The 42959-nt window shown below is 71.1% G+C and carries 36 protein-coding genes; 11 read left to right on the top strand and 25 right to left on the bottom strand.

The genetic code is table 11. The annotated features are described in order from the left end of the window. The 8 genes from BN1056_RS01330 to BN1056_RS01365 form a co-directional block, all read right to left on the bottom strand. Positions 1-237: DUF6541 family protein (locus BN1056_RS01330; protein ID WP_342343926.1), on the bottom strand; the 237-nt coding region annotated here is incomplete at its 3' end. Beyond that, positions 234-1529, bottom strand: coding sequence for a nucleotide sugar dehydrogenase (locus BN1056_RS01335; protein WP_210578452.1), 1296 nt, complete (start codon positions 1527-1529; stop codon positions 234-236). The genes BN1056_RS01335 and BN1056_RS01330, both read right to left, overlap by 4 nt. A gap of 48 nt (positions 1530-1577) precedes the next feature. Beyond that, on the bottom strand, positions 1578-3233 hold the full coding sequence (locus BN1056_RS01340; RefSeq protein ID WP_210578453.1) for a glycosyltransferase: 1656 nt from the start codon (positions 3231-3233) through the stop codon (positions 1578-1580). 6 nt (positions 3234-3239) lie between these two features. After that, positions 3240-4547 (bottom strand): glycosyltransferase family A protein, encoded by a 1308-nt coding sequence (locus BN1056_RS01345; RefSeq protein WP_210578455.1) that lies wholly within the window; start codon positions 4545-4547, stop codon positions 3240-3242. A 5-nt stretch (positions 4548-4552) separates the two neighbouring features. Further along, positions 4553-5695, bottom strand: a complete 1143-nt coding sequence (locus BN1056_RS01350) for a glycosyltransferase family 4 protein (RefSeq protein WP_210578457.1) — start codon at positions 5693-5695, stop codon at positions 4553-4555. Continuing rightward, complete coding sequence (locus BN1056_RS01355) at positions 5692-6927, bottom strand: glycosyltransferase family protein (RefSeq protein WP_210578459.1); 1236 nt, start codon at positions 6925-6927, stop codon at positions 5692-5694. Before BN1056_RS01355 ends, BN1056_RS01350 begins: the two co-directional genes overlap by 4 nt. Then, positions 6924-8474: a glycosyltransferase gene (locus tag BN1056_RS01360; RefSeq protein ID WP_210578461.1), complete on the bottom strand. Its 1551-nt coding sequence runs from the start codon at positions 8472-8474 to the stop codon at positions 6924-6926. The genes BN1056_RS01355 and BN1056_RS01360 overlap by 4 nt, the downstream gene beginning before the upstream one ends. Beyond that, positions 8471-10339 (bottom strand): ABC transporter ATP-binding protein, encoded by a 1869-nt coding sequence (locus tag BN1056_RS01365; protein WP_210578463.1) that lies wholly within the window; start codon positions 10337-10339, stop codon positions 8471-8473. The genes BN1056_RS01360 and BN1056_RS01365 overlap by 4 nt, the downstream gene beginning before the upstream one ends. Before the next feature lie 245 nt (positions 10340-10584). Between BN1056_RS01365 and wecB (BN1056_RS01370) the strand changes: the two genes are divergently transcribed. After that, complete coding sequence (wecB, locus tag BN1056_RS01370; protein ID WP_210578465.1) at positions 10585-11691, top strand: non-hydrolyzing UDP-N-acetylglucosamine 2-epimerase; 1107 nt, start codon at positions 10585-10587, stop codon at positions 11689-11691. A 91-nt stretch (positions 11692-11782) separates the two neighbouring features. Here the strand turns inward: wecB (BN1056_RS01370) and BN1056_RS01375 are convergent, their stop codons facing one another. Genes BN1056_RS01375 through BN1056_RS01390 form a run of 4 tightly spaced genes read right to left on the bottom strand, consistent with a single transcriptional unit; the run spans position 11783 to position 15876 of the window. Beyond that, complete coding sequence (locus tag BN1056_RS01375) at positions 11783-13039, bottom strand: glycosyltransferase family 4 protein (protein ID WP_244671443.1); 1257 nt, start codon at positions 13037-13039, stop codon at positions 11783-11785. After that, positions 13036-14043, bottom strand: coding sequence for a Gfo/Idh/MocA family protein (locus tag BN1056_RS01380; protein WP_210578467.1), 1008 nt, complete (start codon positions 14041-14043; stop codon positions 13036-13038). The genes BN1056_RS01375 and BN1056_RS01380 overlap by 4 nt, the downstream gene beginning before the upstream one ends. A gap of 1 nt (position 14044) precedes the next feature. Further along, positions 14045-15175, bottom strand: a complete 1131-nt coding sequence (locus BN1056_RS01385) for a DegT/DnrJ/EryC1/StrS family aminotransferase (RefSeq protein WP_210578469.1) — start codon at positions 15173-15175, stop codon at positions 14045-14047. Further along, the gene (locus BN1056_RS01390) at positions 15175-15876 is read right to left on the bottom strand and encodes an acyltransferase (protein WP_210578470.1); all 702 of its coding nucleotides are present in this window, start codon (positions 15874-15876) and stop codon (positions 15175-15177) included. Before BN1056_RS01390 ends, BN1056_RS01385 begins: the two co-directional genes overlap by 1 nt. 111 nt (positions 15877-15987) lie before the next feature. On the opposite strand from BN1056_RS01390, the gene BN1056_RS01395 reads away from it, so the two are divergent. Both BN1056_RS01395 and BN1056_RS01400 read left to right on the top strand, forming a co-directional pair. Next, positions 15988-16704, top strand: a complete 717-nt coding sequence (locus BN1056_RS01395; RefSeq protein ID WP_210578472.1) for a glycosyltransferase family 2 protein — start codon at positions 15988-15990, stop codon at positions 16702-16704. 21 nt (positions 16705-16725) lie between these two features. Continuing rightward, entirely contained in the window at positions 16726-17079 is a 354-nt protein-coding gene (locus BN1056_RS01400) for a DUF2304 domain-containing protein (protein ID WP_210578474.1), read from the top strand. Between the two features lie 317 nt (positions 17080-17396). Here the strand turns inward: BN1056_RS01400 and BN1056_RS01405 are convergent, their stop codons facing one another. After that, positions 17397-17885 (bottom strand): helix-turn-helix domain-containing protein, encoded by a 489-nt coding sequence (locus BN1056_RS01405; protein ID WP_210578476.1) that lies wholly within the window; start codon positions 17883-17885, stop codon positions 17397-17399. Between the two features lie 112 nt (positions 17886-17997). Then, positions 17998-18888 carry a glycosyltransferase family 2 protein gene (locus tag BN1056_RS01410; protein ID WP_244671444.1) on the bottom strand — a complete coding sequence of 297 codons (891 nt, stop codon included), beginning with the start codon at positions 18886-18888 and terminating at the stop codon, positions 17998-18000. Between the two features lie 157 nt (positions 18889-19045). Here BN1056_RS01410 and BN1056_RS01415 point away from each other — a divergent pair, with 157 nt between their 5' ends. Further along, complete coding sequence (locus BN1056_RS01415) at positions 19046-20326, top strand: LCP family protein (RefSeq protein WP_210578479.1); 1281 nt, start codon at positions 19046-19048, stop codon at positions 20324-20326. Positions 20327-20798: 472 nt separating this feature from the next. Then, positions 20799-21845 (top strand): LCP family protein, encoded by a 1047-nt coding sequence (locus BN1056_RS01420; RefSeq protein WP_244671445.1) that lies wholly within the window; start codon positions 20799-20801, stop codon positions 21843-21845. Positions 21846-21963: 118 nt separating this feature from the next. Here the strand turns inward: BN1056_RS01420 and galE are convergent, their stop codons facing one another. The 3 genes from galE to BN1056_RS01435 form a co-directional block, all read right to left on the bottom strand. Next, a complete protein-coding gene (gene galE, locus BN1056_RS01425; RefSeq protein WP_210578483.1) occupies positions 21964-22965 on the bottom strand; it encodes a UDP-glucose 4-epimerase GalE in 1002 nt (333 codons plus the stop codon). Between the two features lie 76 nt (positions 22966-23041). Further along, positions 23042-23533, bottom strand: coding sequence for a 5-(carboxyamino)imidazole ribonucleotide mutase (purE, locus tag BN1056_RS01430; RefSeq protein ID WP_073327790.1), 492 nt, complete (start codon positions 23531-23533; stop codon positions 23042-23044). A gap of 193 nt (positions 23534-23726) precedes the next feature. Further along, entirely contained in the window at positions 23727-24980 is a 1254-nt protein-coding gene (locus BN1056_RS01435) for a 5-(carboxyamino)imidazole ribonucleotide synthase (protein WP_210578485.1), read from the bottom strand. Between the two features lie 209 nt (positions 24981-25189). On the opposite strand from BN1056_RS01435, the gene BN1056_RS01440 reads away from it, so the two are divergent. The 3 genes from BN1056_RS01440 to BN1056_RS01450 all read left to right on the top strand — a co-directional run bounded on the left by BN1056_RS01440 (position 25190) and on the right by BN1056_RS01450 (position 27923). Beyond that, the gene (locus tag BN1056_RS01440) at positions 25190-26389 is read left to right on the top strand and encodes a hypothetical protein (protein ID WP_244671448.1); all 1200 of its coding nucleotides are present in this window, start codon (positions 25190-25192) and stop codon (positions 26387-26389) included. A 59-nt stretch (positions 26390-26448) separates the two neighbouring features. Beyond that, positions 26449-27054, top strand: coding sequence for a GtrA family protein (locus BN1056_RS01445; RefSeq protein ID WP_210578487.1), 606 nt, complete (start codon positions 26449-26451; stop codon positions 27052-27054). 176 nt (positions 27055-27230) lie between these two features. Beyond that, the gene (locus BN1056_RS01450) at positions 27231-27923 is read left to right on the top strand and encodes a VTT domain-containing protein (RefSeq protein WP_244671450.1); all 693 of its coding nucleotides are present in this window, start codon (positions 27231-27233) and stop codon (positions 27921-27923) included. Between the two features lie 241 nt (positions 27924-28164). On the opposite strand, the gene BN1056_RS01455 is transcribed toward BN1056_RS01450, so the two are convergent. The 7 genes from BN1056_RS01455 to BN1056_RS01485 form a co-directional block, all read right to left on the bottom strand. Then, the gene (locus BN1056_RS01455; RefSeq protein ID WP_210578488.1) at positions 28165-29292 is read right to left on the bottom strand and encodes an LCP family protein; all 1128 of its coding nucleotides are present in this window, start codon (positions 29290-29292) and stop codon (positions 28165-28167) included. A gap of 76 nt (positions 29293-29368) precedes the next feature. Further along, positions 29369-30535: a branched-chain amino acid aminotransferase gene (locus tag BN1056_RS01460; protein WP_210578489.1), complete on the bottom strand. Its 1167-nt coding sequence runs from the start codon at positions 30533-30535 to the stop codon at positions 29369-29371. Between the two features lie 167 nt (positions 30536-30702). Then, complete coding sequence (locus BN1056_RS01465; RefSeq protein WP_210578490.1) at positions 30703-31767, bottom strand: 3-isopropylmalate dehydrogenase; 1065 nt, start codon at positions 31765-31767, stop codon at positions 30703-30705. Between the two features lie 83 nt (positions 31768-31850). Continuing rightward, on the bottom strand, positions 31851-33212 hold the full coding sequence (locus BN1056_RS01470) for an AAA family ATPase (protein WP_210578491.1): 1362 nt from the start codon (positions 33210-33212) through the stop codon (positions 31851-31853). 258 nt (positions 33213-33470) lie between these two features. Further along, entirely contained in the window at positions 33471-34502 is a 1032-nt protein-coding gene (gene ilvC, locus BN1056_RS01475) for a ketol-acid reductoisomerase (protein WP_210578492.1), read from the bottom strand. Between the two features lie 9 nt (positions 34503-34511). Continuing rightward, a complete protein-coding gene (gene ilvN / locus BN1056_RS01480) occupies positions 34512-35024 on the bottom strand; it encodes an acetolactate synthase small subunit (protein ID WP_073327221.1) in 513 nt (170 codons plus the stop codon). A gap of 4 nt (positions 35025-35028) precedes the next feature. Then, positions 35029-36810, bottom strand: a complete 1782-nt coding sequence (locus tag BN1056_RS01485) for an acetolactate synthase large subunit (protein WP_210578494.1) — start codon at positions 36808-36810, stop codon at positions 35029-35031. A 380-nt stretch (positions 36811-37190) separates the two neighbouring features. Here BN1056_RS01485 and BN1056_RS01490 point away from each other — a divergent pair, with 380 nt between their 5' ends. Further along, positions 37191-38804, top strand: coding sequence for an aspartate:alanine exchanger family transporter (locus tag BN1056_RS01490; protein WP_244671447.1), 1614 nt, complete (start codon positions 37191-37193; stop codon positions 38802-38804). A 13-nt stretch (positions 38805-38817) separates the two neighbouring features. Here BN1056_RS01490 and BN1056_RS01495 read toward each other — a convergent pair whose 3' ends face one another. After that, positions 38818-40575: an alpha-isopropylmalate synthase regulatory domain-containing protein gene (locus tag BN1056_RS01495; protein ID WP_210578498.1), complete on the bottom strand. Its 1758-nt coding sequence runs from the start codon at positions 40573-40575 to the stop codon at positions 38818-38820. Positions 40576-40770: 195 nt separating this feature from the next. Here BN1056_RS01495 and BN1056_RS01500 point away from each other — a divergent pair, with 195 nt between their 5' ends. Beyond that, entirely contained in the window at positions 40771-41520 is a 750-nt protein-coding gene (locus BN1056_RS01500) for a DUF6270 domain-containing protein (RefSeq protein WP_210578500.1), read from the top strand. Between the two features lie 240 nt (positions 41521-41760). Continuing rightward, positions 41761-42933, top strand: a complete 1173-nt coding sequence (gene wecB / locus BN1056_RS01505; RefSeq protein WP_210578504.1) for a non-hydrolyzing UDP-N-acetylglucosamine 2-epimerase — start codon at positions 41761-41763, stop codon at positions 42931-42933. The last annotated feature ends 26 nt before the right edge of the window (positions 42934-42959 follow it).

The following is a 42959-nucleotide window of genomic DNA, read 5'->3' on the forward strand; positions in this document are numbered from 1 at the left end:
GGCCAGGCAGGCCGCCAGCAGCGCCAGCGTACCGGCGAGGGCGGTGCCCGTACGCCAGGGCACCCCGCCCCAGCGGTACAGGACGGTCAGGGCTCCGACGGCGGCGGCGGCCATGGCCGGGGCCGCCCCGAGGGACTGCAGGCGCGCCAGGCCGAAGGCCCGCCCCACCAGGTAGCCGGGGGCGAGCAGGAAGGCAAGGAGGAAGGCGGCTGCGGGCAGTGCCTGAAGCCAGGTCACTTGCCCCCGCCGATGGTCAGGCGGGGGGTGCCGGCCCACAGGGCGGGGTCGGTGACGCGGCGGCCGTCGAGCAGCAGCCGCACGCCGGGCAGGTCCGCGGGGGCCAGGGTGGCGTACTCGGGGTGGTCGGCCTGGACGATGGCGACGTCGACGGCGTCGCCGAGGTGGTAGGCGTCCCAGCCGAAGCCGGCCAGCTCGGCGTCGGTGTACATGGGGTCGTGGACCAGCACCTGCGCGCCCTTGGCGCGCAGCGCCTCGACCGTGGGGAACACGCCGGAGAAGGCGGTCTCCTTCACCTTGCCGCGGTAGGAGGCGCCCAGCACCACCACGCGCATCCCCTCGAGGCTGCCGAGCACCTCCACCGCGCGGTCGACCACGTACTGCGGCATGGTGGCGTTGAAGGAGCGGGCGGTGCGCACGATCGAGGCGTCCGGGTCGGTGGACAGGTACAGGCGCGGGTAGACGGGGATGCAGTGGCCGCCCACGGCGATGCCGGGCCGGTGGATGTGGGAGTAGGGCTGGGAGTTGCAGGCGTCGATGACGCGCTGGATGTCGAAGCCGGCCTTGTCGGCGTAGACGGCGAACTGGTTGGCCAGACCGATGTTGACATCCCGGTACGTGGTCTCGGCGAGCTTGGCCATCTCGGCGGCCTCGGCAGTACCCATGTCCCACACCCCGTTGGGGTGGGGCAGGTCGGTGCGCTCATCGAAGTCGAGAACCTGCTCGTAGAAGCGGATACCGGCATCGGTGCCGGCCCGGTTCAGACCGCCCACCAGCTTGGGGTAGCGGCGCAGGTCGGCGAAGACCCGCCCGGTGAGCACACGCTCGGGGCTGAAGACCAGGTGGAAGTCCTCCCCCTCCTTCAGCCCGCTGATCTCCTCGATCAGCGGCTTCCAGCGCCCGCGGGTGGTGCCGACCGGCAGGGTGGTCTCGTAGGAGACCAGGGTGCCGGGGGTCAGGTGCTCGGCGAGGGAACGTGTGGCGGCGTCCATCCACTCGAAGTCCGGCTCCCAGGTCTCATCGTTTACGAACAGCGGCACCACCAGCACCACGGCGTCGGCGCCCGGGATGGCCTCGGCGTAGTCGGTGGTGGCGCGCAGCGCCCCGGCGGGCACCAGCCGGGCCAGCCGGTCGGCGAGCTCGGCCTCACCGGGGAAAGGCTCGCGGGCGGCGTTGACGGCCTCAACGGTGGCGGGGTTGACGTCCACGCCGATGACCTCGTGGCCCTTTCCGGCGTACTGGACCGCCAGGGGCAGACCGATCTTTCCCAGGGCGACGACGGCGATGCGCATGCAGAATCCTTCCTCAGCGGCTGCAGCAGGCAAAGCGAGAATACCCGTTCAGCCCGCCGCGGCGGCCCCAAGGAGAAGAGCATCATAGTGAGCCCTGACATGCGACCAGTCGTTGGCGCGCAGGATGTGCTCCTGCTGGCGGTGGCGGTAGTCGGCGTCATCGGCCAGGGCGAGGATGCGGGCGGCGGCCTCCTGCGGGGTGTTCACCACCCAGTCCTCCGGGAACAGCGCCGCCGGGCCGCCCCAGCGGGCGACGTCGGGCCAATTGCGGCATACGGGCAGAGCGCCGGAGGCGACCCCCTCGATGAAGCCCTCGTGAGTGCCCTCCCGCCGCGAGGCGGAAACGATCACGCCGGCGCGCCGCAGGTACTGGGGCACCACCTCGGTGCGGCCGGTGATGGTGACGGCGTTGCCGAGGGCAGCCAGGCGGGCGGTCACGGCGTCGGCGTAGATGCGCTCCTCCGGAGACAGGTGACTCGGAAATCCGGGGCCGATGAGCAGCAGATGCCAGGCCGGGTCGGTCTGGCGCAGCAGGTCGAGGGTGTCCAGGGCCCAGGCGGGGTCCTTGCGCAGGGCTGCCCAGCCCACCAGCGCCAGGGTGCGGGTAGCGCTCGGTTCCTTGGGCAGGGTGAAGCGTCGCAGTTGCGCCCGGTTGGGGACGGTGGCGACCTCCAGGGTGTCGGGCAGGGGCAGGCTGGCGCGCAGAATCTCCCGGATTGTGGGGGCAACGGTGACCAGCTGGTCAACGGCCGTCCAGTCCACCAGCTGTGGCATGACGGTGGAGGCCTCGTAGGAGTGGACCCGGATCAGGAGCCGTGCCCGCGGGGCCAGCACCGGCGCCACCAGGCTGGCCCAAACCGCGGCCGCATTGCCCCACTCCACGAAGATGGTGTCGGCCCAGGCCAGGGCGGTGGCCGCCTCGTCGAAGTCGCCGGTGAGCAGGCCGGCGCCGACCGGGTCGACGCCGCGGGCCAGGCGCAGGCGGGCGTGCAGGAGCCGGCGCCGCGTCGGGGTAGCCGGTAGGCCACGCAGATCCAGGGTGCGTACCTCGCAGCGCGGATCGGCGCGGTAGTCCTCGACGATGCCGCGGACGAAGGTCCAGTTCTTCAGGGAGATGAACAGCACCCGCTCCGGCCCCTCCTTCCGGACGGAGGCGTGCCGGCGGGAGGCCAGCGGTGCGGTGGCGGCGGCCCACGCGGACGAGGCGCGCAGCGGGGCCAGGAATACGGCGGGGTCCGCGGTCAGGGCGGAGGTGGCGGCCGCGAAGTGCAGGCTCGGGTGGAACATCATCCGCACGGCCATGTCCAGCAGTTCCTCCGCGGCCGCGTCGGCGCCGGCCTCCCATGCGGCGTCGGCCTGCGCGAGTAGGTCGGTCAGGGCGTTGGGGGGCAGAGCACCGGTGGCGGTTTGCGCGCCCGTGTTCATAGCCAGGATGGCCTCCTCGACGGCGACGACAGCCGCCGCTCGCCGGCCGCCCAGCAGCCCGCGCGCCCGCCCCAGCAGGCGGTGGGCGCGGGCGTGCTCGCCCCGGTCGGCCAGGAAGCGGGCGCGACGGGCCGTCTCGATGGCGCCGCTGACTGCGTCGTCCCGGCGGATGGCCAGGCGCAGGCGCGCCAGGGTTATGGAGACCAGCGCGGCCCGTCCGGGCGGGGTGACGGCGGCACGGGAGGCGATCCCGGTGATCCCGGTGGCGGTGCGTGGCATCGGTGCTCAGTCCTGGTCTGGGGCCGGCGGGTTGCCGGCCGGTGCGGGTGCGGGCGCTGCGGGAAGCAGTTTGGTAAGCATGGAGGCCGCCATGAAGCGCAGGGGGGCCTCCCGGTCCAGCAGCCAGGCGGGGTCGCGCGTGAGCAGGGTGGCGGGGCGACCGTGGCGGCGGCGCGCCTGGGCACGGTGGATGAGCACGGAGGCCGGCACACCCGGATCCAGGCAGGCGTCAAGCAGGTCCCGGTCCGCCCGCGACAGGACGCGGTCGAAGCCGGGCGCAGCACCGTGCAGGCGCCGACACATGCCCGCCAGCGCGGCCCGCTCGGTGGGCGTCCAGATGTCCTCCCGGTCGCGGTAGTAGACGGCGCCGAACACGTGGATGCGCACCAGCTTGACCACCACGGCGCGGCGTCGCGCCGCCGTGAGCGAGGCGAACCAGGGCGCGCGCAGCACGCCGGGCAGGAAGCCGAGCTGCTCGTCCATGGGACGCACGTCATAGGTGACCCGGTCGGAGGCGTCCTCACCGATCAGGTAGACGGGGCCGGCCGCGTCGTATGCGGTGGGCACGGTGGCGAACAGGCCGGTCACCATGGCCACGTCCCCACCCACGGTGGCGCCCTCCACCAGGTGGGCGCCGGTGCGCCGGAGCATCGCCACGCTGAGCAGCCCCAGCGGGGCGGAGCGGTAGGCGAGGCGGTCGGCAGCCAGGTCGGTGCGGGCCAGGCGACGGATGGCGCGGGCGGCGGGACCACCGGCACGGTTCGAGACGCGACCGGCCGCGCGGGAGCACAGGTACGGGGCGAGCAGCCGGGTGGGGCGCGGCGCGGGTGTGGGCACGATCGCCGTCGGGCGTCCCAGGGCCAGGCGGGGAATGACGAATTCGGCACCGGTCGCCCCGGCCAGCGCCAGCCAGGAGGCGACCGCGCCGGGGGCGAGGCGGTCGTCGGAGCCCATGATGGAGACCCACGGGGTGCGGGCGGCGCGCATGCCCGCGTTGAAGGGGCCGGAGGCGGAGGGGCGGGGGTCGGTGTGCTCCAGGTAGCGCACCAGTTCGCGGTGCCCGGGCCGGATCGCGGCGGCGATCTCCTCGGCGGGCCGATTGTGGCAGGCGACGGTGACGGCGGCCTCGGGGTTGCCTTCCAGCAGGGAGGCGACGGCGCGGGCGATCGGCCGGGTGGGGGTGTGGCAGGCGACGACGACGTCCACCTGCGCGCCGGGCGGCGGCTCGGGGCGCCCGAGGTCGGTGCGTTCGACGGTGTTGGGGCCGAGTCGACGGCGCCCGCGGGCGGCGGGTTGGGCGAGTGTTTCGTGCACGTGCGTTACCCCCGGGGCTCGTCACCGGGCCAGGTCTCACCCCGCGGGGCGAGTAGGTCGCGGTAGGCGGTGTTGTAGCCGCGGGTGGCCGCGGCGGTGGAGAAGCGGTCGCCGATGGTCGCGGCGATGGCCTGGGCGGGCGTGGCCGCGGTGGCGGCGTCGAGTTCGGCCACCGCGTCGGCCCACTGGGACGCATCGCGGCTGACGACCAGGCGCGAGTAGGCGGGGTCCAGGTACTCGCTCTGGCCGCCCTTGGCGCCGGTGACCACGGGGCGGCCGGCAATGACCGCCTCCGCCACGGCGATGAAGAAGTTGTCGGAGCGGGTGGGGGCCAGGAACAGGTCCGCGTCCGCGAGCGCGGCGCGCACGCCCGCGGCATCCAGGGTTCCGGTCAGGGTGATGCGCCCGGCCAGGTCGGGCGCGGCGGCGCGCTCGGTGACGGCGTCGCGCAGGGGCCCCTCCCCCACCCAGGTCAGGTGGGCGTCGACGCCGCGGCGCACGAGTTCGGCCACGACCTCGAGGGCCAGCAGCGGGTCCTTGCGGTCGATGATTCCGCCTACGCTCACCAGCCGCAGCGTTCCGTCGCCGCGGTCCCGCCGCGGGGCGGGCGGATAGGGCTCGACAATGCACGGTACCGGGCGGGTGTCGCGCCCGCCGCGCCCCAACGCCACGCCGTCGGCGAGGAACTGGGAGTCGGTGGTGACGATGTCGGGCAGGCGCAGCAGCCGACGCAGTGCGGGCAGGGCGGCCCGGGCCGTCGGCGGCAGGGTCTCCGGCGCGGTCAGCGCGGACCAGTGCTCGGTGTGGATCCAGGGCAGCCGCGGCCGCAGCAGGGCGGCGGGTTCCAGCGCGGAGGCGGCCATGGTGTGCAGGATCTGCGGGGTGAAGGCGTCGCTGCGCAGAGCCGCGCCCAGGGCGCGGGCGGCGCGGGCGACGTCGGCGGGGTTTTGTGGGTTCATGGGGATGCGCCGCACGGGCAGGCCGGCGTGCATCAGGCGGCGGGTGCCGTCGTCGTCCCCGGGCGCGACCAGGTGAAGCACGCGCAGCTCGTGCGCCCGGCCGATGGCGTGGAGGTTGTTGACCACGAAGCTGCCGCGGGAGGGGGCGACGGCCGTGGGGAACCAGGTGGTTACGGCGAGGACCCTCATGCGTTCTCCCCGGTGTCGGTGCCGCGGTCGGCCGGGACGGCGAGCGTCGGATCGACGGCGGCGGCGCGGCGGTCCGCGGCCAGGATGGCGTCCCACCAGCCGGACATCTGCTGCTCGGCGGACAGCTCGCGGGCGGCGGCGTGGGCGGCGGCCTTGCCGGCGGCGACCTGCGCGTCGGTGAGCGAGTCCAGGGTGGCGGCCAGGGAGGCGGCGGTGAAGTCCGCCGTGACGGCACCCAGGTGGTACTGCTCGACCACGCGGGCCATTTCCGGGCTGGGTGAGACGACCGCGGCCAGGCGGGCCTGGATGAAGTCGAACAGCTTGTTGGGCAGGGTGTGCTTGTAGTTGAAGGAGACCGGCGGGATGGAGAAGACGCCGACGTCGTAGCGGGCGAGGGTGTCGATGAGCTCGGCGTAGGGGACGGGGTCCATCACGTGCACGCGGCCGGCGCGGTCGGCGGGCAGGGCGGCGGCCTGGGCGCGCAGGGCGTCGATGACGGCGGGGTCGTTGCGGGTCAGGTACAGGTCCAGGGTGACGTCGCGTTCGGTCAGGCCGACGGCCTCGACCATGATCTCCAGGTGCCGGTCGGGCAGGGCGGCGCCGGAGTGCACCAGCCGCAGGGGGTGTCCGACCGGGGTGGGGTCGGCCTGCCGGTAGGGGGTGGCGTTGGTGACCACCTCGGCGCGGATGCCGTATTCGCGGCGGTAGGCGTCGGCCAGTCCCTGGGCGACGGTGGTGACCGAGTCCGCGCGGGTCACGTAGGTGCGGCACAGCCAGCGCACGTAGGGGGCGACGAAGATGCGCCAGCGGGGCACGCCCTCCTTCTGCCGGGGGGCGTACTCGTGCAGGTCGGCGTGGACGCCGCCGGCCGGGCGCAGCCACAGGGCCAGTGGCACGGTTTCGGCGTCGTCGGCCAGGACCACGTCGAATTCGCCGGGCTCCAGCTGTTCACGCACCCAGGCGACCACCTCCTGGTGCGCCTGGGCGCGGGCGAAGCGGCGGGCGATCAGGTCGGCGCGATCCAGCCGCCAGGAGACCAGCTCATCCGGGATGCGCACGTGCCGGGCCACGCCGTCGGGAGCCTCGCCGTAGCCGCAGGTGGTGACCTCGTGGGTGGGGGTGAACAGGCGCACCTGCTTCAGCACGCGGGCGTCGGCGGCGATTGGGGAGAAGGAGATGATCAGCAGGCGGGGGCGCCGAGGCGCGGAGGTGGGGCCGGAGGGGACGCTCATGCGCGTTCCCCCATCAGGGCGCGGCGGTAGGCGCCGATCAGCGCCCCGGTCTCCTGCTCCCAGGTGAGCTGCGGGCAGGCGGCCAGGGCGGCGGCCCGGTAGCGGTCGGGGTCGGCCAGGATGTGGGAGATGGTGGCGGCCAGATCCGCCGGGTCCTCCCCGGAGAAGACCTCCCCCACCCCGTAGCGTTCGACGACGGCGCGGATGTCCGGCAGGTCGGCGGCCGCCACGGGCAGACCGCCGCGGATGGACTCGAACAGCTTGTTTGGCAGGGCGAAGCGGTAGGACAGGCAGGTGGGGCGCACGTGCACCACCGCCACGTCGGCGTCGGACAGGGCGTCGGCCACCTCGTGCGGGGCTACCGGCCCCACCCGGTGTACGCGGTCGCTCACGCCGTGGCGGGCGGCTTCGCGGGCGACGACGGCGAGGTAGTCCGGTTCGCCGTAGCCGAGCATGACCAGGTGGACGTCGGCGGGCAGGTGCGGCAGCGCGGCGATGGTCTCCTCGATGCCGCGGGAGGTGGTGATGCGGCCGCCGTAGGCGATGACCTTGTCGGTGGGGGCCAGGCCGGCCAGTTCGTGCAGCCGTCCGCGGCCGGGATCGGGCAGGGGGCCGGCCGCGGGAATGTTGCGCACCAGGGCGGGTGGAGTCTCCAACCGGTAGTGCTCGGTCAGCCAGTCGACGATGGAGGGGGAGACGGTGATGACGGCATCGGCGCGGCGGATGCCGCGCTTCTCAACGGCGGCCTCCACCTTGCGGGCCACGGGCCGGTCGGTGCGGACGTTGCGGTGCAGCCAAAGCTCGTGGGAGTCGTAGACGAGGCGGGCGTGGCAGCGGTCCACGATCCACAGGGCGGGGGCGAGGGTGTTGCCGTCGTTGGCGTGAACCACGTCGGGCATCCAGGCCAGCGCGGCGCGGGCGGCGCGCAGCCAGTAGTCGCCCAGGGAGACGGTCTTGTAGGCGCGCATGGCCGCGTCGGCGGTGAGCGCGCCGGCGCGGTCGGCCGCCGCGTGTGCCGCGGTGGTGATGGTCGGGCGGGGGGCGTGCGCGCGGGCCGTCTCAACCTGGGCGGTGTCGGTCGCCGATGCGGGAACCGCCGCAGTCCCGTCCGCGAGCGCCGGTGTGCCCTGGGGCTCGGTGCCGGCGCCGCTGGCGGCCGGCGTCTTAAGTGCCTCGGCGCCCGTGGGCGCGCCGGTCTTGCCGGTGACGCGGTCGCGCAGGGCCGCCAGGCGGGGGGACACATTGGCGAGGGCGAACTCGCGGGCGCGCACGATGTCGACGCCGTCGCTCACCGGGACGGTGCCCTCGGGGTAGCCGGAGTTAGCCCGGGCGACGGCGAAGATGCGCACGGTGGCGCCGGCGGCGCGCAGGGCGGCCGCCTCCTTCAGGACGCGGGCATCATTGTGAGCGTCGTTGTAGACGAGCATGGCTACGCGCGGGCCCCGCCCGTTGAAGGTCGGTAGCCGCAGCGCCGACCCGCCCGGGACGGGGGCGCCGGAGGGAGCTGTCCGCGTGACGGCGGTGTCGGCGGGCATCGTCTCATTCATGCGGTCTTCTCCTGCCTGTCCGGTTGCATGCGGGAAGCGGCGCCCACGGCGCCCCGGGCGGCCGACTCATCGTCGTCGTCGAGCAGTCCGGCCAGGGCCGCCTGCTGGGCGAAGTCGGGGGCGGCGGCGACCACCTCGTCGAAGGTGCCGGAGGCGACCAGGTGGGCATCGCGCATGAAGCACACCTGGTCACTGTGGCGGATGGTGGCCAGGCGGTGCGCCACCACAATGACGGTCACCTCGCCGGACAGCTCCGCGACCGCCTCGGTGACGGCGGCCTCCGTGGCGGTGTCCAGGGCGGAGGTGGCCTCATCCATGATCAGAACGAGCGGCTCGGAGTACAGGGCGCGGGCGATGCCCAGGCGCTGGCGCTGCCCGCCGGACAGCTTCATGCCGCCCTCGCCGACCGATGCCCAGATGCCGCCCTCGCGCTCCTCAATGACGTCGAGCAGTTGGGCGCGGCGCAGTGCCCGGCGTACTCGGTCCACGTCAATGGAGTCGGTGTCCCAGGACAGGGCGACGTTATGGGCGACGGTCGAGTCGAACAGGGAGACTTCCTGGGGCACGTAGCCGACCCGGGAGCGCCAGGAGTGCAGCACCTCCGTCAGGGGCACGTCGTCGACCCGCAGCTGCCCGCCCGAGGGGGTGAGCAGCCCCAGGATCATGTCCACCAGGGTGGACTTGCCCGAACCGGAGGCGCCGACCAGGGCGAGGGAAGTGCCGAAGGGAAGGGTCAGGGAGACGTTCTCCACCGCCGGATTGTCGGAACCGGTGTAGGTGAAGGAGACGTTGTCGAGCACCAGGGCGCGGGCGTCGTCGGGCAGCTCGGTGCCGGCGACCATCTCGGCATGCTGGGCCCGGTTGACGCGGCCGGCCTCGATCTCCGCGAGCACCCGCTCGGCGTAGGGGATATTGGAGCCGGTCTGCCCCATGATCGTCTGGAAGCGGGTGATGGAGGGGACGATGCGGAAGCCGCACACGCCGAACAGGGCCAGGGAGGACAGCGCCTCGCTCTGCCCGCCCTGGGCGTAGCCGATGCCGGCGGCGATGGCCAGACCACCGATGAGTGCGATCTCCAGCATGTAGCGGGGCACGGCGCCGAGGAAGGACTGATCGGCGCGGGCCTGGGAGGCCTTGCGGCGCTCGGCGAGCACCACGCGCTCGAGTTCGGCGGCCTTGTCCCGCAGGGTGATCTCCTTCAGGGAGTGGACCATTTCGGAGACCAGGCGAACAGCACGCACCGAGTAGGTGCGGTTGTCCTTGCCCGCGGCCACCGCCCGGCGCAGCACCCACATGTACATGACCAGGGCGACGATGCCGAAGTAGGCGACGGTTACGGCCGCCATCGTGGGGCGGGCGACGAACAGCACCACCATGACGGCCACGAAGGTGCACACCTCGCCGGCCAGCTGGGTGAAGGGGATCAGCACGCCGGAGACGGTGGAGGCCACGCCCACGTCCGTGGAGCGGACCAGGTCGGTGGAGTGGCGGCGCAGTCGTTCGGCCCAGGGGGCGTAGAAGAAGGAGTCGAGCAGCTGGGCGCCCAGATCCTGTTCGAAGCTGGCGAAGCGCTTGGTGGAGGCGCGCTGAATGGCGATGGCCAACAGGTCCTTGCTGATGATGAGTACGCACACCACCACCAGCAGCCACACCGTGCCGGTGCCGCCCACCGTGATGCCGATGATCGGCACCGTGAACGAGGTCCCGGTCATCAGCGGGGTCAGTAGGAGCGCCAGGAGTCCCAGGGCGGCGACGTCAAGCAGGGACAGCGCTGAGAACAGGCCGGCGAAGGTCAGGATGAAGCGCGCAGCGTCATGAGGCAGGACGCTCAGCAAACTCCTCACGGTGCGCAGCAGCAGACTCACCCGGCGAGTATATCCAGCGGGTCTCTCAGCGTGGGCCCTTCCCACCGCCGCTTCAGCGCCGGCACTCCCCCGCCCTCCCCTCGCCGAGGTCGGTCGACGTTACGTGCCGAGGTCGGTCGACGTTACGTGCCGAGGTCGGTAGAAGTGGTGAGACCGGTCATCTCGGCAGGCGCCGGAATGGGCCGTGCCGACGACGGCGCCCGAGCGCGCCTGCTGGGGGCGCACCGGCCGGTAGAGTCCGAGCCATGAAGGTGCTGTCCGTGGTCGGGGCCCGCCCCCAGTTCGTCAAACTCGCCCCCATCGCCCACGCCTGCGCCGCCGCCGGCGTGGAGCACGTGATCGTACACACCGGCCAGCACTACGACCCCATGCTCTCCGACGTCTTCTTCCGCGACCTGGGCATTCCCGCGCCCGACGTGCACCTGGGTGTGGGGTCGGGCTCGCACGGGGTGCAGACCGGGGCCATGCTCGCGGCGATGGACGGGGTTCTGGCCGAGCACGCCCCTGACTGGGTGCTGGTCTACGGGGACACAAACTCTACGCTCGCCGGGGCGCTGGCGGCGGTGAAGCTGCACGTGCCGAGCGCCCACCTGGAGGCGGGGCTGCGCTCCTTCAACCGCGCCATGCCCGAGGAGATCAACCGGGTGCTCACCGACCACGCCGCCGACCTGCTGCTCACCCCCACCGCAGTGGGCGCCGCCCACCTGGCCGCCGAGGGGCTGGCCGAGCGCACCGTGGTGGTGGGCGACGTCATGACCGATGTGCTGCTGCGGGTGCGTGACCAGGTGGCGGGGTCGCCGTCGCCCGTGATGCGCGAGCTGGGTCTGGCAGAGGGCGGCTACTCGCTGGCCACCATCCACCGGGCGGAGAACACCGACGACGCCGGCCGGCTGCGCGCGGTGCTGGATGCCCTGGCCCGCGTGGACCATCCCGTGGTGCTGCTGGCGCATCCGCGGCTGGTGGCCAAGTGCGCCGAGCACGGCATCGACCTGGAGGCCGTCGGCGGGGCCCCGGGCTCGCAGCTGCTGGTGCACCCGCCCCTGCCCTACCCGGAGTTGATTGCCTCCGCCCTGCACGCCCGCGGCGTGATCACGGACTCCGGCGGCTTGCAGAAGGAGGCCTTCCTGCTGCGGGTGCCGTGTACGACGGTGCGACCGCAGACCGAGTGGGTGGAGACCGTGGAACTGGGCTGGAATGTGTTGGTGGAGCCCGGGGAGGCACTGGTGGCGGCGGCCTCCCGTCCCAGGCCGGCCGAGCCGGACCCGGGCGCTGCCACCCCCTACGGCGACGGTCAGGCCGCCGAGCGGGTGGTGGCCGAGCTGTGCACCCGCGCCGGCACCGTCACCTTCTGACCGTCCCGCTCCCGTCCGGGCCGTTCTGACTGGCCCGGCTCGGCCGGCCGCCCACGAGCGCCACCAACCTCTACGAGCACAAAGTCGTGTGTCAGTCCGTCACCGACGCCTCGGCCAGCAACACCTCGGCGGCGTCACGCAGGGCGGCCTGCATGGAGCGGTGCCGCATGACCCACTCCCGACGGCGCTGCGCCGCTTGGGCCCGCTGCGCGTCGTCGGCCCGGGACGCCTCCAGGGCGGCCAGCATGGCGGCGGCGACCTGCTCGGCGTCGTAGTCACTCGCCCAGCCCAGGGCGTTGGCGGGCAGGTCCGTGCGCGCCGGCCCGGGTCCGGCGTAGACCACCGGGGTGCCGCAGGCCAGGGCGGCGAAGATCTTGGTGGGGTAGGCGAAGTCGTAGCCAAGCCCCGGGCGAATGGACACCACCGAGGCCACCGCCCCGCGCTGCCAGGTGGCGGCCTGCGCGGCCGGCACCAGGTCGCGGAAGACCACGCGCGCGTCCCCGCCCGCCAGGTCCTTCAGCGCCTGCCAGTCGCTGCCCTGCCCCAGGAACACCAGCCTGGCCTCGGGCTCCTCCCGGTGCACCAGGCGCAAGGCCTCGATGAATACGCCCGCCCCCTGCCACTCCGAGGCGGTGCCGGCGTACAGGAAGTACGGCGCCGCTGGTGCGTCGGCGGCGCGCGGCCCAGCGGGCGTGAACACGTCGGTGTCGATGCCGTTGGGCACCACGGTCACCGCGCGGGCGCCCAGTTCCCGTACCCGCTCGGCCACGCCGTCGTTGACGGCCAGCACGGTGCGGGCGCCGCGCAGCACCAGGCCCTCCACGCCCCGCAGGGCGCCGACCACCCAGCCGGGGGCACCGGTGGAGGCGGCCGCATCGGACCAGACGTCGGCGGCGTAGTAGGCGTAGGGGGCGCCGCGCAGGGCGGCGGCCACGCCCACCACCGCCCCGGTGGTGGGCGGCGGCTCGGCGACGATCAGGTCCGGCGCCGGCCCGGCCAGCAGCCGTGCCGCGAGCGGGATGTCGAAGCTGAGGTACTGGGCGTAGCCGCGGATGTAGCCGCCCTCGTCACGCAGGGCCGGGGCGGAGCTGACGGTGACCCCGGGGTCGGCGGGCGCAGCCATGCCCGGCGGGGTGGAGGTCAGCACGGTCACCTGTGCGCCGGCGTCGGCCAGGGCGCGGGCCAGTCCGCGCAGCCGCAGCGCGGCGGCCGCAGGCTCGGGGGCGTACAGGCGGGTCGCCAGCACCACCCGGGGCTCTCCCCCGCGCGGGCGGGCGCGCAGGGCGGCGGTCGCAAGCACCGCCGCCCCCGTTCCCGCCGCGGCCAGGGCGAGCAGACGGCGGTTCACAGCTGCACGGTGCGGCCCTCGGCAGCGGAGGTGAGCACCGCCTCGACCACGCGCAGCGTGTTGACGCCCTCGGCCATGGTGACGTGCTCACCGCCCACGCCGCGCACGGCGTCACGGAAGCGCTCCTGCTCCAGGGCCAGCGGCTCACGCTTGGGGATGGCGTAGCGGATGACGTCGCCCTCGGTGACACCGCGGAAGTTGGCGACCTGGTCCCAGTAGGAGGTGACGGTGCCGTTGGCGTAGAAGGTCAGGTCGCCGGTAAGCGTATCCGCCACGAAGGCGCCCTTCTCCCCGGTGACGATGGTGACGCGCTCCTTGAAGGGGGTCAGCCAGTTGACTACGTGGGAGACGATCACGCCGCTGGCCAGCCGTCCGGAGGCGACCACCATATCCTCGTTCTCCCGGCCGGAGCGGTGGGCCACCTGGGCGCTGATGGACACGTATGGCGAGCCCGCCACCCAGGCGGTCAGGTCGACGTCGTGGGTGGCCAGGTCCTTGACCACGCCCACGTCGCTGATGCGCGCCGGGAAGGGGCCCTGGCGGCGGGTGAGGACCTGATAGACCTGGCCCAGCTCGCCGGCGTCGAGCCGCTCCCGCAGCGCCCGCAGGGCCGGGTTGCAGCGCTCCACATAGCCGACGGCACCCACCAGGCCGCGGGATGCGAAGGCGTCGCGTACCCGCTCGCCGGCCTCGACGGAGTGGGCGATGGGCTTCTCCACCATGGTGGGCACGCCCGCCTCGGCGAGGGCCAGGGCGACCTCCTCGTGGTAGACGGTGGGGACGGCGACCATGGCGGCATCCAGGCCGGCGTCGATGAGGGCGTGCACATCCGGCAGCACTTCCAGGTCCCCGGCGACGCCGAAGCGGTCGCCGCCCGGGTCGGCCACGGCCACCAGAGCCACGCCCTCGGTGGCGCGGATGACCCGGGCGTGGTGGCGGCCCATGGAGCCCAGGCCGATCAGGCCCAGGCGCAGCGGAGCGGCGGTGGTGGCGTTCTCGCTCATCTCAGGCACCCGCCTTCACGACGGCGTCCACGGCCTGCACGATGCGATCCAGGTCGGCCTGCGACAGGGAGGGGTGGACCGGCAGGGACAGGCACTCGCGGGCGACCAGTTCGGTGTTCGGCAGTTCGAGGTCGGGTGCGTAGGGGGCCAGGGAGTCCAGGCGGTGGTTGGGGATCGGGTAGTAGACGCCGGAGCCGACCTGCCACTCCTCGCGCAGGGTGCTCTGGGCGGCGTCGCGCTCGGCGGCGGTGGCCCCCTCCAGGCGGATCGTGTACTGGTGGTAGACGTGCCGGTAGCCGTCGGGAACATGCGGTGTGATCACGCCGGGGACGTCGGCGAGTCCGGCGTCCAGGGCGGCGGCATTGGCACGGCGCGCCTCGGTCCAGCCGTCCAGCTTCTTCAGCTGCACCCGGCCGACGGCGGCGGCCACGTCCGTCATGCGGTTGTTCAGGCCCACCAGTTCGTTGGCGTACTGCTTCTCCATGCCCTGGTTGCGCAGCAGGCGCACGCGGCGCGCCAGTTCTGCGTCGGAGGTGGAGACGATGCCGCCCTCCAGGGTGGTCATGTTCTTGGTCGGGTAGAAGGAGAAGGAGCCCCATGCCCCGAAGGTGCCCACGGGCTTGCCGTTGATGGCGGCGCCGTGCGCCTGAGCGCAGTCCTCGAAGACCGCCAGGTGGTGGCGGGCGGCGAGCTCCATGATGGCGTCCATGCTCGCCGGCAGGCCGTACAGGTGCACCACCTCGATGGCGACCGTATTGTCAGTGATAGCGGCCTCCACCGAGACCGGGTCCAGGGTGAAGGTGACCGGGTCGATGTCGGCGAAGACGGGCTTGGCACCGGTGATGGCCACGGAGTTGCCGGTGGCCGCGAAGGTGAAGGAGGGGACGATCACCTCCGGGGCGCCGCCCTCGGCCTTGAGGTTGCTGGCCAAGGTGGCCAGGTGCTGGGCGGAGGTGCCGGAGTTGACGGCGACGCAGTGGGCGCCGGCGACCACCTGGGTGGAGAACTCCTCCTCGAAGGCGGCGACCTGCGGTCCCTGGACGACCATGCCTGAGGCCAGGACGGCGTCGACGGCGGCGCGCTCCTCGTCCCCGATGATCGGCTTGGCGGCGGGAATGAACTCGCGTGACATCAGTGGGTGACCTCCCGGATCGTGTTTTCGGAGCTGTTGGCGGCAAGTGTTTCTTCGTACAGGGCGCCGGTTGCGGGGCAGCGCCACCGGCGCATGCCTGCGGGGGCCGGCTCGCCGGCGACGTCGGCGGGGGCGGCGTCATTGCCCGTGGGGGCGTTCGCCGCGTCGTCTTCGACGGGTACAAGCGGCTCGCCGGCGCGGCCCACCCAGCCGATGCGGCGGGCGGGAACCCCGGCCACCAGCGCATGTGCGGGCACGTCCTTGGTGACGACGGCGCCGGCGGCGACGGTGGCCCATGCGCCGATGCGCACGGGGGCGACGCACACGGCGCGCGCCCCGATGGAGGCGCCCTCCTCCACGGTTACGCCGACCGGTTCCCAGTCAGAGGCCGACTTCAGGGAGCCGTCGGGGTTGACGGCGCGGGGGAAGTGATCGTTGGTGAAGGTGACGGCGGGGCCGACGAACACGCCGTCCGCCAGGCGGGCGGGCTCGTAGATCAGGGCGTAGTTCTGCACCTTGCAATTGCGCCCCATGCGCACGCCCTCGCCGATGTAGGCGCCGCGGCCCACGATGCAGCCCTCACCGAGCACCGCGTGCTCGCGAACCTGGGCCAGATGCCAGATGGATGAGCCCTCCCCGATGGTCGCGTCGGGTGAGACGTCGGCGGATGGGGCGATCCGGGCGGGACTGGCCGGACTCATGGCGGCTCCTCACTGGCCTGTAGCTGGGCACTGGGCGTACGTCGGAGCACCGACCTCAACCGGGCGGCACTGCGCGGCCATCTTAGGACAATCGTGTGCGAGAATGCGGCGGTGACGTCCACCGATGGCCAGCAGTCGCCGCCACCCGTACCGGTTGGCCCGATAACCGACGCCTGGCTGGTGATTCCCCTGTTCAACGAGGCCCCGGTGGTGCGCGGCGTCATTGAGGAGGCGCGGCGCGTCTTCCCGCTGGTCGTCGCCGTCGACGACGGCTCGAAGGATGACTCGGCAGCACAGGCCGCGGCGGGCGGCGCCGTCGTCGTCCGGCACCCGCTCAACCTGGGTCAGGGAGCGGCGCTGCAGACCGGCATCACCTATGTGCTGGAGCGTACCGACGCCCGCTACGTGGTGACCTTCGACGCCGACGGCCAACACTCGGTGGCCGACGCCGCCGCCATGGTGCAGGCGGCCCGCCAGGAGGGCCTGGCGTTCGTGCTGGGGTCGCGGTTCCTCCAGGGCCCCTCCCCCGTCGGCTGGCTCAAACGACTCGTGCTGAAGACCGCCGCGGTGGCGGCCTCACACACCACCGGCATGCACCTGACCGACGCGCACAACGGCCTGCGGGTGATCCGCCGCGACGCCGCCGCCCGGCTCGACCTGCGCCAGAACCGGATGGCCCACGCCTCCGAGATCGTGCGCCAGCTTGGCGCCACCGGACTGCCGTGGCGGGAGTTCCCGGTGCACATCGTCTACACCGACTACTCCAAGGGCAAGGGGCAGTCGTTGTGGAACTCGATCAACATCCTCGTTGACCTGCTGTTCTCGTAACCCGCCCCCATACTTGATGTCATGAGCTCGCAGATCATCATCCAGGTCGTCCTCATCGCCGCGGTCGCCGCCATGGGGTGGATGATGCTGCGCTCGCCGGGCGGAGCGCGTCACCAGGCGGGCCGCCGGCTATTGACCCTGGCCTTCGTCATCTTCGCGATTGCCGCGATCGTGGCGCCGTCACTGCTGACCCGGTTGGCGCACCTGGTGGGGGTCGGCCGCGGCACCGACCTGCTGCTGTATGCGCTGGTCGTGGCCTTCCTGTTCCAGATCCTGTCCTCGTTCCGGCGCAACGCCGCCCGCGAACGGCAGATCACCCGGCTGGCCCGGCGCGTCGCACTCGACGCCGCCCCGCCGCCGCCCTCACTGCCCTAAGACGTGCCGCACGTGACGGCGTCCGCCATCATCCTCCTCGCGAGGTTCGGTGTCCTCAGACCGTGCTGACGGCAGGGCAGCGGGCCGCAGTCCCACGCCTCACGTACGACTTTTCCTCACACGTACGAGTTTTGGAGATTTGCGACGTCCCGGCGCGGTGTGATGTCCTGAGGCAGAACTATCACCGATGTCCTGAGACATAACAGACGTCCCGGCGCGGGGAAAACTCCGAAACGCGCGGGTGAGAGCCGAATGCGTACGTGAGAGCCGAAACCGTACGTCCGACACAGGTTGGCGCGTACGCCGTGCCTGGCAAGTCAGTCTCCCGCGCGCACCGCCTTGAGGGCCTCCTGGACCTCGGCGGGGTCTTCGTCGTAGGCGCCCATGGCCTGCGCGTCTGCAACCATGTCCGACAACGCCTCACGGGCCTTCCTACGCTGCCGACGCTGAAACTCGAGCACGTCAACCAGATAGAGGCGCCGGTGGCGACGCACCTTCTCGAATGGGATTTCGCCGGCATCAAGCATCCGCACCAGGGTCGAGCGGGAAATGCCGAGCATGTCGGCAGCCTCCTGCGTCGTCATTCGCAGGTTCTGCGGAGCGACGGTGACCGCCATCCCCTGCCGCATCGCGTCAGCGACGTGCGCTAAGACGTCCGCCATCTCTGCACTGAGCTCGATTGTTTTCCCATCAACGATCAGCCGGAGGGTGACTCCGGGCGCGGTAAGCACCGCCACGAGGTCCGCGAACCGTCCCGCAACTTCCTCGTCCGGAAGGTAAGTCTTGCTCTCGACAACAGATGTCATGAGACCTCCAATCAGTACGCCAAGAGCAGCGTGAGCGTTTTGAACGCTTTGAGCGTTTTGAACGCTCTAGAACAAGTGTACCGATTCCACCTGCGGAAGCCAAGAGGCAGTCTCAGCCGCGGCGGGCGGCGCGCACGGCGATCTCCTCGCGGGCCTTCAACCCCGCGGACACCGCCCAGCGCACGGGCGCCTGCCAGACGGCCGGGTGACTGGCGTTGATGTAGCGGCGCGCGGAGGCGTGGTGAGCGCGGATCATGCGCTCGGGCCGGCTCTTCCAGCTGGCGCCCTGCGCGTGTACGACGACGGCGTCCGGCACCTGCAGGTTGAGCCAGCCGGCCCTCCCCACGCGCGCGCCCAGGTCGACGTCTTCGAAGAACATGAAGTAGTCCTCGTCGAACCCGCCCAGCCGTTTCCAGGCGGCGGCGGGCAGCAGCAGGCAGGCCCCGGACAGCCAGCCGACGGCGTGCGTGGCGTCCTCATTCGTACCGTGGTAGGCGGACGAGAAGGGGTTCCCCGGCCACACCTTCCCCAGGATGGCGTGGCCTGCCCCGCCCACCAGGGACGGCAGGGCTCGACCGGACGGGTAGACGCTCCCGTCCGGGTTCAGCAGCCGCGGCCCCAGGCAGCCGGCCCGAGGTTCGGCGTGTCCCGCCTCGATCAGCGCGTCCAGGCTGCCCGGGCGCCACTGGATGTCCGGGTTGGCGACCACCAGCCAGTCCTCGGTCAGATCGCGGGCCGCGAGGTTGGCTCCCGCCCCGTATCCGCGATTGGTGCCGTCACCGACCACGCGCGCCCCGAAGCGCTCGGCGGCACGGTTGACGCGCTCGTGCTCGGTGCCGTTGTCGGCAATGACCACGTTCGGGGTCCACCTGGTGGCGGCGCGCAGGGTTTCAAGGAAGCGCTCAAGCTCCTCGCCCGGGTTGTAGGCGACCGTGACCACGCGAATCGTCTCCGGCGGCGGCCCGGCCGAGGCGCGGGGCGAGGTAGGCGTTGCGTCAGTCACGCGTGGGAGACTACACGCGCATCCGCCCGCGTGTGCGCACCCGCGAGCGGGCGCATGCCTTAGGGTGGAATGACCAAGAAATGACGACAATCGTCTGAGATTCCTCCGCGCGAAGAGCGCGGAATCACAGCTTCTCACAGACGGGTTCCTTATGATCATGGCCGTGCCCTCCCACGCCAAGCCCAAACCACACGCGAGGCATTCCGCCAAGGACCTGACGCGACGCACCGCGCGCCGGTTCCTGCTAGCCGGGTTCGCCGTGGTGCTGTTCGTGGTCTCCGGCGTCGGCATCGCCTACCACGACCTCCAGTCGCAGGTGAACACCATCGACATCAACGATCTGCTGGACGACAACCGCGACACGCGGCAGGTGGCGGACAGCTATGAGGGCCAGGCTGTCAACATCCTCATTCTGGGAACCGACTCACGCGCGGGGGCCAATAACGTCGACGGCTCCGAGGGCAGCGAGGAGGTGGCGGTGGCCCGCTCGGACACCGCCATGATCCTCCACCTCCCTGCAGACCGTTCCCGCATCGAGCTCGTCTCCATCCCGCGCGATCTACTGGTGGACATCCCCGCCTGCAAGACGGCCGACGGCGGCACCACCGAGGCAATGTCCTACACCACGTTCAACACCGCCTTCGCCAACGGTGCCGGCGCCAGCGCCGATGATGACGCCGTCGCCGCCGGGGTGGCCTGCACCCTCGCCACCGTCGAAGAGCTGACGGGCCTGTACATCGACGAGTACCTGGTCGTGGACTTCAACGGCCTGATCACCACGGTCGACGCGCTCGGCGGCGTCAACCTGTATGTGGACGAGGACATCAACGACACCGAATACACCAAGCTGGTCCTGGAAAGCGGCTGCCAGCACCTGGACGGCGCCACCGCCCTGCAGTACGCGCGCGTGCGCCATGGCGTGGGCGACGGCTCGGACCTCCAGCGCATCCCCCGCCAGCAGAACCTGGTGTCGGCGATGCTGCGGACCGCCAAGTCCAAGAACTACTTCACCAACGCCGACGCCCTGTACAGCTTCGCCCGCGCCGCGCTGGGCTCCCTCACCGCCTCCCCCGGCATCAGCTCCCTGACGACGCTGGCGGGACTGGCCATGTCGGCTGGCAATATCGACATGGATCAGATGACCTTCATCACCATGCCCAACGAGCAGGCTCCTTGGGACGGCAACCGCGCACTGCCCACGGACGAGGCCGACGCCGTATGGGCGGCCATGAAGGCCGATACCCCCATCTCCGAGGCCCTGGATACGGCTGCCCAGGAGCCCACGGACTCCTCGTCCGACGCCACCTCCACCGACGCGGCGCAGGAGGACCAGGCGACGCAGCCAAGCTCCGGTTCCGACCAGTCCGGCACCGCCGCGAACAAGACGATCCCCACCGCCGACGCCACCCCGGAGGACCCCGCCGCCCAGTGCTACTGAAACAGGCCCACGACACCGCAACCGAGCCCAAGGGACAGGAGGCCAGGTACCGGTGAGTTCCACCGACGACGGCGATCTTCCCCCGTCATTCACCCCCGGAAACGGCAAGCCCAGCCGCCGGACCAGCAACCCTGGCCGTCCGGCCCGGCCCTCCGGCCAGCAGGCCCGCCGCCCGGCCACGACGCCCGCCAGTTTCGAGCCGCAGTCCAACAGGCCCAGTGCCGACGGCGATGCCGCCGCTCACAGCGGCGCCGCCCCCCGCCGTCCACTCCCGCGACGGGCCTCCACGTCGTCGTCGGGCGGCACCCCCGCCCGGGCGAGTGAAACCAGACGCAGTAGCACCCCCAGGAGTCGGGCGCGGGCCGGTTCGTCGGCGGTACCGCTGAGTTCTACAAGCTCCCGCTCGGCACGTGCCCCCGAGGGCACCCGGGTGCTGCCAGCCGGTGCCGCCCCCTCGGCACGCAGTCGCAATGTGCCCCGCCCACCCGCCGCGGCACGCCCAGGCCCGCTGGCACCCGCGTCACCACTGAACGATCACACCCAGCCCGAACCGCCGTCGCCCCCCACCCGCAAGAAGCGACGCCACCCGCTGCGGTGGGTCGCCGCGGTACTGGTGATCCTGCTGGCACTGGTCGGTGCGCGCGTGGCCTGGCTGGTCCACGACGTGAACTCCAAGCTGCAACGCGTCGAAGCGCTGTCCGGCGCGGACGACACCCCCGGGGAGACCTGGCTGATCGTCGGCTCCGACTCGCGTGCCGACGGCGCCGTGGTCGACAACACCGAGGGCGCCCGCTCCGACTCGATCATGCTGCTGCACAAGGCGCCCGGAGGACAGGCCTCACTGACCTCGCTGCCCCGCGACACCTTTGTGGAGATTCCCGGTTACGGCGGCAACAAGATCAACGCCGCCTACTCCTACGGCGGCCCCACGCTGCTGGTAGCCACCGTCGAACAACTGACCGGACTGACCGTTGACCACTACGTCGAGGTCGGCATGGGCGGAGTGTCCTCCATGGTGGACGCCGTCGGCGGCATCAACGTCTGCCTGGACTACGACGTCAACGACGCCGACTCCGGCCTGGTTTGGGACACTTCCCAGGGCGAGTGTCAGGACGTCGACGGGGAGAAGGCGCTGGCCTACTCCCGTATGCGCAAGTCCGACCCGACCGGTGACATCGGGCGCGGCCTGCGGCAGCGCGCGGTCATCTCCGCAGTGGTGTCCAAGGCGGTCTCCACCTCCACACTGACGAGCTTCTCGCAGCAGGACACGCTGGTGGACGCCGGCACACAGGCGCTGGTGGTCGATCAGGACGCCTCCATGGTCGACCTGGGACAAATGCTGCTGGCCTTCCGCTCCGCCTCCAACGCCGGCCTGACCGGGGCACCGCCGATCGCCAGCCTGGACTACGAGCCGGGAGGAATCGGCGCCGCCGTCCTGCTGGAGGACACCACTGCCCCTGACTTCTTCGGCAAGCTGCGCGAGGGCACGCTGATGACCGCTGATTTCAACCAGTCCTGAGCGCCTGGCGCCCCCACCAATCGGGGCTGCGTCGAACCGTCAGCTCCCAGGCCGACACGATCGCCCCGCGCGCTCCCCGAATGGGGAACCGCGCGGGGCGAATGCCAGGCGGGGGGACTCAGCCGAAGTGGGGCCGGTCGGGGTCGGCCTGCCAGGCGGAGAAGGACGAGGAGACGATGTCGTCCAGATCGTGCTCGGCCTCCCAGCCGAGCACCTCGCGGATGCGGGTGGCGTCGCCGATCAGCTGCGGCGGGTCGCCGGCACGGCGGCCCAGCTCCTCCGGCTCCACCCGCTGGCCGGTGGCGGCGGCGACGGCGTCGATCACCTTGGAGACCACCTCACGAACCGACGCGCCCTTCCCGGTGCCCACGTTGAAGACGTGCTGGTCCATCTCCTCGTTGCCGGCCAGGCGGTCCAGCGCGGCGATGTGGGCGCTGGCCAGGTCGCGCACGTGGATGTAGTCGCGGATGCAGGTGCCGTCCGGGGTGGGGTAGTCGGTGCCGAAGATCTTCGGGGACTCGCCACGGGCCAGGCGATCCAGCACCATGGGGATGAGGTTGAGGGTCGCCATGTCGCCCAGGTCGTCCCAGCCGGCGCCGGCGACGTTGAAGTAGCGCAGTCCCGCCCAGCGCAGCCCCCAGGCGCGCTCGCAGTCGGCCATCATCCACTCGCCGATCAGCTTGGTCTCCCCATAGGGGTTGATCGGGTGGCAGTCGATGTCCTCGGGCACGACCTCCACCGGCGGCATGCCGTAGACCGCGGCGGAGGAGGAGAAGATCATCTGCTCCACACGGGCCTGCTCCATGGCGGCCAGCATGTTGGCCAGACCGCCCACGTTCTGCTGGTAGTACCAGGCGGGGCGGGCCACGGACTCCCCCACCTGCTTGCGGGCGGCGAAGTGGATGACCGCCGTGACGTTCTTACGCTCCATCAGGTCGGTCAGGACCTCGGTGGCGTTGCCGGCGGCGACGTCGAGCTCGACCAGCTCGGCGCCCTCCACGCGCCCGGGGGTTCCGTAGGACAGGTCGTCTACGACGACGACCTCATCCCCACGTTCCAACAGCAGACGAACAACATGGGCGCCGATGTAGCCGGCACCTCCTGCGACGAGGATGCTCATGGGCAAATCGTACCGGGCGCGCCGTGACCCCGCGTGTATCTAAAGTCCGGTTCGGCGGGCCGGCCCCGCCGTCGAGTCAGGAGCGGGCGGCGACTTCCCGGCGCAGCGCCTCCCCCTTGGCGTGCGCGGTCTCGGCCAGCTCCGCCTGGAAGGCTCGCATGGCCGCACGCAGCCGCTCGGCCTCGGGTCCCTGTCCCGCGCCCAGAATGCGGGCGGCGAGCAGGCCCGCGTTGCGGGCGCCACCGATGGACACGGTGGCAACCGGCACCCCGGCGGGCATCTGCACTATCGACAGCAGTGAGTCCATTCCGTCCAGGTACTTCAGTGGCACGGGCACGCCGATCACGGGCAGTTCGGTGACGGCGGCGAGCATCCCCGGCAGGTGGGCGGCACCGCCCGCACCGGCGATGATCACGCGCAGCCCGCGCCCGGCGGCCTCGCGCCCGTAGGCGAGCATCTCGTCGGGCATGCGATGGGCGGAGACCACGTCGGCCTCGTAGGGGACGCCGAGGGCGTCGAGGGCGTCGGCGGCGGCCCGCATGGTGGGCCAGTCGGAATCCGACCCCATGACGATGCCAACGACTGGCTGCTGGTCCTGCTGGTTGCTCACGGGGCGCTCCTACGCTGAATTCACCGAATCTGCCGTTTGCCGCGCATCACCCGCACCGACCGCGGCGCGGCATCGGAACAGCGCCGCCAAGGCACGAGCATGCTCAGCAAGCCTATGCCCAACCGGCGCCGGGCGGGCCTCGGCGGCCCGCTCAGGCCTCGCCGCGCAGGATCGCGACGACGGCACGGGCACGCTCGCGTACGGCGTCGATCCCCGCCGGGTCGGTGGCCGAGGCGGTCAGGTTGACGTGTCCGAGCTTGCGGCCGGGGCGCCACTGCTTGCCGTACAGGTGGATGTGCGCCCGGGGCTCGCACTCCAGGGCGCGGGCCAGGGCGTCGGCGGGCGGGAGGCTGTCCCCGCCCAGGTAGTTGACCATGACGGTGGTGGGGGCGGTCGGCGTCGTCGCCCCCAGGGGGAGGTCGAGGACGGCGCGCAGGTGCTGGGCGAACTGGCTGGTGAGGGCCCCGTCCTGGGTCCAGTGCCCGGAGTTGTGCGGGCGCATGGCCAACTCGTTGATGTACAGGCGAGTGCCCTCCGGGGCCTCGACGGCGAACAGTTCCACGGCCAGCACGCCGGTGACGTCGGCCCGCTCGGCGATGGTGCGACCAATGTGCTCGGCCTGGCGGGCGGCGGCCGGGTCGAGCCCGGGGGCCGGCGCCACCGTCTCCACACAAATGCCGTCGGACTGCACGGACTCAATCACCGGCCAGACCGCGATCTGCCCGGAGGGGCGGCGGGCGAGCAGCACCGCCAGTTCGCGGGTGAAGGGGACGGCCTCCTCCACCAGCAGGCTGGTGACGGCACCGCCGCCCAGGGAGCCGCCCCCGCCCGTGCCGTTGGTGGCATGCCCGGCGCGGGCGGCCGCGGTGGCCTCCAGCCAGGTGGCGGCCTCGCCGTCGTCGAGGGCGGTGGCGGAGTCGACCATGAGCACGCCATGCCCGTCGTAGCCGCCGCGCGGGGTCTTGAGCACCACCGGCCAGCCGTGGTCGGCGGCGAAGGCACGTATCTGGGCGCGCATCTCCTGCGCGTTCCCGGCGATCTCCGCCCAGGCCGGCTGCGGTAGTCCGGCGGCGTCGACGGCGCGGCGCATGGCGAGCTTGTCGCGCGCCAGCAGCAGCGCCTCGGGGGCGGGGCGTACCGGCACGCCCTCCGCCTGCAACTGGGACAGCAGGGCCGAGTCCTGGTGCTCGTGCTCGAAGGTGAGCGCGGCGGCGCCGGTCACCAGGGCGCGGACGGCGTCGGCGTCGTCGGCCCGGCCCACCGGGGCGTCGACGGTCACCTGGGCGGCCGAGCCGTCCGGCGTCTCCACGAGCGTGCGCAGGTGGATGCCGAGGGCGGAGGCCTCCTCCTGCATCATGCGGGCCAACTGACCGCCGCCGATCACGGCGAGAATGGGTGCGCTCACGGCGTCAGCCTAGCGCCGGTGCCCCGTACGCTGGCGCCGTGCCTGATTCCACGCCCCCGGACTCCCCCAAGCCCAACTCACCCGCGCGCGTCGGCGACGAACCACCGGCGTCGGCCGCCTTCCCCACGCGCGTCGACAACGGCGCCCCCGCCGGCGGCGCACCCGGCGCCCGACCGGCCCCGGAGTCTTCCCCAACCTCCCGGCCTTCCCTGGCTTCACTGCCGCACTGGGCGGCAGTGCTGGTGGTGTGGGCGGCAACGAGCGCACTCTCACTGCTGATCCTGCGGCTGGGCGCGCAGGACACCGGGCCCACCGTATGGGCCCCGGCGAGCCCGTCGTGGATGCAGCACGCCTCCTTCTGGGACTCCGGCTGGTACGAGCGCATCGTGCGCGAGGGCTATCCGACGCAGCTGCCGACCGACGCGAACGGCACCGTGCAGCAGAACGCGTGGGCCTTCATGCCCCTGCTGCCCCTGCTGGCCCGGGCCCTGGCCTGGACGGGCTGGTCCTTCTACGCCTGCGCCACCGTCGTGTCGCTGGTGGCGTCGGCGCTGGCGGCGCAGGTCATGGACCGCTGGCTGGCGCCCCGCGTGGGGACGGCCGCCTCCCTGTGGGCGGTGGCGCTGGTGTGGGGTTCTCCCTGCGCCGTGGTGCTGCAACTGCCGTACGCGGAGTCGCTCGGCCTGCTGGCGGTGGCGCTGGCACTGCTCCTGGCCGAGCGGGGTCGTTTCCTGGCGGCGGCGCCGGCCGTGGTCGCGGCGGCCTTCGCGCGGCCGCTCGGGGTGCCGCTGACGGCGGCGTTGGGACTGTGGTGGCTGTGGGAGACGGCGTGTGCGCGGCGGTCTACCACGACGCCGTCGGCCGGGGGTGCCCTGGAGCTCAGTGGAGCCGGGGACGCGCCGCTGGGCCCCAGCGCGCGCCGGGGACTGCTGGGCCTGACCGGTGTTGCCGCCGCGAGCGCCCTGGCCTGGCCGCTGCTCGCCTGGGCGGTCACCGGCCGCGCCGATGCCTACACGGCCACGGAGACGTCCTGGCGGGGCGGCGAGCTGACGCCCCTGCTGCCCTGGCTGACGCGCAGTGGCTGGTGGGTGGGCGACCATCTGGGTCCGCTGCTGCTGGCCGGGTTCGTGATGGTCGGCGCCCTGGCGTTGTCGGCGCCATCGCTGCGGCGGCTGGGCAGGCCGGCGTGGCTGTGGTGCGTGGGCTACTGCCTGTACCTGCTGGTCTTCTTCGACCCGACCACGTCGGTGCTGCGCCTGCTGCTGCCGCTCGCTCCGGCCGGGTGGGCGCTGGCCGCCCGGACGACGCCGCGCGTGCGGGCGACTCTGCTCGCCCTCGGGATGGTGGGACAGGTGTTCTGGGTCAGTTGGGTGTGGGACGGCTTCGGCGCCATCACCTGGGTGCCGTAGCACGTCACCCCATGGGTGACGCCGAACACGTTCTCAGCGCGCGCACATCGCACGCTCCTATGATCGTGTCCGTGACGAAAGCGAGACCCGAGGCGTTGGCCAGAACCACCGCTGCCGACCCGGTACCCCCTCGCGTCAAGGCCGCGAGCACCGCACCCGATAACCCCGCGGCATTCTCCGGCGACGCCGCGGCCGCAACTGCCGAGCCCCCCACGGCCCTGGGCGCACGACTGCTGGCCTGGCTGCAGGAGCTGACCCAGTTCGGCCTGGTCGGCGCACTCGCCTTCGTCATCGACTCCGGCCTGTTCAACCTGTTCCAGCACGGTCCGCTGGGCGTGCTCGCCGGGCACCCGAACACCGCCAACGTGATCTCCGCCTGCGTGGCCACCTGTTTCTCCTGGGTGGCCAACCGCTCCTGGACCTACCGCGGTCGCACCCAGGAGAACACCGCCCGGGAGGCGTTCCTGTTCGCCTTCGCCAACGCCGGCGGGATCCTGATCACCCAGTTCTGCCTGCTGTTCACCCACCACATCCTGGGCCTGAGCGGCCCCCTGGCGGACAACATCGCCGCCTACATCGTGGGCTTCGCCCTGGGTACCGCCTTCCGCTTCCTCTTCTACCACTACGTGGTGTTCACCGGCGACGCCGCCTCCCGCGACCGCTGAGTCGACCACCCGTCGGGGTCGCAAGCCGCGCGGCTCACACCGGCGTGCCCAATTCCACAGGCCAGATGCGATGCCCGTCTCGGCGGGCATTCAGGGTTTATTCCTACCCTGTAAACGTGACTGCACTGATCCCGGTAACCGCATTGTCCTCCGGGGCGCTGTCGGCCCTGCCCGCCATGCCCGCACCCGCGCTAGGCCCGGAGTGGCTCGACGCCGCCAACATCATCACCAAGATCGTCGAGTGGTTCGGCCCCTGGGCGATCGTGGGCGTCATGCTAGTCATCTTCGCCGAGACCGGGCTGCTGGTCGGCTTCTTCCTGCCCGGCGACTCACTGCTGTTCACGCTGGGAATGTTCGTGGCCACCGGTGCCGTCGGCGTGCCCATCTGGGTGGCCGCACCCCTGCTGTGGGTCGCCGCGATCGTCGGCAACCAGACCGGCTACCTCATCGGACGCAAGGCGGGCCCGGCGATCTTCAACCGGGAGGACTCGCGCCTGTTCAAGCAGGAGTACGTCGAGCGCACCTCCGCCTTCTTCGAGAAGCACGGCGGTAAGGCGATCACGCTGGCCCAGTTCGTGCCGATCGTGCGCACCTTCACCCCGGTGATGGCCGGCGTCGGCCGGATGCGCTACACCCACTTCCTCGGCTTCAACATGCTCGGCGCCACCTTCTGGGCCTTCGCGATCACCTGGCTCGGATACTTCCTGGGGTCCATCACCTGGATCCAGAAGAACATCGACGTGATGATCCTGGCCATCGTGTTCGTGTCGGTGCTGCCGATGCTGATCAGCGCCGTGCGCAGCAAGCTGGGCTCCTCCAAGGCCGCCTCCGAGCAGCCCGCCGTCGTCGAGGTCGAGGTCGCCGAGTAGGCCGCAGACGGGAGCGGGGTAGCACCCCTTGCGTTGACGAACCGCCACCGGAACAGGCGAACCGTCAACCTCGCCCAGCCACCGGTGCCCCTGCGCCGGGAACACGAGTTCGCGTCAGGAACACGAGTTTTAGAGCTTTGCACGTACCCTGCGCCCGCAAACCTCCAAAACTCGTGTCTTTGCGGGGAACTCGTGTACGAGACGACGCCCAGCGGCCGAGCGCAGACTGCCCCGCGGGCCGTCAGTTCACGGTCGCGGGCAGCAACTCGATGGCGTCGGGGTTGTCCTCCAGGTAGTCCTCCACGGCGTCGTTCTGGAAGGCCTCGAACAGCGGCGCGTCCGCCTCGGCGTCCAGCAGGACGATCGACTGCCCGTCGGCGCTGGTGCCGGTGCCGGTCGTCGGCACGGTCATGAAGTTGATGTCCGTGGAGTGGATGCCGCGCAGAGCGGTCGCCAGGGACTGCATCTCCCCGATGGTGAAGTCGTCGTCAACCGCCAGGGTCTCGGCGACGGTGGTGAGGAAGGAGTACAGCTTCGTCGGGCTGGTCAGGATGCCGTTATTCAGCACGGCCCCGACCATCGCCCGCATCCAGGCCTGCTGGCGGTTGACCCGGTCGAAGTCGCCGCCCGGCAGACTCTTGCGCTCGCGCGCGTAGGCGAGGGCCTGCTCGCCGTTGAGCAACTGTGCGCCGGCGTTGAAGTCGGTGCCGGCGAGTGTCTGGTCGTTCTTGAGGTTGATGGTGACCCCGCCGATCGCGTCAGTGATCTTGCTGAAGGATTCGAAGTCCGCCACCACGAAGTGGTCGATGCGCACGCCCGTGAGCTGCTCGACGGTCTGGATCGTCAGGCTCGGCCCGCCGTAGGAGAAGGCGGCGTTGATCTTGTTCTGCCCGTAGCCGGGGATGTCCACCCAGGAGTCGCGCGGGAGGGACATGACGGAGACGTCCTCGCGGTCGCCACTGATCTGCACCAGCATGATCGCGTCGGTGCGCTGCGCGCCGGCCTCCCACTGGTTGGGGTCACCGGCGCTGATGCGCGAGTCGGAGCCGAGTACGAGGATGTTCGTGGCCGGATCCTCGGCGTCCTGCTCGGGGGCGCGGTCGGCCGAGTCGATTGCGGCGAAGGGGTCGCCGATGGTCTCGATATTGCCCGACAGGTGGTTGCGCAGCCACAGCCCGCCGACCGCCGTGCCGGCCACAATCACCAGCACGACGGCGAGCACGGACACCAGCGCTATGCGCCAGCGCCTCCCGCTGCGTTGCTTGCGCTGCCGCCCACGCGCGGTTTCAGGCTGGCCGACGCCGCCCAGCACGTCGTCGTTGAAGTTGCCGGGGGCGCCATCGCCCGCGCGCTGCTCGTCATCGCTCATGGCTCAATCTGACCACACCGCGCCGACGCGAGAAGCCGCGCCGGCGCGGGGTTCCGATCACAAGCAGGTTGCGACGTCACGCCAGGCGGTACATCCAGTTGTAGGGGTCCTCCAAACGCCCGTACTGGATGCCGGTGAGACGCTCGTAGATCTCGTGGGTGACCTCGCTGCCCTCAATGGACACGTCGAAGCCCTCACCCTTCAGCCGCCCCAGCGGCACGACGACGGCGGCGGTACCGCAGGCGAACACCTCGCGGACCTTGCCGGAGGAGATGTCCTCCAGCAGGCGCTCCAGTGGAATGGTCTCCTCCACGACGCGCCGGCCGGAGTCCTGCAGCAGGCGAATGATGGCGCTGCGCGTGTTGCCCTCCAGGATGGTGCCGGTCAGCCGCGGGGTGCGCACGGTGCCGTCGGAGTCCACCACCATCACGTTCATGCCGCCGAGCTCCTCGAGGTTCTTCTCGGTGACGTCGTCGAGGAAGCACACCTGGTCGCAGCCCCGGGCGTCGGCCTCCTCCTGCGGCAGCAGGGACGAGGCGTAGTTGCCGCCGGTCTTGGCGAAGCCGGTGCCGCCGCGGCCGGCCCGGTGGTAGTCCTGGGCCACCCAGATGGAGATGGGCTGCAGGCCGTGGGTGAAGTAGGCGCCCGACGGGGAGGCGATCACGTAGTAGTCGATGGTGCTGGCGGAGTGCACGCCCAGGAAGGCCTCGGATGCGAAGGCGAAGGGGCGCAGGTACAGGGACTCCCCCTCACCGGAGGGCACCCAGTCGGCGTCGGTGCGCACCAGGTCCACCAGGGAGGCGATGAAGTCGTCCTCCGGCAGTTCGGGGATGGCCATGCGCCGGGCGGACAGGTTGAGCCGGGCGGCGTTGTAACGGGGCCGGAAGGTCCAGATCGAGCCGTCGTCGTGCCGATAGGCCTTGATGCCCTCAAAGATCTCCTGCGCGTAGTGCAGGACGGCGGCGGCGGGCGACAGCGTTAGGTCGCCGAAGGGGACGATGCCGTAGTCGCCCCAGCCGCCCGCGCGCGTCCAGCGGGCGTGAGCCATGTGGTCGGTGAACACCCGGCCGAAGTGCAGGTCCGTCAGCGCCTGGGCGCGCTCGGCGTCGGTGGCCGGGTGCGGATTGGCGGACAGGGGGAAGCGCCCGGCGAGCGCGTCGGCGGGAGGGACCGGGACGGCGGCGGCGCGGGCCAGGGGCGTGTCTAGTGAATCGGGTGTGGATGCGACGGCTGGGGCAGACATACCGGCACTGTACCGCCGCTCCACGCAGCGGACGGGCGTCTCTCACATACTGACTCCACCCGCGCCGTCGGCCTCGCCCGGGCGCGCATGCCCCGGCGAGCAGGCCGACGGCGTCGCCCGCCTGGGCCCGCCCATGACCCGCGTCCGGGCCGGCGTGCGCGCCTGTGTCAGCCGCGCACGGCGGCAGTGATGGCGTCCCCGATCTCGCTGGTGGTGCGCACCAGCGGAGCGCCGGCAGCCTCGGCCGCGGCCCGGGCCGCCATGTCGGCGTCGACGGCGGCCTGGACGCGGGCGGCGGCGGTGTTCAGACCCAGGTGGCTGAGCATCATGGCGACGGCGGAGATGGTGGCCACCGGGTCGGCCTTGCCCTGGCCGGCGATGTCCGGGGCGGAGCCGTGCACCGGCTCGAACATGGAGGGGAACTCGCCGACCGGGTTGAGGTTGCCCGAGGCCGACAGGCCGATGCCACCGGTGACGGCGCCGGCCTCGTCGGTGAGGATGTCGCCGAAGAGGTTGTCGGTGACGATCACGTCGAAGCGGCCCGGGTCGGTGACCAGGTAGATGGTGGCGGCGTCAACGTGGGAGTAGTCCACCTTCACCTCCGGGTACTCGGCGCCGACCTCCTCGACCACGCGGCGCCACAGGTGGCCGGCGTTTACGAGCACATTGTGCTTGTGCACCAGGGTGAGGTGGTGGGCGGGGCGGGCCTGGGCGGTCTCGAAGGCGTAGCGGACCACGCGTTCGACCCCGTAGGCGGTGTTGACGCTGACCTCGGTGGCGATCTCCTGCGGGGTGCCGGTGCGCACGGTGCCGCCGTTGCCGCAGTATAGGCCCTCGGTGCCCTCGCGCACCACCACGAAGTCGATGTCCCCGGGGTCGGCCAGGGGCGTGGCAACGCCAGGGTAGTACTTGGAGGGGCGCAGGTTGACATAGTGGTCCAGGGCGAAGCGCAGGCGCAGCAGCAGGCCGCGTTCGAGCACGCCGGAGGGGACCGACGGGTCGCCGACGGCGCCCAGCAGGATGGCGTCGTGGGTCTTGATGTCCTCCAGCTCGGCGTCCGTGATGGTCTCGCCGGTGCGGTGCCAGCGCTCGGCGCCCAGGTCGAAGTCGGTGGTCTCCAGGGTGACGCCGCCGTCTTCCAGGACGGCCCGGAGCACCTTCAGGCCCTCGGGCACCACCTCCTTGCCGATGCCGTCGCCGGGAATCACTGCAAGCTTGATGGTCTGCGTCATGCGGCGACCCTAGGCGGATCGGCCGTCGCCCCGGGCGGGCATCTCAGATACCGGCGCAGCCGGGGCCGCACCCCCGCACCGACTCAGTCCGCGGCCGCTGCGGGGCCGCCCAGATATGCCTGTACGGTGCTGCGGGGAACCGGACGCATGCCCTGGCCGCCCTGCCAGCCCTGGGCACGCCAGGTACCGGCCAGCGGGTGGAAGTCCACCGCCTCGCCGCGTGTGCCGTCCCCACTGCGCGTCTTGCGCCCGACGGCGCACAGCACTTCGGCGTCCTCGGCGCACTGGAACAAGTTGGGCGAGTGCGTGTTGACGACGACCTGTCGCAGGTGCTGCGCGGCGGGTGTCGACAGGCCGTGCAGCAGCCGGTACAGCTCCGGGAGCTTGGCCGGGTGGATCCCATTCTCGGGCTCCTCCAGGCACAGCATCCCCGAGTAGTCCTCCGCCACCCCGATCGCAGCCAGCGTGAGCAGGCGCAGCGTCCCGTCCGACAGCGCCCGCGCCGGCAGCTCCGGGGCGTCCCCGACCTGGGCCCGCAGCTCCAGGGCCTGACGCACCGGGTCCTCCGCGATCGTGAGGCTGCGCACGTCGACCAATGGGGCGACGGCGTCGCACACGCGGTGCAGCACCACGCCGTCACGCCCGGCGGCCAGGTTCTGTCGGTAAAGCGCCGCCGGCACATGCGCCCCGGAAGCGGAAATGGTGCGCCGTTCCATTAAATCATCGGGGGCACGCATGGCGCTGGGCTCCAGGGCCAAGAATCTCCACGACGACATTTCTGTGCGCGCCGCCAGAATGGTCGGGTATTCGGCACTGGCGACGGCGGAAAGCACGGTGCGCTGGGCGCCATCGGCGAGCACCCGCCGGGGTCTGCCACTGGCTTCCCGGTGAACAATTACCGCGCCTTGACCGTGAGAAATCTGATAGTCGAGGAAACGACCCTCCGACTCGGAGCGTCCGCGGGCAATCAACCGCCGACACGCATCCGCCTCTGGGAAGCGCAGGCCGCCGGCGGCATCGTCCAGTGCGTGCAGCTGCTCCCGCGCCAGCCGCAGGCGCAGGCCGCCCGGGACAGTCGGATCCTGCTGCGCGGCGATCTCCACCTCGTAGCGCACATAACCGCACGACGGCGCCACAGTCTGCCCGAACTCATCCTCCGCCCGCGGTGGCAGGATCATCTCCGCGGCGAACCCCAAGTTGGCGGTGCCGTCCAGCACGCCGGCGGAGAGCAGGGAGGCGACGTCGAGATGCCGCTGAGCGGTCGGGCGCACCTGGAGGCAGGCGTCGTGAAATGAGTTACCACTGAGCAGGGACAGGAACTCGATGGCATTGAGCAGGTTGGATTTCCCCACCGCGTTGGGGCCGGCGATGCAGGTGAATGGCCCGAAGTCCACCCTCACGTCGACGAGGTTCTTGAATCCCGTTACCTCGAAACGAGTAAGCACGCTTCTGCCCCCCTCGCCTCCCGTCAATACACCTCTCAGTTTATCCTCAGGTAAGTACCAATATGTGAGAACGCGTCAGCGTGCTCAAAACGCGACATTGGCCGCATCCTGTAACGATTAAATCCGGAGAAAACGCGGGGGCGGCGGGCCGAAGTCCGCCACCCCCACTGGGATGTATTAACACCGCAAAGTCCGTTACAAATGGTTGAGCATTACGCCCACCCATTCTCTTCCGGAAGGATGCGGCCTGCCGATGGCTCAGCGCGCGGCCGAGCCCTCGGTGTAGTCCTTGTCGCGATCGGCGCGCCAGGCGAACATGGAGCGCACCTCGCGGCCAACGGCCTCGATCGGGTGGGCCTCGCCCTCGGCGCGCAGCCGCTTGAACTCTGGAGCGCCGGCCGCCTGGTCATCCATGAAGCGCTTGGCGAAGGAGCCGTCCTGGATGTCCGCGAGGACCTCCTTCATGTGCTCCTTGACGTCGGGGGTGATCACACGCGGGCCGGAGACGTAGTCGCCGTACTCGGCGGTGTCGGAGCAGGACCAGCGCTGCTTGGAGATGCCACCCTCGTTGATCAGGTCGACGATGAGCTTGAGCTCGTGGCAGACCTCGAAGTAGGCCATCTCGGGCTGGTAGCCGGCCTCGACCAGCGTCTCGAAGCCGTACTCGATCAGCTTGGAGACGCCACCGCACAGGACGGTCTGCTCACCGAACAGGTCGGTCTCGGTCTCCTCACGGAAGGTGGTCTTGATGGCGCCGGCGCGGGTGCCGCCGATCGCCTTGGCGTAGGAGAGCACCAGCGGCCAGGCCTGGCCGGAGGCGTCCTGCTCCACGCAGACCAGTACGGGCACACCCCGGCCGGCCTCGAACTCACGGCGCACGGTGTGGCCGGGCCCCTTGGGGGCGACCATCACCACGTCGATGTCCTCGGCGGGGGTGATGTAGCCGAAGTGGATGTTGAAGCCGTGGGAGAACAGCAGGGCGGAGCCGGACTTGAGGTTCGGCTCGATCTCCCGCTTGTACAACTCGGCCTGCACCTGGTCGGGCGCCAGCACGACGGTGACGTCGGCCCAGGCCACGGCCTCGGCGATCGGCTTGACGGTCAGCCCGGCCTCCTGCGCCTTGGCGACGGAGCTGGACCCCTCGCGCAGGCCGACGACGACCTCCACGCCGGAGTCGCGCAGGTTCAGCGCGTGGGCGTGGCCCTGCGAGCCGTAACCGATGACGGCCACCTTCTTGGACTGGATGACCGACAGGTCGGCGTCGTCGTCGTAGAACTTCTCAGCTGCCATGGTGAGTTCTCACTTCTCCTTGAGTTGATCGGTGATGGAACGGGGACCGCGCGAAATCGCGACCGCACCGGATTGGACGATCTCCTTGACCCCATGGGGGGCCAGGGCGTCCAGAAGGGCCTTGACCTTGGACTCCGAGCCTACGGACTCGATGACGACCGAGGTCGGGGACACGTCCACGACGTGCGCCCGGAACAGGTCGACGATCTGGAGTACGGCGGTCCGGTTGGAGTCATCGGCACGCACCTTAATGAGGTACAGCTCGCGGCCCACCGAGGTGTCCGGATCCAGCTCGACGATCTTGATGACGTTGACCAGCTTGTTCAGCTGCTTGGTCACCTGCTCCATGGCCGGGCCCTCGGCGTCGGCGATCACCGTGATGCGCGAGATGTCCTCGTGCTCGGTGGGGCCGACCGCCAGGGAATGGATGTTGAAGCCGCGGCGGGTGAACAGCGCGGACACGCGCGTGAGCACGCCGGGCTTGTTCTCCACCAGAACCGAAAGCGTGTGCTTCTCGCTCATGGTCTCACTCCTCCTCCCACACGGGGCTCATCCCGCGCGCGTGCTGGATTTCGTCGTTGGACACGCCCGCCGCGACCATGGGCCATACCTGGGCGTCGGCTGACACGATGAAGTCGATGACGACCGGGCGGTCGTTGATGGCGTTGGCCTGGGCGATCACGTCGTCGACGTCCTCGAGCCGTTCGCAGCGCAGACCGACGGCGCCGTAGGCCTCGGCGAGCTTGGCGAAGTCGGGGATGTGCTCGGTGCCGGCGCCGGTGTGCAGGTCGGTGTTGGAGTAGCGCTCCCCGTAGAACAGGTTCTGCCACTGGCGCACCATGCCCAGGGACGAGTTGTTGATGATCGCCACCTTGATGGGGATGTTGTTGAGCGTGCAGGTGGCCAGTTCCTGGTTGGTCATCTGGAAGCAGCCGTCGCCGTCGATCAACCAGACCGGGCGGTCCGGGCAGGCCTCCTTCGCGCCCATGGCGGCGGGCACGCCGTAGCCCATGGTGCCGGCGCCGGCGGAGGTGAGCCAGGAGCGGGGCTGGTTGAAGTGCAGGTAGTGGGCCGCCCACATCTGGTGCTGGCCGACGCCGGTCACCCAGATGGTGTCCTTGTCCGCCGCCTTGTCCAGGTGGGTGATGACCTCCTGGGGCTGGAGCAGCCCGTCGTCGGTGTCGGTCCAGTCGGTGGGGTAGGTGACGCGGATGTGCGCGACCTCGGTGAGCCACTGGTCGATCTCGGCGCGCGGCTCGACGGCGAACTGCTCGCGGCAGGCCGCGGTCAGGGCCGGCACCACGTCCTTCAGGTCGCCCACGATGGGGATGTCGGCGGTGCGGATCTTGGAGATCTCGGCAGGGTCGATGTCCACGTGGATGACGGCGGCATGGCGGGCGAAGGTGTCCGGCTTACCGGTGACGCGGTCGTCGAAGCGGGCCCCCAGCGTGATGATCAGGTCGGCGCGTTGCAGGGCGCCGACGGCGGCGACGGTGCCGTGCATACCGGGCATGCCCAGGTTCAACGGGTGGTCGGTGGGCAGCACGTCCAGGGCGGTCAGCGTCGTCGTGAAGGGGGCGCCGACCAGCTCGACCAGCTCGTTCAACTGCTCGACCGGCACGCCGGCGCGGCTCAGGCCGCCGCCAAGGTAGAAGACGGGGCGCTCGGCGGAGGCGATGGCCTCGGCGGCCTGGGCAATGCGCCGCTGGTTGGGCTTGCCGGGCAGGCTGTAACCGGGCAGGTCCATACGCGGCGGCCAGTGGAACTCGGTCTCGCCGACCTGGGCGTCCTTGGTGAAGTCGATGAGCACCGGGCCGGGGCGGCCGGTAGAGGCCAGGTGGAAGGCCTCAGCGACGCGGCTGGGGACCTCGTCGGGGGAGGTCACCAGGAAGGAGTGCTTGACGAACGGCATGGTGGAGCCGACGATGTCCGCCTCCTGGAAGGCGTCGGTACCGATCGCGGTGGAGCCGACCTGGCCGGTGATGGCGACCATGGGCACGGAGTCCATGTGGGCGTCGCCGATGGCGGTGACCAGGTTGGTGGCGCCGGGGCCGGAGGTGGCCACGCATACGCCGACCCTCCCGGTGGCCATGGCGTAACCCTCGGCGGCGTGACCGGCGCCCTGCTCGTGGCGCACCAGCACGTGGCGGATCTTCTCGCTGGCCAGCAGCGGATCGTAGAAGGGCAGGATCGCGCCGCCGGGCATGCCGAAGATGTCGGTAACGCCGATCTCCTCCAGGGAACGCACGAGCGCCTGGGCACCTGTCATCTGTTGGTTCTGGTCCGGGGAACCACTGTCACGAACCATCGTCCGCCCTCCTATCCGTGAGCTCAGCGTGCTTGGGTAACTTGCCCGGTCGGCCGGGGCCGACTCAGGTGGAACCGTATGATGCCGCGCGCCGCAACGTCGATTTCACCGTCCGTTGTCTCACATATTGGAATCACGTGCCGCGGGCGCGGGCGCACGGAGTGCCCGACGACGACGGGGCGGCGGACAGCCGGCGGTGGGGCAGCCGCCGCATATTGCTGTATACGGCCACATATGTCAGACGTCTCGCGCCGGCGCGGTCTTTGGTCCGCCCGATGAGCTAAAGCGGGATGCCAGAATACTGCCGTCAAATACGCAGCTATGCGGCCACGGTGTGGGCAACGCCGTCGGCCCGTGCAAGAGGAAGGCGGCATCAGCACGTGGTCACCGGACTACTCAATGCCTTGGCCGAGAACCCGGTTCTGGTCCTATTCCTGCTAATCGGCATCGGCATGCTGGTCGGACACATCAGGGTCGGTGGCGTCAGCCTGGGGGCGGCGGCCGTCCTCTTCGCCGGGATCGTCCTGGCCGCCTGGGGCACCGCCGAGGGCATCACCATTGAGGTGCCCGCCCAGATCGGCACGCTGGGGCTGGCGATCTTCACCTTCGCGATCGGCATCCAGTCCGGCCCGAACTTCTTCCACGTGCTGCGCACGGCCGCCGGGCCACTGGCCATCATGCTGGTGGTGCTGGTGGTCGGCGCCGGGGCCGGCCTGGCCGTGGGGCGCGCCCTGGGGATGAGCTCCGCCATGATCGCCGGCGCCTTCGCCGGTGCACTGACCAACACGCCCGCCCTGGCCGCCGCCGGCGGGGCCGCCACCGCGGCCGGCAACGCCGACGGCATGGCGATCGCCACGGTCGGCTACGCCGTCGCCTACCTGTACGGCGTCATCGGCATGCTGTTCTTCTGCCTGCTCGCGCTGCGCTACCGCCGCTCCGACAAGGACGCCCCCTCCCCCCTGATCAACCGCACGGTGCGCGTGGAGCGCGACGACGCCCCGCAGCTGGGCGACATCGCCGAACGCGTGAGCGGGGAGATGAAGTTCTCCCGCCTGCGCCGCGGCGAGACCGGCCCCATCACCCGGCCGACCCCCACCGACCGGATCTACAAGGACGACCTGATCACCGTCGTCGGCACGCAGGACGCCGTCAACCAGGTCATCGCGGAAATCGGCCACTCCTCCTCCCACTCCCTGATCGAGGACCGCCGCTACCTCGACTTCCGCCGCATCACCGTCTCCGACCCGAAGCTGGCCGGGCACGCCCTGAGCGACCTCGACATCGACCACAAGTTCGGCGCCACCATCTCCCGCGTGCGCCGCGGCGACGTGGACATGGTGGGCACCCCCGACCTGGTGCTCCAGCAGGGCGACCGCGTGCGCGTCGTAGCGCCGACCGGCCGCATGGCCGAGCTGTCCAAGTTCTTCGGTGACTCCGCCCACGGCCTTTCCTCCATCAACCCGGTGGCGATGGGGCTGGGCATGGCCGTCGGCATCATCATCGGTGAGTGGGCGATCCCGCTGCCGGGCGGCTCCACCTTCTCCATCGGCTCCGCCGCGGGCACGCTCATCATTGGCCTGATCTTCGGCCGCATCGGCCGCATCAAGGGCTTCGTCACGGCCATGCCGTTCACGGCGACGGCGGTGCTCTCCGAGCTGGGCCTGCTGATCTTCCTGGCGCAGGCCGGTACGCGCGCAGGCGGCCAGATCGCCAATGCCTTCACCGGCGGCGACTGGTGGAAGATCCTGATCACCGGCTTCGTGATCACCACGATCGTGGGCTTCGGAATGTACGCGTCCATGCGCTGGATCGTGAAGATGGGCGGCACGCGCCTGTCCGGTCTGCTCGGCGGCCTGCAGACGCAGCCCGCGGTGCTGGCCTTCGCCAACGAGCGCACCGGCTCCGACCCGCGCGTGGCGCTCGGCTACGCGATGGTCTACCCGGTGGCCATGATCGTGAAGATCTTCATCGCCCAGTTCCTGGGCGGGTTGTGAGCCGACGCTGCGCCTACCGCGGCTCAACGCCGCGGCGCAGCAGGCCCACGATGTGGCCGTCGGTCAGCGCCTCCCAAGAGGCCTCGACCACGTCCGTGCCCACGCCGACGGTCGACCAGGTCTCCTCCCCGTCGGTGATGTCGATGAGCACGCGCACCACCGAGCGGGTACCGCGCTCGGTGTCCAGGATGCGCACCTTGTAGTCGGTCAGCTCGAAGTCGGCGGTCTCGGGGTAGACCTGCTCCAGTGCCGCGCACAGCGCGTGGTCCAGGGCGTTGACGGGCCCGTTGCCCTCCCCCAGGACCGCGAAGCGCCGCCCGCCGGCCCACAGGCGCACGGTGGCCTCGGTCTCGGTGACGGTGTCGCCCTCGGTGGACAGCAGCCGCTGCCCGGGCAGGGGGCGGGCCTGGATGGAGGCGCGCCAGGACTCCACCCGGAAGTACTCCGGCAGGTCGCCGCGGGCGGTGCGCAGCAGCAGCTCGAAGGAGCCGTCGGCGGCGTCATAGGTGTAGCCGGCGGCCTCGCGCGCCTTGACGGTCTCGGTCACCCGGGTGAGCAGCTCCCGGTCGCCGGCGGTGTCGATGCCGAACTCACGGGCCTTGAGTTCGATCGAGGCGCGCCCGGCCATCTCCGAGACCAGCATGGTCATGGTGTTGCCCACGCGCTCGGGATCAATGTGCTGGTACAGGTTCGGATCCACGCGGATCGCGGAGGCGTGCAGCCCGGCCTTGTGGGCGAAGGCCTTCGCGCCCACATACGGCAGGCGGCTCGACGGGGGCCGATTGACGATCTCGCCGACGTGCCGGGAGACGGCGGACAGTTCGGCCAGGCGGCGGGCGCGCTCGGCGGGGTCGCCGGGCAGTACCGCAAAGTCGGTCTTCAGCTCCAGATCGGCGATGAGGGTGAGCAGGTTGGCGTTGCCGGTGCGCTCGCCCAGCCCGTTGACGCAGCCCTGCACCTGGCGGGCGCCGGCCTCGACGGCGGCCAGCGCTCCGGCGACGGCGACGCCGGCGTCGTCGTGGGTGTGGATACCGATGGTGCAGTCGTCGTACCCGGCCCGGTGCAGTGCCTCCCGCAGGCGGGTCACCCGCTCGCCGACGCGATTGGGCAGGGTGCCGCCATTGGTGTCGCAGGGGATGACGGCGGCGGCGCCGGAGCGCGCCGCGGCGAGGGCGACGGCGATCGGGTATGGCAGGTCCGGCTCGCCGACGACGCCCGTGGCCTCGCCGCCCGCGGCGCCTTCCGCCGAACCGGTCACGGAGGACGCGGAGGAGGAACCGGCCGCCCGCGCCTCGGCGTGGTCGATGCCGTCGAAGAAGTGCTCCAGATCGACCATGACCTCGCGGCCGGCCGCGGCCAGGACCGTGACCGTGTCCCGCACCATGCGCAGGTTCTCCCCCAGGCTGGTGCGCAGGGCCCGCTCGACGTGCACCGGATCGGACTTGGCTACCACCGTGACCACGGGCGCGCCGGAGTCCAATAGGGCCTGCACCTGCGGGTCGTCGGCGGCGGACACGCCCGCCTTGCAGGTGGAGCCGAAGGCGACCAGCCGGGCGGTCTGCAGCTCCAGTTCGGTGCGGGCGCGGGCGAAGAACTCGGTGTCCTTGGGGATGGCGCCGGGCCACCCGGCTTCGATGAAGGCCACCCCGAGGTTGTCCAGCAGCCGGGCGACGGCCAGCTTGTCGGCGACGGTGAAGGCGATGGACTGCTGCTGGGCCCCGTCGCGCAGGGTGGTGTCATAGGCGGCGACGTTGAGCGTGCCTGCGGGCATATGCGGTCCCCTTCCGCGGTGGCTGTTCACCGGAGAGTCTGTCACATTCCGACACGTTGTCTGCTCCCGCGGTCGCCGCACTCTGAGAGGGTGCTCACCCGCGGGCGTCAATCCGTGGCACGCGCGGTGCAAGCCCGGTAGCGTCTACGCGTTGATCCGCAGGCCCGCTGGCATGCTGACGTAAAGGAGTGGCCCATGCCCGACGACAGCCGCACCGTGTCCGTGTTCGGCTCGTGCGTCAGCCGTGACACGGTGGAGGTGCTGCATGGCCGGGGCTGGCGGGTGGGAGCGTATGTGGCACGTCAATCCCTGCTGTCGGCGGGGTCGCAGGCACCCGCACACGCCCTGGACCTGGATGGTCTGGACTCGCCCTTCGTCAAGCGCGTGCATGCCGAGGACCTTGCGGGCGACCGGCACTCCCGTCTGGCGGCCGCGGCACCGGACACGGACGTGCTGCTGTGGGACATCGTCGACGAACGCCTGGGCGTGCTGGAACTGCCAGACGGCGAACTGCTGACCCGCACCACCGAGGGGCTTACCGCGGGCCTGTACGACTCCCTGGTGGGTGCCCGCCTGCTGGAGTTCGGCTCCGACGAGCACTTCGAGCGGTGGGCGGCGGCGCTGCCGGCCTGGCACGCGGAGCTGGCCGATCTGGCCCTGGCCGACCGCACGCTGCTGCTGCAGACGGCGTGGGCGCTGGAGGATGAGGACGGCGCCGCCACCCCGACGTCGTGGGGCATGGGCGCGCCGGAGGCGAACTGGTTCTCGCAGCGCTACTACCAGGCCGCGGCGGAGGTGACGGGCGTGCGCGTGCTGCGTCTGCCGGACGAGCTGACGCTTGCCGGCACACACCACACCTGGGGGCCGGCCCCCTTCCACTACCAGGACACCGCCTACGCCTGGCTGGCGGACCGGATCACCGACTTCGCCGCCGAGTCCCGCTGACGGCGAGGTCCCACCCCGCGGACCGCACCGCCCGCTTCGCCCGGTGGAGGGCGCACCGCTCGCTTCCCGCGGCGGGCGGCATGCCTCCCCGCCACGCCACCAAAGGTCACGTTAACGCCGCGTCATCGGCACCCCGACACCGCTCGCGCATACACACGCTAACCTTTGAAACGTCTTTGCCAGGGGATCCCCTCTCTGGCAGCAGAGTTCCCGTCAGGAGTGCCCGTGCCAAAGAATGTCATGGTCGTCTACGGCACGCGCCCGGAAGCGATCAAACTGGCTCCGGTCATTCGCGGGCTGCTCGACCACCCGGCCCTCGACGCCACACTCGTATCCACCGGACAGCATCGGGAGATGCTGGCGCAGGTCAATCAGATCTTCGGCCTGGTGCCGGACCATGACATCGACGTCTTCGAGTCCGGCCAGAACCTCAACGCCCTAACCGCCAAGATCTTCGCCCGCCTAGACCCGGTGCTGGAGACGGTGTCACCGGACGCCGTCCTGGTGCAGGGGGACACGACCACGGTCGCCGCCGCCGCGCTGGCGGCCTTCTACCGCCAGGTGCCGGTGGTGCACCTGGAGGCGGGCCTGCGCTCGGGTGATCTCGTCTCCCCCTTCCCGGAAGAGGCCAACCGGCGAGTCACCTCCCAGCTGGCGGCGCTGCACCTGGCGCCGACGCCCCACGCACGAGCCAATCTGCTGCGCGAGGGCGTAGACCCGGACGCGGTGGTGGTCACCGGCAACACGGTGATCGACGCGCTGCTGCACACGCGGGCCCATAACATTCAGCCCGCCAATGCGCGCCTGCGCGACGCCGTCGGCGCCCACCGCCCGATCATCCTGGTGACGGCGCACCGGCGTGAGAACTGGGGCGAGGCGATGGATGCCGTCGGCCGGGCGCTGGCACGTCTGGCGGCCCGTTACCCCGACCACCTGATCGTCCTGCCCACCCACCGCAATCCGCTCGTGCGGGAGGCGGTTCTCCCCCACGTGGTGGGGCTGGAGAATGTGTACGTCTCCGAGCCGCTCGCCTACGGCGAGTTCACCACCGTCATGAACGCCGCCCAGATCGTGCTCACGGACTCGGGCGGCATCCAGGAGGAGGCGCCGAGCCTGGGCAAACCCGTGCTGGTCATGCGGGAGAACACCGAACGCCCGGAGGGGCTGGAGGCCGGCACGGTCCGCCTGATCGGCACGGCGGAGGACCGTCTGGTTACGGAGGTCTCCGCCCTGATCGATTCCCCCGACCTGTATGCGCAGATGGCCCACGCCGCCAACCCCTACGGCGACGGCTTCGCCGCCGAACGGGCGGTTGCGGCGATTGCCGCGCTGCTCGACGCCGGCGAGCGCATGCCCGATTTCCGTCCCACCGCATCACGCCCCACCGATCACCTGAGGTCAGTATCACTGTGAGTCCCCTGAATCCATCCCCCGCCCCC

Source organism: Actinomyces succiniciruminis (assembly GCF_900002405.1).
Lineage (GTDB): Bacteria > Actinomycetota > Actinomycetes > Actinomycetales > Actinomycetaceae > Actinomyces > Actinomyces succiniciruminis.

What these genes read in the sequence shown, in the direction of transcription:
- BN1056_RS01335 (WP_210578452.1), bottom strand. Translation starts at nt 1,529, where the DNA reads ATGCGCATCGCCGTCGTCGCCCTGGGAAAGATCGGTCTGCCCCTGGCG.
- BN1056_RS01340 (WP_210578453.1), bottom strand. Translation starts at nt 3,233, where the DNA reads ATGCCACGCACCGCCACCGGGATCACCGGGATCGCCTCCCGTGCCGCC.
- BN1056_RS01350 (WP_210578457.1), bottom strand. Translation starts at nt 5,695, where the DNA reads ATGAGGGTCCTCGCCGTAACCACCTGGTTCCCCACGGCCGTCGCCCCC.
- BN1056_RS01355 (WP_210578459.1), bottom strand. Translation starts at nt 6,927, where the DNA reads ATGAGCGTCCCCTCCGGCCCCACCTCCGCGCCTCGGCGCCCCCGCCTG.
- BN1056_RS01360 (WP_210578461.1), bottom strand. Translation starts at nt 8,474, where the DNA reads ATGAATGAGACGATGCCCGCCGACACCGCCGTCACGCGGACAGCTCCC.
- wecB (WP_210578465.1), top strand. Translation starts at nt 10,585, where the DNA reads ATGAAGGTGCTGTCCGTGGTCGGGGCCCGCCCCCAGTTCGTCAAACTC.
- BN1056_RS01380 (WP_210578467.1), bottom strand. Translation starts at nt 14,043, where the DNA reads ATGAGCGAGAACGCCACCACCGCCGCTCCGCTGCGCCTGGGCCTGATC.
- BN1056_RS01385 (WP_210578469.1), bottom strand. Translation starts at nt 15,175, where the DNA reads ATGTCACGCGAGTTCATTCCCGCCGCCAAGCCGATCATCGGGGACGAG.
- BN1056_RS01390 (WP_210578470.1), bottom strand. Translation starts at nt 15,876, where the DNA reads ATGAGTCCGGCCAGTCCCGCCCGGATCGCCCCATCCGCCGACGTCTCA.
- BN1056_RS01400 (WP_210578474.1), top strand. Translation starts at nt 16,726, where the DNA reads ATGAGCTCGCAGATCATCATCCAGGTCGTCCTCATCGCCGCGGTCGCC.
- BN1056_RS01405 (WP_210578476.1), bottom strand. Translation starts at nt 17,885, where the DNA reads ATGACATCTGTTGTCGAGAGCAAGACTTACCTTCCGGACGAGGAAGTT.
- BN1056_RS01415 (WP_210578479.1), top strand. Translation starts at nt 19,046, where the DNA reads ATGGCCGTGCCCTCCCACGCCAAGCCCAAACCACACGCGAGGCATTCC.
- galE (WP_210578483.1), bottom strand. Translation starts at nt 22,965, where the DNA reads ATGAGCATCCTCGTCGCAGGAGGTGCCGGCTACATCGGCGCCCATGTT.
- purE (WP_073327790.1), bottom strand. Translation starts at nt 23,533, where the DNA reads ATGGGGTCGGATTCCGACTGGCCCACCATGCGGGCCGCCGCCGACGCC.
- BN1056_RS01445 (WP_210578487.1), top strand. Translation starts at nt 26,449, where the DNA reads ATGATCGTGTCCGTGACGAAAGCGAGACCCGAGGCGTTGGCCAGAACC.
- BN1056_RS01450 (WP_244671450.1), top strand. Translation starts at nt 27,231, where the DNA reads ATGCCCGCACCCGCGCTAGGCCCGGAGTGGCTCGACGCCGCCAACATC.
- BN1056_RS01455 (WP_210578488.1), bottom strand. Translation starts at nt 29,292, where the DNA reads ATGAGCGATGACGAGCAGCGCGCGGGCGATGGCGCCCCCGGCAACTTC.
- BN1056_RS01460 (WP_210578489.1), bottom strand. Translation starts at nt 30,535, where the DNA reads ATGTCTGCCCCAGCCGTCGCATCCACACCCGATTCACTAGACACGCCC.
- BN1056_RS01465 (WP_210578490.1), bottom strand. Translation starts at nt 31,767, where the DNA reads ATGACGCAGACCATCAAGCTTGCAGTGATTCCCGGCGACGGCATCGGC.
- ilvC (WP_210578492.1), bottom strand. Translation starts at nt 34,502, where the DNA reads ATGGCAGCTGAGAAGTTCTACGACGACGACGCCGACCTGTCGGTCATC.
- ilvN (WP_073327221.1), bottom strand. Translation starts at nt 35,024, where the DNA reads ATGAGCGAGAAGCACACGCTTTCGGTTCTGGTGGAGAACAAGCCCGGC.
- BN1056_RS01485 (WP_210578494.1), bottom strand. Translation starts at nt 36,810, where the DNA reads ATGGTTCGTGACAGTGGTTCCCCGGACCAGAACCAACAGATGACAGGT.
- BN1056_RS01495 (WP_210578498.1), bottom strand. Translation starts at nt 40,575, where the DNA reads ATGCCCGCAGGCACGCTCAACGTCGCCGCCTATGACACCACCCTGCGC.
- BN1056_RS01500 (WP_210578500.1), top strand. Translation starts at nt 40,771, where the DNA reads ATGCCCGACGACAGCCGCACCGTGTCCGTGTTCGGCTCGTGCGTCAGC.
- wecB (WP_210578504.1), top strand. Translation starts at nt 41,761, where the DNA reads ATGGTCGTCTACGGCACGCGCCCGGAAGCGATCAAACTGGCTCCGGTC.